The sequence below is a fragment of the Pseudomonas sp. 31-12 genome (genome assembly GCF_003151075.1).
GTDB lineage: Bacteria > Pseudomonadota > Gammaproteobacteria > Pseudomonadales > Pseudomonadaceae > Aquipseudomonas.
On sequence record NZ_CP029482.1, the window covers coordinates 4,343,417 to 4,401,087 of the forward strand.

44 protein-coding genes and 4 pseudogenes (2 of these 48 running past the window's edge) are annotated in these 57,671 nt (G+C 58.1%); 33 read left to right on the forward strand and 15 right to left on the reverse strand.

Annotated elements, in window-relative coordinates; translation table 11 throughout:
• Positions 1–435, reverse strand: the 5' portion of a protein-coding gene (locus DJ564_RS20565) for a type 1 glutamine amidotransferase domain-containing protein (protein WP_109632854.1). 243 nt of this gene lie to the left of the window's left edge; only the first 435 of its 678 coding nucleotides appear in the window; it begins with the start codon at positions 433–435; its stop codon lies beyond the left edge, outside the window.
• A 416-nt stretch (positions 436–851) separates the two neighbouring features.
• Between DJ564_RS20565 and DJ564_RS20570 the strand changes: the two genes are divergently transcribed.
• The 13 genes and pseudogenes from DJ564_RS20570 to DJ564_RS20630 all read left to right on the forward strand — a co-directional run bounded on the left by DJ564_RS20570 (position 852) and on the right by DJ564_RS20630 (position 19,104).
• Positions 852–1,367 (forward strand): Hcp family type VI secretion system effector, encoded by a 516-nt coding sequence (locus tag DJ564_RS20570; protein WP_017338154.1) that lies wholly within the window; start codon positions 852–854, stop codon positions 1,365–1,367.
• A gap of 131 nt (positions 1,368–1,498) precedes the next feature.
• The gene (tssI, locus tag DJ564_RS20575) at positions 1,499–3,553 is read left to right on the forward strand and encodes a type VI secretion system tip protein VgrG (RefSeq protein WP_109632856.1); all 2,055 of its coding nucleotides are present in this window, start codon (positions 1,499–1,501) and stop codon (positions 3,551–3,553) included.
• Positions 3,550–4,122: a DUF4123 domain-containing protein gene (locus tag DJ564_RS20580; protein ID WP_256597440.1), complete on the forward strand. Its 573-nt coding sequence runs from the start codon at positions 3,550–3,552 to the stop codon at positions 4,120–4,122. Before tssI (DJ564_RS20575) ends, DJ564_RS20580 begins: the two co-directional genes overlap by 4 nt.
• A complete protein-coding gene (locus tag DJ564_RS20585; protein WP_109632858.1) occupies positions 4,122–6,851 on the forward strand; it encodes a toxin VasX in 2,730 nt (909 codons plus the stop codon). The genes DJ564_RS20580 and DJ564_RS20585 overlap by 1 nt, the downstream gene beginning before the upstream one ends.
• Positions 6,842–7,783, forward strand: coding sequence for a hypothetical protein (locus tag DJ564_RS20590; protein ID WP_109632860.1), 942 nt, complete (start codon positions 6,842–6,844; stop codon positions 7,781–7,783). Before DJ564_RS20585 ends, DJ564_RS20590 begins: the two co-directional genes overlap by 10 nt.
• Before the next feature lie 47 nt (positions 7,784–7,830).
• Entirely contained in the window at positions 7,831–8,925 is a 1,095-nt protein-coding gene (locus DJ564_RS20595) for a DUF6708 domain-containing protein (protein WP_371921947.1), read from the forward strand.
• A 67-nt stretch (positions 8,926–8,992) separates the two neighbouring features.
• Positions 8,993–9,166 (forward strand): annotated as a pseudogene (locus tag DJ564_RS20600) (type VI secretion system tube protein Hcp); the annotation flags it as partial.
• A 131-nt stretch (positions 9,167–9,297) separates the two neighbouring features.
• Positions 9,298–11,340, forward strand: coding sequence for a type VI secretion system tip protein VgrG (tssI, locus tag DJ564_RS20605; protein WP_109632863.1), 2,043 nt, complete (start codon positions 9,298–9,300; stop codon positions 11,338–11,340).
• Entirely contained in the window at positions 11,333–12,211 is an 879-nt protein-coding gene (locus DJ564_RS20610) for a DUF4123 domain-containing protein (RefSeq protein ID WP_109632865.1), read from the forward strand. The genes tssI (DJ564_RS20605) and DJ564_RS20610 overlap by 8 nt, the downstream gene beginning before the upstream one ends.
• Before the next feature lie 174 nt (positions 12,212–12,385).
• Positions 12,386–15,826: a toxin VasX gene (locus tag DJ564_RS20615; RefSeq protein ID WP_109632867.1), complete on the forward strand. Its 3,441-nt coding sequence runs from the start codon at positions 12,386–12,388 to the stop codon at positions 15,824–15,826.
• Positions 15,819–16,868 (forward strand): DUF6708 domain-containing protein, encoded by a 1,050-nt coding sequence (locus DJ564_RS32530; protein WP_256597441.1) that lies wholly within the window; start codon positions 15,819–15,821, stop codon positions 16,866–16,868. The genes DJ564_RS20615 and DJ564_RS32530 overlap by 8 nt, the downstream gene beginning before the upstream one ends.
• Positions 16,868–17,929, forward strand: coding sequence for a hypothetical protein (locus tag DJ564_RS32535; RefSeq protein ID WP_256597442.1), 1,062 nt, complete (start codon positions 16,868–16,870; stop codon positions 17,927–17,929). Before DJ564_RS32530 ends, DJ564_RS32535 begins: the two co-directional genes overlap by 1 nt.
• Positions 17,930–18,000: 71 nt before the next feature.
• On the forward strand, positions 18,001–19,104 hold the full coding sequence (locus tag DJ564_RS20630; protein WP_371921948.1) for a DUF6708 domain-containing protein: 1,104 nt from the start codon (positions 18,001–18,003) through the stop codon (positions 19,102–19,104).
• A gap of 214 nt (positions 19,105–19,318) precedes the next feature.
• Here the strand turns inward: DJ564_RS20630 and DJ564_RS32875 are convergent.
• From DJ564_RS32875 to DJ564_RS20665, 8 genes and pseudogenes are all read right to left on the reverse strand, one after another.
• Positions 19,319–19,660 (reverse strand): annotated as a pseudogene (locus DJ564_RS32875) (vancomycin resistance protein); the annotation flags it as partial.
• Between the two features lie 277 nt (positions 19,661–19,937).
• Positions 19,938–20,516 carry a hypothetical protein gene (locus tag DJ564_RS20640; RefSeq protein ID WP_109632871.1) on the reverse strand — a complete coding sequence of 193 codons (579 nt, stop codon included), beginning with the start codon at positions 20,514–20,516 and terminating at the stop codon, positions 19,938–19,940.
• Positions 20,517–20,602: 86 nt separating this feature from the next.
• Positions 20,603–20,776: a hypothetical protein gene (locus DJ564_RS32200; protein WP_178082312.1), complete on the reverse strand. Its 174-nt coding sequence runs from the start codon at positions 20,774–20,776 to the stop codon at positions 20,603–20,605.
• An 11-nt stretch (positions 20,777–20,787) separates the two neighbouring features.
• Entirely contained in the window at positions 20,788–21,030 is a 243-nt protein-coding gene (locus DJ564_RS20645) for a hypothetical protein (protein WP_109632873.1), read from the reverse strand.
• A gap of 62 nt (positions 21,031–21,092) precedes the next feature.
• Positions 21,093–22,148 carry a lipocalin-like domain-containing protein gene (locus DJ564_RS20650; protein WP_109632875.1) on the reverse strand — a complete coding sequence of 352 codons (1,056 nt, stop codon included), beginning with the start codon at positions 22,146–22,148 and terminating at the stop codon, positions 21,093–21,095.
• The gene (locus DJ564_RS20655) at positions 22,138–24,609 is read right to left on the reverse strand and encodes an ABC transporter permease (protein WP_109632876.1); all 2,472 of its coding nucleotides are present in this window, start codon (positions 24,607–24,609) and stop codon (positions 22,138–22,140) included. The genes DJ564_RS20650 and DJ564_RS20655 overlap by 11 nt, the downstream gene beginning before the upstream one ends.
• A 1-nt stretch (position 24,610) precedes the next feature.
• The gene (locus DJ564_RS20660) at positions 24,611–25,279 is read right to left on the reverse strand and encodes an ABC transporter ATP-binding protein (RefSeq protein ID WP_109632878.1); all 669 of its coding nucleotides are present in this window, start codon (positions 25,277–25,279) and stop codon (positions 24,611–24,613) included.
• Positions 25,280–25,459: 180 nt separating this feature from the next.
• The gene (locus DJ564_RS20665) at positions 25,460–27,157 is read right to left on the reverse strand and encodes a sulfatase-like hydrolase/transferase (protein ID WP_109632879.1); all 1,698 of its coding nucleotides are present in this window, start codon (positions 27,155–27,157) and stop codon (positions 25,460–25,462) included.
• Positions 27,158–27,545: 388 nt separating this feature from the next.
• Here DJ564_RS20665 and DJ564_RS20670 point away from each other — a divergent pair, with 388 nt between their 5' ends.
• The 17 genes from DJ564_RS20670 to DJ564_RS20750 all read left to right on the forward strand — a co-directional run bounded on the left by DJ564_RS20670 (position 27,546) and on the right by DJ564_RS20750 (position 46,345).
• Positions 27,546–28,898: a UDP-glucose/GDP-mannose dehydrogenase family protein gene (locus tag DJ564_RS20670; RefSeq protein ID WP_109632881.1), complete on the forward strand. Its 1,353-nt coding sequence runs from the start codon at positions 27,546–27,548 to the stop codon at positions 28,896–28,898.
• Positions 28,895–29,953 (forward strand): NAD-dependent epimerase, encoded by a 1,059-nt coding sequence (locus DJ564_RS20675; protein ID WP_109632883.1) that lies wholly within the window; start codon positions 28,895–28,897, stop codon positions 29,951–29,953. Before DJ564_RS20670 ends, DJ564_RS20675 begins: the two co-directional genes overlap by 4 nt.
• Positions 29,950–30,696, forward strand: coding sequence for a sugar transferase (locus tag DJ564_RS20680; protein ID WP_109632885.1), 747 nt, complete (start codon positions 29,950–29,952; stop codon positions 30,694–30,696). The genes DJ564_RS20675 and DJ564_RS20680 overlap by 4 nt, the downstream gene beginning before the upstream one ends.
• Positions 30,697–31,344: a CpsD/CapB family tyrosine-protein kinase gene (locus DJ564_RS20685; protein WP_109632886.1), complete on the forward strand. Its 648-nt coding sequence runs from the start codon at positions 30,697–30,699 to the stop codon at positions 31,342–31,344. It begins immediately after the preceding gene.
• Positions 31,345–31,366: 22 nt separating this feature from the next.
• Positions 31,367–32,392 (forward strand): polysaccharide biosynthesis/export family protein, encoded by a 1,026-nt coding sequence (locus DJ564_RS20690; RefSeq protein ID WP_109632888.1) that lies wholly within the window; start codon positions 31,367–31,369, stop codon positions 32,390–32,392.
• A 17-nt stretch (positions 32,393–32,409) separates the two neighbouring features.
• A complete protein-coding gene (locus DJ564_RS20695) occupies positions 32,410–34,002 on the forward strand; it encodes a Wzz/FepE/Etk N-terminal domain-containing protein (protein WP_109632890.1) in 1,593 nt (530 codons plus the stop codon).
• Positions 33,999–35,087, forward strand: a complete 1,089-nt coding sequence (locus DJ564_RS20700) for a glycosyltransferase family 4 protein (RefSeq protein WP_256597444.1) — start codon at positions 33,999–34,001, stop codon at positions 35,085–35,087. Before DJ564_RS20695 ends, DJ564_RS20700 begins: the two co-directional genes overlap by 4 nt.
• On the forward strand, positions 35,084–36,451 hold the full coding sequence (locus DJ564_RS20705; RefSeq protein WP_109632893.1) for an O-antigen ligase: 1,368 nt from the start codon (positions 35,084–35,086) through the stop codon (positions 36,449–36,451). The genes DJ564_RS20700 and DJ564_RS20705 overlap by 4 nt, the downstream gene beginning before the upstream one ends.
• Positions 36,448–37,416: a glycosyltransferase family 2 protein gene (locus DJ564_RS20710; RefSeq protein WP_109632895.1), complete on the forward strand. Its 969-nt coding sequence runs from the start codon at positions 36,448–36,450 to the stop codon at positions 37,414–37,416. Before DJ564_RS20705 ends, DJ564_RS20710 begins: the two co-directional genes overlap by 4 nt.
• Positions 37,409–38,545: a glycosyltransferase family 2 protein gene (locus DJ564_RS20715; RefSeq protein ID WP_109632897.1), complete on the forward strand. Its 1,137-nt coding sequence runs from the start codon at positions 37,409–37,411 to the stop codon at positions 38,543–38,545. Before DJ564_RS20710 ends, DJ564_RS20715 begins: the two co-directional genes overlap by 8 nt.
• A 12-nt stretch (positions 38,546–38,557) precedes the next feature.
• Positions 38,558–39,559, forward strand: a complete 1,002-nt coding sequence (locus DJ564_RS20720) for a polysaccharide deacetylase family protein (RefSeq protein WP_109632899.1) — start codon at positions 38,558–38,560, stop codon at positions 39,557–39,559.
• Positions 39,556–40,860 carry a lipopolysaccharide biosynthesis protein gene (locus tag DJ564_RS20725; RefSeq protein ID WP_109632901.1) on the forward strand — a complete coding sequence of 435 codons (1,305 nt, stop codon included), beginning with the start codon at positions 39,556–39,558 and terminating at the stop codon, positions 40,858–40,860. Before DJ564_RS20720 ends, DJ564_RS20725 begins: the two co-directional genes overlap by 4 nt.
• Positions 40,857–42,776, forward strand: a complete 1,920-nt coding sequence (locus DJ564_RS20730; protein WP_109632903.1) for a hypothetical protein — start codon at positions 40,857–40,859, stop codon at positions 42,774–42,776. The genes DJ564_RS20725 and DJ564_RS20730 overlap by 4 nt, the downstream gene beginning before the upstream one ends.
• Before the next feature lie 86 nt (positions 42,777–42,862).
• Positions 42,863–43,552: an N-acetyltransferase gene (locus DJ564_RS20735; protein WP_109632905.1), complete on the forward strand. Its 690-nt coding sequence runs from the start codon at positions 42,863–42,865 to the stop codon at positions 43,550–43,552.
• A gap of 4 nt (positions 43,553–43,556) precedes the next feature.
• Entirely contained in the window at positions 43,557–44,774 is a 1,218-nt protein-coding gene (locus DJ564_RS20740) for a GNAT family N-acetyltransferase (RefSeq protein WP_109632907.1), read from the forward strand.
• Positions 44,746–45,537 carry a ChbG/HpnK family deacetylase gene (locus DJ564_RS20745; RefSeq protein ID WP_109636144.1) on the forward strand — a complete coding sequence of 264 codons (792 nt, stop codon included), beginning with the start codon at positions 44,746–44,748 and terminating at the stop codon, positions 45,535–45,537. The genes DJ564_RS20740 and DJ564_RS20745 overlap by 29 nt, the downstream gene beginning before the upstream one ends.
• A gap of 115 nt (positions 45,538–45,652) precedes the next feature.
• Positions 45,653–46,345, forward strand: a complete 693-nt coding sequence (locus tag DJ564_RS20750) for a GNAT family N-acetyltransferase (RefSeq protein ID WP_109632909.1) — start codon at positions 45,653–45,655, stop codon at positions 46,343–46,345.
• A 135-nt stretch (positions 46,346–46,480) separates the two neighbouring features.
• On the opposite strand, the gene DJ564_RS20755 is transcribed toward DJ564_RS20750, so the two are convergent.
• The gene (locus DJ564_RS20755) at positions 46,481–47,287 is read right to left on the reverse strand and encodes a bifunctional 2-polyprenyl-6-hydroxyphenol methylase/3-demethylubiquinol 3-O-methyltransferase UbiG (RefSeq protein ID WP_109632911.1); all 807 of its coding nucleotides are present in this window, start codon (positions 47,285–47,287) and stop codon (positions 46,481–46,483) included.
• A 179-nt stretch (positions 47,288–47,466) separates the two neighbouring features.
• On the opposite strand from DJ564_RS20755, the gene DJ564_RS20760 reads away from it, so the two are divergent.
• On the forward strand, positions 47,467–47,853 hold the full coding sequence (locus DJ564_RS20760; RefSeq protein ID WP_109636146.1) for a hypothetical protein: 387 nt from the start codon (positions 47,467–47,469) through the stop codon (positions 47,851–47,853).
• A gap of 3 nt (positions 47,854–47,856) precedes the next feature.
• On the opposite strand, the gene DJ564_RS20765 is transcribed toward DJ564_RS20760, so the two are convergent.
• The 5 genes from DJ564_RS20765 to DJ564_RS20785 form a co-directional block, all read right to left on the reverse strand.
• A complete protein-coding gene (locus DJ564_RS20765) occupies positions 47,857–49,284 on the reverse strand; it encodes a sigma-54 dependent transcriptional regulator (RefSeq protein WP_109632913.1) in 1,428 nt (475 codons plus the stop codon).
• Complete coding sequence (locus DJ564_RS20770; protein ID WP_109632915.1) at positions 49,253–50,746, reverse strand: sensor histidine kinase; 1,494 nt, start codon at positions 50,744–50,746, stop codon at positions 49,253–49,255. The genes DJ564_RS20765 and DJ564_RS20770 overlap by 32 nt, the downstream gene beginning before the upstream one ends.
• 102 nt (positions 50,747–50,848) lie before the next feature.
• Positions 50,849–51,880, reverse strand: coding sequence for an SCO family protein (locus tag DJ564_RS20775; protein WP_109632917.1), 1,032 nt, complete (start codon positions 51,878–51,880; stop codon positions 50,849–50,851).
• Positions 51,877–52,230, reverse strand: coding sequence for a hypothetical protein (locus DJ564_RS32880; RefSeq protein ID WP_371922092.1), 354 nt, complete (start codon positions 52,228–52,230; stop codon positions 51,877–51,879). Before DJ564_RS32880 ends, DJ564_RS20775 begins: the two co-directional genes overlap by 4 nt.
• 254 nt (positions 52,231–52,484) lie before the next feature.
• Positions 52,485–53,933, reverse strand: coding sequence for a HAMP domain-containing sensor histidine kinase (locus DJ564_RS20785; RefSeq protein ID WP_109632921.1), 1,449 nt, complete (start codon positions 53,931–53,933; stop codon positions 52,485–52,487).
• 295 nt (positions 53,934–54,228) lie between these two features.
• Between DJ564_RS20785 and DJ564_RS20790 the strand changes: the two are divergent.
• Together DJ564_RS20790 and DJ564_RS20795 are read left to right on the forward strand one after the other, a co-directional pair.
• Positions 54,229–55,555: pseudogene (locus DJ564_RS20790) on the forward strand (hypothetical protein).
• A 35-nt stretch (positions 55,556–55,590) separates the two neighbouring features.
• A pseudogene (locus DJ564_RS20795) lies at positions 55,591–57,671 on the forward strand (Ig-like domain-containing protein) (it continues 148 nt past the right edge of the window).

Here is a 57,671-nt window from a genome sequence, read left to right on the forward strand (position 1 = left end):
CGCACCTTTGACATCACGCAACACACCCGGCGCATGGCAGACCGCCGCGACCGGTTTGCCCGCCTTGATGAACGCTTCGATCAGCGAGATCGAATAGCTGTCTCCGGCCAAGTCCCACAGTGGACCGTGACCGCCGGGATAAAACACGGCGTCGTAATCCTCGGGTCTGACGGTGCTCAATACAGCCGTCGAAGCCAATGCGGACTGCGCCGCGGAATCTTTGCGAAAGCGATCAGTGGCAGCCGTCTGCGCGTCCGGCTCGTCGCTTTTCGGGTCCAGCGGCGGCTGACCACCCTTGGGCGAGACCAGGGTCAGTTGAGCGCCGGCGTCCTTGAACGCAAAGTACGGTGCGGCGAATTCTTCCAGCCAGAAGCCGGTTTTCTTACCCGTATCACCCAATTGATCGTGGGACGTTAAAACCATCAGGATTTTCATGTCGTTCTCACTCCACTTCCAGGTTGTTCGGACGCTCGACGGCGCTGTTTTTATGGACCACCCAGCCCGTCGATTCGTTGCACCGGATGCCACATGCCTTTCAGTGATGGCGCAAAGCCTTGCTGCGCAAGAACTTGCGCACCCCTTGTGTCGAATGGCCCTCACGAGGCGCTGATCGCCCAGCCTGCCAGGCCTTCCAGTCGAGTGCGCAAGAAGTTGCGCAGTGGTGCGCAAGTTCTTGCGCACATTCCTTCGTATTGCTGATTGGCTATCTTTTAAAGGTTCTACAAACAACCGCAAACAACTGATTTACATAGCTTTATCCATCTCTGGCACGGACCTTGATAACAGTCATGCACCCACCGGGCGATACCGCCTCCCGGGCACTCTTACTTTATTCAGCAAGGAGCACATCCATGGCTACTCCAGCGTACATGTCCGTCACTGGCGAAAAACAAGGTCTGATCACCGCCGGCGCATTCACAGCCGACTCGGTTGGCAACACATACCAGGAAGGTCACGAAGACCAGGTCATGGTTCAGGCTTTCAACCACGACGTAATCATCCCGCGTGACCCGCAGTCCGGCCAACCGACCGGTCAGCGCGTACACAAACCAGTCGTGATAACCAAGGTCTACGACAAGTCTTCGCCACTGCTGCAAGCGGCTCTGACTTCCGGCGAGCGCATGAGCGAAATCGTTATCCAGTGGTTCCGTACTTCTGCTCAGGGTACCCAAGAGCACTACTACACCACCAAACTGGAAGACGCGATCATCGTCGCCATCAACAACAAAATGCACAACTGCCAGGATCCGTCGAACTCCCACTTCACGCACCTGGAAGAAGTGCAATTCACCTACCGCAAAATCACTTGGACCCACGAAGTATCCGGTACTTCGGGTTCCGATGACTGGCGTCAGCCGGTCGCCTAAGTCAGGCCGACCGTCACAAGCATCGGCCAGCTCTGCTGGTCGATGTTGTTTCCGCCCTTCCAGAATTTCGCGTCCGTTGACCCGGTTTCCGGGTGTCAGCGCATGCCGCAGCACTGCACGAGGAACAAGGGATGTTCGCGCCGGCCAATCAAACCCACTTTGCCCTGACCATCGAAGGTCTTTCCAGCGACTTTCAGGTCTTTTCCCTGCAAGGCCGGGAAGCCATCAGCCAGCCTTTTGTGTTTGAGGTGGAGCTGGTCAGTGAACAGCCGTCCCTGGACCTCGAGCCCCTGCTGCACAAACCGGCCTTCTTGCAGCTCTCGCCTGACGGCAGCGGCATCCATGGCCAGATCTATCGCGCCGCCCAGGGTGATTCCGGCAAACGCCTGACCCGCTACGCGGTGACCCTGCGCCCGCAACTGTCCTACCTCGCGCACCGCATCAACCAACGCATCTTCCAGAACCTCAGCGTGCCGAAAATCATCGGCATGGTCCTCGAAGAGCACGGCATCCAAAGCAATGCCTATGAATTCAAAGTCGGGGCGATCTATCCCGAGCGCATTTACTGCGTTCAGTACGATGAGTCGGACCTGCAATTCATCCAGCGCCTGTGCGAGGAGGAAGGTATCCACTACCACTTCCAGCACAGCGCCACGGCCCACAAACTGGTGTTCGGCGATGACCAGACGGTGTTCCCGAAACTCGCACCCGTGGCCTACCAGCAAGACTCCGGCATGGTCGCCAACAACCCGGTGATCAAGCGCTTCGACCTGCGCCTGGAAACCCGCACCAGCCGCACCACCCGCCGCGACTACGACTTCGAAAAGCCGCGCCTCACCCTCGAAAGCGAAAACCGCGGCGACGCCCTGCCCGACCTCGAAGACTACGACTACCCCGGTCGCTTCATCGACCGCGAGCGCGGCAAACACCTGGCCAAGCGCAACCTGGAACGCCACCGCAGCGACTTTCAGCTGGCCGAAGGCAAAAGCGATCAGCCGTTGCTGGTCAGCGGCCATTTCCTGGCCCTGACCCAACACCCGAAAGCCAAATGGAACGACCTGTGGCTGCTGACCGAAGTCCTGCACGAAGGCAAACAACCGCAGGTGCTGGAAGAGTCGGTCACCAGCGACACCACCCGCCTCAAGGGCGATTTCCACCAGGGTTACCGCAACCGCTTCCAGGCCACGCCGTGGGACGTGCCGAACCGCCCGCCGCTGACGCAAAAGAAGCCGCGCATCCTCGGTAGCCAAAGCGCCGTGGTCACCGGCCCCAAAGGTGAAGAGATCCACTGCGACCAGTACGGCCGCGTCAAAGTGCAATTCCACTGGGACCGCGAAGGCCAGGCCGACGACAAGACCAGCTGCTGGCTGCGCGTCTCCTCCGCCTGGGCCGGCGCCCACTACGGCGGCATCGCCATCCCGCGGATCGGCATGGAAGTGCTCGTCACCTTCCTCGAAGGCGACCCCGACCAACCGTTGATCAGCGGCTGCCTGTACCACAAGGAAAACGTCGTCCCGTACCCGCTGCCAGCGAACAAAACCCGCAGCACCTTCAAAACCCTCAGCTCCAAGGGCGGTGGCGGCTTCAACGAACTGCGCATCGAAGACAAAAAAGGCCAGGAACAAATCTTCCTGCACGCCCAGCGCGACTGGGACGAAAACGTCGAACACGACCAGAAAATCCGCGTCGGCAACGAACGCCACGACACCGTCGAGCAAAACAGCTACAGCGAATTCAAGGCCGAAGAACACCACACCGTCTACGCCGACCGCAAAGTCGAGGCCCGGGCCAACGACCACCTGACCGTAGGCGTGAACCAGCACATCAAGATTGGCACCGGGCAGTTCATTGATGCCGGCCAGGAAATCCACCTGAGCAGCGGCATGAAAGTCGTGTTGGAAGCCGGCAGTGAACTGACCCTGATCGGCGGTGGCAGCTTCATCAAGATCGACGCCAGCGGCGTGACCATGAGCGGGCCGGTGATCAATATGAACTCCGGGGGTGGACCGGGTAGCGGGACGGGGGCGGCGCCGTTGTTGCCGGGGGTGTTGAAGCAGGCGGATGCGGATAAGCCAGGTATGCCTATCGAGGCATTGGTAAAACAGAACATGGTGTTCAGGCAGACACCGTCGGGGGTTTGTGAAGTCTGCGAGGCAGCAAAAGCAGCACAAGAGGTGCAGAAATGACCAACAGCAATGGCCGCTATGGATTTCTGCTGATGGATGGTGCGCATTTGGAAGATGCTGTGGCTTGGCTCTATCAAAAATACCCAAGCCACCAGCCGATGCCCCTGCTGCTCGGAACGCCTTACGAACCCATTGCCGAAGCTGGGCCCATACTGCTCGACGCCCCGATGGGTAGTCCCGCTTATCAAGCGTGGTCGCATGCGGACGGAAACCTGAGTAACGGGATATGGCTGCAAACTCAGCAATCGGCTAGCCAAGTATTCAATACGTTACAACGGCGCATCCGAATCTACTCACCGGATCGACGAGAATTTTGGCTGCGCTTGGGTGATGCAACGCCGATGCGTCAAGCGTGGCTTGCAGGCGCGGTCTGGCCAATCGGGTTTTGGCATGGGATTGATTGCGTGTGGGTCAATCATGAAGGCAGTGCAAAACGTGCGTGGGCTAATGAAACACCCAAGGAAGATTGTGCCCCCATCGATAGCGGCATCAACGCGCAGATCGTTTTAACCTGGCCGTTGCTTGAGGCATTGGCTTCTGACACCGATACATCACAGGAAGTCGTGTAATGACCCAACCTGCGCCTGCAAAACCAGAATTCAAACCGGCCGGCTGCCCATTACTCACCGCCGTGATACCACTACGTTACGCCATTGGCCCAACGCCCAGCCTTGATGTCAGCGCAATGAATTTGCCGCCGCTCAACGGCAACTTTCCCGAGCTGGGTGACAAGAACGCGGTTACTCGTGGCAAGCCACTGAATTATGTCGCGCGCTTCCTCCGCAACGGTTTCCTCTACGTATGGCAAACCTCCCCGGCAAAGCTCGTCGAGTTCACTGTCGAAAATACGACGCTGCAAGAAACCGTGCGCGGCGGAAAAGTCATCGATAAGAGTAAAAAACCTTATTTGATGCTGCCAGCTGGGACACCGGCGATGCTCGCTTGGTCGCCAACGCAGTGGACCGATCAACAGTTCGCGGCTGCTAAATCAAAAGCCAGCACCCGCACGCGGGTGATGCGTGCGTTTACACCTGGCGCCGCCCCCGCCAGCGGTAAAGCAGAGGGCATCTACGACTTCATTGGCGATTACAAAGAGCCGGAAGGTTTTCAATGGAGTTGTGAGTCCTCTACCAAAAATGCACCCAAATGGCAGCCAACATTGGAGTCGATGAAACGCTGTGAGCAGCAAGCATATGTCATTGCTGATGATGCGTGGGGTGTCTGGCACGACCTGGCTTTGCTAATCCGGACACAGCAAAAAACTTTTGAGGATCTGCGTAAAAAAAGTGCTGAAGACTGGGCCATTGCTGGAACTCTAAAATCAATGGGAGAAAATGATCCAAAGCTCAAACAACTGCTACCCGGTGCAACTCGTTATTCAGAATTGCAAAAAATCTGGACACAGCAAGAATCTGCGGAAAAGCAATTTACCACTGATATAAGACGTCACTCCATACTCTGGGACGACTGGTTCAAAACAAGACGCAGCAAAGGTCCTTCCTCGCTAGATACCGCGGCTGGTCATTACGACATTACTAATCCTGCAAAGCGTGTCGAGCTTGAATTGAACTTTGCATCCGCCTGCTTAGGAGCATCTATTTGCAGCGTCAGCGCTAAATCTATAGGGGAAGCGCTAGACCCTCAAAAGGAGACAACGGGTAGTCCCTGGTTGCTTTGGGCATTGCTAGGATTGGGTCAGCGACTTGGCATTGGAGAAGTGAAATCACTTGTCGATGTATCGGATGGCATAAGAGATAACACCGCCAACATTGGCAAGGTCGCGGCAAGCATGGGCAGAGCACTGGATCTGTCGGCGATGATTAACAATGTGGCGAACAAACTGACGCTTCGAAATCCCGCTCCCGCGACAGAGGCCCTTTTTGTTTCATTGGCACCTGTCGCAGGAATCGAACTGCATAACAATTCCAAACCTCCGAGCAGCGTAGCCAAACTCTTTATGGGAGCAGTTTTAGGCCGAAGCGGTCAGCGAATGGAAACTGCTCAAGTAACGAATAAGCAGATTGGCGAGTGGTTGAGCGACCTGATGGAAACCCGTCCAGCGAAGCCAATCGGCAAACTGAATTTAACGCCAGTAGCGTCTGCCATTCAGGATGCTCTACCCTTTTTTATTTTGGTACCAGCAGCGTCAACCACCACTGGTGGAAGTAAGCTTCCATCCATTTCCGGATTGGTCAACCCGGAAACCAATCTAAAAAGTCTCCTTGATCTGAGTAAGGATGGACTAAACAAGGCACCTGTAAAGTGTGTTGTGGCACTAATGGCTGGTATCAATTTTGGCTGGAGCATAGCAGCGCTTGCCAAAGAACAAACAGCGAAAAACTACATCAGCTTCGCTGGATCTATCGTTGGATCTGGCGCAGCTCTGACCGCAGTCTGGCAACGGGTAGCTGAGGTAAATTGGGAGTCCATTGTGGCGTCAACTGGCAAAGAATCTGTCAGTTCACGCGTGGCTTTGACCAAAGTTATGGGATTGGCTGCGAACGCGGCAATTTTGCAATCAATTGTGTCTGGCCTTGATGTGATCGTATACGGAATCGAAGCTTTGGATGCGTTTCGATCGGGGGATTTTGATACAGCCGGCATCAACGCTGGACTTGGTGTGGCCTCTGGTGCAAATCTTGCGGTGTATGTTCAGACCTTCAGGGCTGTCCGCGCCGCGAGAGCGGCCGTGATCCTAGGTGAAGCAGCGGCAGTTGGTGGCGCTGTAAGCCGAGGCCCCCATCTAGCTCTCACAGCACTTGGGATATCAATTTTAATAATAGGAGGGTTGTGGGCACGTCTTTATACCCAAGACACTCCGTTAGAAAAGTGGATTAAGGGTACAAAATACGGATCAAGTCCTGCAGAATGGTCAAAAAGTTATGAAGAATCCATGTTGGAACTTTACAAAGTCATTTTCCCTATTAGCTTCGACGCTTATCGGCTGAACGAGCTGAATCCGTATAGGGGTATGGTTGAAAGCACCTATTTAATCCTCCGATTGCCTGGTAAAAACACGCTTACCGATGACATGATAATCTTCGAAGGGGAAGAGGTTTGGGGAGGGATTTTCGGCTATGGAGGAAAGCGTGAAAAAGTCAAATGGACCGGAAATAGTTTCGACCGACACGAAGGTACACGTGTAAAAACAGAAGCTGGTGTCGCAACGTACAGACGCGTTTACCATACGGATCAAGAAGGTAGAGCATTGAATAGCATTAGCGGCAAACTGTCCTACTCACCGATGGAGGGGATGACCTTACCCTCCATCGAAATTAAGGATATAGCATGGCTTTGAAAGATATCATTCAAGAAGCGCGTACCAAATATGGCGAAGCGTCCAGTGTCGTTCTGACGGCAAATGAGCCCACCGGGCAAGCTCCGATGGAGCTCTTTATTACAGATGAACATACAGAAAACTATTTATCACTAAAAACCAGCTCCGATACTGATCGTGGTCTGATCACTGGGTTGATGGCCCTAGGAGCTGTTCCTTGCCTACTCATGGCTATTTGGTTTTTTTCTACAGGAAAAATTGAGGGCGGAGTAAACGGCCTTTTAGTTGGTATGCCGATGCTTCTGATTCCATTTTTCTGGGAAATTCTCCGCCCACTCCCTCTACCGGTATTATTTAACCGACGCACTAAAGAGATTTATTTCGACAATAACGGCGAACTATTTCACTCACCATGGAATGTAGCCCAAGCTGTTGCTTGCGAGTTTCAGATGATCGGCCCTTATACAGCAGGAATAAACAATGCATCTCTTGAAGTGGTCGTCCAACAATTCGACAATCCTCAAAATATGCTCATGGTTAGTCTTGGCAGCCCCACAGGAAAAACACTCGACATGCAAAAAGGATTTTGGGAGTACATCCGATCCTACATGAATAACGGGCCTTGGTTTGACAAAACCGGTACTCACAGCCAGTCTGACGCCTTCGTTAAAAGCCAGCTAGAAGCAAATTTAAAGCAATCTGAATTTCTAAAACACACACGTCAGACTATTGCTGAAAAAAGATCCGCCTCCGCAGGAAGAAACTACCTTAGCGGTATTGATTTTGTAATGCTTTTAGCAAACTTATTCTTTTATCCTTCAAGTCGCATTCAAGATTTCACCTACAGCATTGCCAAACGTAGGTCCCGTAATCGCTGGCCGAAAATCGTACTTGAGCGTTTACAGTCAGATGGGCCAACTACGAAACTGACTGATATTGAGAAGAGGAAATAAAAATTAAGCGACGCTCTGTAGTTATCCGACTTTTCGATTGACTTTGCATGCCATCCAAACCTGAACAGCAGGTCGAACTTGACTTCAGAGATCATCGCCCCATAGCGGGAGATACTCGTCGCTTTGCCATAGGTGAAGCATTATTCCTCTCCCCGCTTCCGATACCAACGGGCAATGCCCCCATGGATTTGGGCGGAAGCTTTGTTGAGGTAAATGACACATTCCTCGACGTAGGCAGTAGTAATTTCGGCAAGGCTTTCCAAGCTAGGGCAATGATTGGGCTCGGTATGATGTTCATTTTCTCATGCCTCATTGTTCTGCCTTTGCTTGCAGGATCTACTACCTGGGGAAACCCATTTTCCGAGTCCTTTTGGGACAGAACAGCAGGCATGTTCCATTTCGGTGTGACCTTTAGTATTTGGGGAGGAGGAATAGCGGCGCTCTTGGGTACTTACGTTATCTTGAGCACTACCAGAGCGAAGTCGCGCACCCGTCCTATTAGATTCAACCGCCAACGTAGTGAAGTCTGTTTCTTTCCCGAAGGTTCTGACGTCCCCGTCATTCAACCATGGGAAGAGACAGTATCTTGGCTTTCAATCAGTACAGGTGTTACTGGAGTAGGAGTAACAAGCGCCTATACATTTGGTATGGCGTTCGACGATTCCAAAGCTGACGTAGTGCATTTTGTGAGACAAGGCGTGATGACTTCTGCTCATGCCTTGGGTAAGTGGGAAGCCATACGGATCTATATGGAAAAAGGTCCAGCGTTCTGCCCTGGCAAAGCACCCTACGAGGGTCGCCACACTTTCGATCAAGAACGACAGGACATGCACGAGGAATACCAGCACAACGAACGTTCCGCTTTAGGAGTTGGTTGGTGGTACCTGACACACCTGATCACTTGGTGGCGCTTTCCATACTGGGTGGCGGAGTGGGACCATCGTTTCAGTATGAAGTCTCTACCTGATTCCATTGCCGAGTGGTCCAAACCTCTTCCGTCTGAACAATGGGCCAAGCCAAGCCCAGCGCTTAAAGAGCAAAGCTCGAAAATCGAAAAAGCCTTTGCTCAAGGGCAGGATTTTATGACGTACTTCAAGGTAAACCTAAACGAAAGCAAGGCAGAAGAATCAACAAATAGCTGAGCTATATAACTGCCAAAAATCAGGTGGCCCGATAACCGTTAGATCAAGTCTGAACTTTTACAAAAAACTGGAAAACGCGATCATCGTGGACATCAAGGATTACATGCACAACTTCCAGGATCCGTCGAACTCGCACTTCACTCACCTGGAAGAAGTGCAATTCACCTACCGCAAAATCACCTGGACCCACGAAGTATCCGGTACTTCGGGTTCCGATGACTGGCGTATGCCGGTCGCCTAAGTCAGGCTGACCGTCACAAGCATCGGCCAGCTCTGCTGGTCGATGTTGTTTCCGCCCTTCCAGAATTTCGCGTCCGTTGACCCGGTTTCCGGGTGTCAGCGCATGCCGCAGCACTGCACGAGGAACAAGGGATGTTCGCGCCGGCCAATCAAACCCACTTTGCCCTGACCATCGAAGGTCTTTCCAGCGACTTTCAGGTCTTTTCCCTGCAAGGCCGGGAAGCCATCAGCCAGCCTTTTGTGTTTGAGGTGGAGCTGGTCAGTGAACAGCCGTCCCTGGACCTCGAGCCCCTGCTGCACAAACCGGCCTTCTTGCAGCTCTCGCCTGACGGCAGCGGCATCCATGGCCAGATCTATCGCGCCGCCCAGGGTGATTCCGGCAAACGCCTGACCCGCTACGCGGTGACCCTGCGCCCGCAACTGTCCTACCTCGCGCACCGCATCAACCAACGCATCTTCCAGAACCTCAGCGTGCCGAAAATCATCGGCATGGTCCTCGAAGAGCACGGCATCCAAAGCAATGCCTATGAATTCAAAGTCGGGGCGATCTATCCCGAGCGCATTTACTGCGTTCAGTACGATGAGTCGGACCTGCAATTCATCCAGCGCCTGTGCGAGGAGGAAGGTATCCACTACCACTTCCAGCACAGCGCCACGGCCCACAAACTGGTGTTCGGCGATGACCAGACGGTGTTCCCGAAACTCGCACCCGTGGCCTACCAGCAAGACTCCGGCATGGTCGCCAACAACCCGGTGATCAAGCGCTTCGACCTGCGCCTGGAAACCCGCACCAGCCGCACCACCCGCCGCGACTACGACTTCGAAAAGCCGCGCCTCACCCTCGAAAGCGAAAACCGCGGCGACGCCCTGCCCGACCTCGAAGACTACGACTACCCCGGTCGCTTCATCGACCGCGAGCGCGGCAAACACCTGGCCAAGCGCAACCTGGAACGCCACCGCAGCGACTTTCAGCTGGCCGAAGGCAAAAGCGATCAACCGTTGCTGGTCAGCGGCCACTTCCTGGGCCTGACCCAACACCCGAAAGCCAAATGGAACGACCTGTGGCTGCTGACCGAAGTCCTACATGAAGGCAAACAACCGCAGGTGCTGGAAGAGTCGGTGACCAGCGACACCACCCGCCTCAAGGGCGATTTCCACCAGGGTTACCGCAACCGCTTCCAGGCCACGCCATGGGACGTGCCGAACCGCCCGCCGCTGACGCAAAAGAAGCCCCGCATCCTCGGCAGCCAAAGCGCCGTGGTCACCGGACCTAAAGGTGAAGAGATCCACTGCGACCAGTACGGCCGCGTCAAAGTGCAATTCCACTGGGACCGCGAAGGCCAGGCCGACGACAAGACCAGCTGCTGGCTGCGCGTCTCCTCCGCCTGGGCCGGCGCCCACTACGGCGGCATCGCCATCCCGCGGATCGGCATGGAAGTGCTCGTCACCTTCCTCGAAGGCGACCCCGACCAACCGTTGATCAGCGGCTGCCTGTACCACAAGGAAAACGTCGTCCCGTACCCGCTGCCAGCGAACAAAACCCGCAGCACCTTCAAAACCCTCAGCTCCAAGGGCGGTGGCGGCTTCAACGAACTGCGCATCGAAGACAAAAAAGGCCAGGAACAAATCTTCCTGCACGCCCAGCGCGACTGGGACGAAAACGTCGAACACGACCAGAAAATCCGCGTCGGCAACGAACGCCACGACACCGTCGAGCAAAACAGCTACAGCGAATTCAAGGCCGAAGAACACCACACCGTCTACGCCGACCGCAAAGTCGAGGCCCGGGCCAACGACCACCTGACCGTAGGCGTGAACCAGCACATCAAGATTGGCACCGGGCAGTTCATTGATGCCGGCCAGGAAATCCACCTGAGCAGCGGCATGAAAGTCGTGTTGGAAGCCGGCAGTGAACTGACCCTGATCGGCGGTGGCAGCTTCATCAAGATCGACGCCAGCGGCGTGACCATGAGTGGGCCGGTGATCAACATGAACTCCGGAGGTGGGCCGGGTAGCGGGACGGGGGCGGCGCCGTTGTTGCCGGGGGTGTTGAAGCAGGCGGATGCGGATAAGGCTGGGCAATTGTTGGTGCCGGCACAGCGGCAAGCGTTGATGCAGAAGAAGCCGATCTGCGCGATCTGCGAGAAGGCCAAACTGGAGGCGCAAAATGCTTAAGTCCGATTGGCCCCTGGAAAATGGGCTGCCCCAAGGATTGCCGTGGAATGGCGCGGTCGGTTTGCTGCTGGATGGCGTCAGCGTCGAAAAACTGCCCCAGCACCTTTATCAATGGTCGGACGATCCGGTGTTCGAGCCCCTCTATCTCGGCACCCAATGGGCTGCATTGGGCGACGTTTCGCCGTGCCTGGTTCAGATAAAAGCGCAGAACAATCCCATCCTCGCGAAATTTCTGGCTGAGCCCCGCCAGGAATGGGGCTACCTGGTGTTCAGCGATCAACCCTGGGCACAAATGGTCGAGCACTTCCGCTGGCTGACCAGCGTCATGCACCCTCAGGGTGAAGAAGTCCTGCTGCGCGTCGCCGACCCTGCCGTAACCCACGCATTGCTCAGCCACGCCGAGAGCATCAAGGACCCTACCCTGTTCGGCCCTTGCTCGCAGATCGTCGCCGCCGACGCGGCGCTGGGCTGCTGGCACATCAACCAGCGACCGGGCAAAGCCTCCCAGCCCAACCACAGCAAACGCTACCGCTTGAGCGACGAGCAACTCAGCCAACTGGACGAAGTGAATTTCCGAAGCATCGTCCTGCGCCTCGACCAACACATGCACGAATACTTTCCGACCTATCAGGCACAATCGACGCCGTTGCAGCGCTGGGAACATCTGCACGCAATGGCATCGACCTCGTATGATCGCGGCTTCAACACCGAACTCGACATCACACTTTATGCCAACATTCACGGGTTTCTCGGTGAGCGAGCGCTGGAGGAACATCCAGATCTGGATGCAATACTGAAGACCCCTTCGGAACAAACGCCCGCTCAGCGACTCGAACGGGTCGCTGATATGGCCCAGGAACGGGCCACATGACCGGATTGAGAGCGCTCCAATGAGCATCACTCTTTGCCTAACAGGCAGCTTTTTGTGAGACTGCGCCGCGCGTTGGCAAAACCCGCCGGTAGCCGTACTCACGTCATCACCAAGAATTGAGCAAGCGTGCGAGCCGAGCCGCCCTTGCTACCCGATGCTGGAAAGGAATTCCGAATGAGCCAGACAGGTAAGAATCCAAACGCAGTCGACTTGCCCCGCACCGATGGCAAGTGCGCCACGGGCGGTTGCCCGCAGATGAAGCAGAAGCTTCAACTGATTCCCCTGCGCTATGGTCTTGTCGAACGGCTCGACCCTTCTGCTGAAATCTCGCTACCTTACAAAACCGTCTCTCGCCCACTGGGTATTCGCCTGCTGCGTGATGGCTGGCTCTACGTCATCGACAACACGACTGGCTATCTGCACGAATACGAAGTCAAAAACGGCGTCGTCACCAAGTGCATCTGGAAAGGCAAAGAAGCCACTCAAGACAAGCGCACGGGATCCGCAGGCGAAAACGCCCTGATCTTCACCCGTGGCAGCGCCCTGCACATCGCCTATGCCGAAGTCCAATGGACCGCCGCCAAGTGCTCGCAAATGCTCAAATCGAGCAAAGAGCGCGACCTGTTCATGCAGAAGGTGAACCTCGCCAAAGGCGACGTTGAAAAAGGTGGCCCAAACCTGCTGACTGATAAACAGGCTGAAAAATGGATCGCAGAGGTCGCGGAGAAACCCGCTACACAAGCACCGCCAGCGGGCGCGCACCCCGAGGAAAGTAAGGACTACATCTGGGAAGACCAGAAGGATCTGTTCAAGGCGACTCAACTCGGCACGATAAAGAAGTCGTTGCTGGCCGCCTATGAAAAAGACCATTTCTTTTTGGTGTTCAAAGACAGCATTGGAGTAATGCGTGATCTTGCCGAGCAGCAGGATAAAGTGGTCGGCTGGATCGATGAATGGGTACTCAAGGAGAAAAACGACCTTAAGTACTCCATCGGTAATTACATCGAAACGCTCATGGTGGTTAGTGAAAAATCTGCCCGCCAGGCAGGTACCAGCGATGCGTTGTTCGAAAAAACCACACCAGAGCAACGACAAAAAATCTATGACTACGTTAATTCACGAAATGAATACGACGGAGCCAGAACCAGCACGACAGATCTGCCACAGAGAATAAGCCGGGTTCGCGTACCCAACCCAAAGGTCGGCGCCGCTTACAAGGTCATGAACACCAAAAAGCAGGAGATGATCGACTCCCTTGGCAAAAGTCTCTACAGCGATCTGGAAGATGACATTGAGGTGCTGGAAGACAAAAGCCATGCCGCTGTGCAAGGCAAAGGCTTGGGCGCTCGTGGCATTCACGACCTCGTCCGCTACGAGGAAATGAACAAATACCTGGAAACCGAGCGCTCGCACTTGAAGCGCTGGACCTCTCGACTCAACCGCATTACTGACGACCGGGTGGGGTTGTTTACCAAAAGCGAATACCACATGAGTGCGTGGTATTTCGATGCGGATGTTCCTGATCAGTTGATGTCGACACTAATCACTGAACAAAACTGCGTTCGAGATATCTGTCGGACCGATGAGAGTCTGAGGGCACTAGGCGAATACTTTCATGGAGCTCCATACTTTGTTCTGCCAGGGTTCGCCAGTCGGCTTGATACGGATTTTCTGTTTAAGAAACATGGAGACTTACTCAAGTGGTTCGACGACGCCAGAAACCTGGAAGCCGGCATCAGCGATGTGCAAGTACGCGTCAACGAAATGGGCGCGCTCCTTGGGAACCATTGGGCAAACAGTCCCGATTTAAATCCAAATGCTTTAGCAGCAAGTCACATTGTTAACGCTGCATATGATCCTGCGATTGCATTACGTTTACAGGACTGGCTGGCAGAGTTACAAAAGCAATTAGATGGCCCTGGCCTACAAGCGCACTTGGATAAACTATCAACATACAGCAATCGCGGACAACGACTGGGTGCTCTATACGCCTTAAAACAAGGCGGAATAAAATTAAAAGTTGCAAACAAAGACGATGTGGATCTATTTATAAAACGAGTTACGCTACATGCTAAGCATATAGAAAAACATGAATCATTAATTATCAATCGGGACAAACAGAAGGCCCTGAGCAAAAAAACCAGCCTTAGCCCAGCAGAGAGAAATGTTGCGAACAATGAAAAAATTCGGCTAAACAATCTTTTATTGCCGCTAGAAAACGAAATCAAGGCGTTAAATCACCAAATAAAAGAATCCACTATCCCGACTGACAAACTCGCTAAAGGCCAAATAGGCCTTCAAACCCCGCTAAGCCCAGCTCAACAAAAAATGTTTGACGACGAGGTAAATCGTTTGAAAATGGGCGCAGGGAAGAGCTTTGGGGAGACCGGAGTCGGGACTGCGGCACTTAAAAGCAGCATGCTTCCCATGGCTGCGTTATTCATGCAAGTATGGAATTTAAAAGAAGCTCTCACGACATGGAGAAAAATCTCTGGAGCTCCTTCTCTTAAAGAAAGAGTTATTTTCATCGGCGCAGTAACTGGCGCCGCAGCATCTGCCATTTCCGTTTATCAGAACGTGCACATAACTATTGTAGACAAAGCGTTTCACGCTACTAAAGCAAGTACTTCTGGGCAGGGAGGAACACTTTTTTCTGTAAAACTTGGAAAGTTAGGACTCGGACTCGGAGTACTTATATCTCCACTTGCTCTTATAAACTCAATTGGTACGGCATGGGACAATTGGAGCAAGTGGGCCGACGCTCTTCGTACAGGGACAACTGGAGAACAAGCTGGCGCACTTTTGGCTCTGACAGGCGACATCGGCAGTGTAGGTGTGAACGCTGCTATCACTGTTAAAATGTCGAAAGAAATAGGCTCGCTCGGTTGGCAATTTTTCATGTCCCCACCCGGTTTAAAAGTAAAAGCACTGAGTACTGCATGGAGTGCTAACGGTCTGCGATTTTTCAGCTTTGCAGGTCGCCTGACGCCATGGTCTTTAGCACTGTCTGCCTTACAATTGGGCGGGGAGTCTATCTATAACTATTTCAACCTCGACGACCAACAAAACTGGATGCTGCATAGCTGCTGGGGCAAAGAGAATAAAAACTGGGATATGGATGCCCACAAGCAAGGCCTGGCGGAGTCCAATCTCAGACCAGTTATTACTGACTTAGGTCTTAGCGAAAAAAATAAGGGAACTACACCCGTACGCACACTGCTCTTGACATTCCCAGGATTAAGCTTAGAAGAACTAAAAGAGCATCCAATTCGGGTTCAAGCTGAGCTATCTGCGCAACTGAATCGTAACGCCGCAGATGTGGGCATTGATGTCAGAGATGCATTAAGCTTAGCAAATATTAACCCCCTTATCGCTCGGCTCGTCGTACCTGAAAACTGGTGCGGTGAACAATCTCAACTTAAACTGCGATTGAGTGTTCAGCCTGACATTGCGAATGTCCCCCTGAAAGCTACGGACGAATACCTTTATTACCCCGTATCTTTAAGTTTTCTTGGGGCTGGAAAAAATAGCGTCGTTAATGGCGAGCCATCCGTCCGAGCCAGTCGAACACCATTACAGTGGGTCGACGTGAAACCGGAGCATCTACATGCTTGAAAACAAATATGATCGGCTGCCTCACGCAGGTGATGTCGAGAGAGAACCGGGGACTGAGATAGTCTATTTATCACCAAAACCGGTACCGACCGGAGTGCTACCTTTCAGTGCGCGCCAACTGCACCGCTATGCCAATGAAGTTTTCTTAGACTTTGCCATCTCCCGAGGAAGTTTTGAGTTTATGGCCCGAGCAGGAATTGGGGCGGTGATGTTCCTGTTAATTTTTCTTTTTTTTACAACGGGGTTTGCGTCTTGGATAAGAAGAGATGTAGAGCCGTTTTGGAGTAGTTGGCTTGATTTCTTTACAAGCATTGCGGTTTGGGGTTTTGTGGGAGCACTTGCAACTCTTTACCTTTGCGTATTTTTCTTTGCAATTCGCCAAGCCAGCAATCAACCTCCCATACGCTTCAATCGCCAGCGTCGGGAAGTTGTTTATGTTCCCAAGAAGGGAATGACCCCTCGTTATGTGCCGTGGGAAGAGGTTATCGCGAGCGTTTCAGTTAGCAAGCTGATCACTCAATATGCTGTAATCCCCGAGTTCAAACTAATGATCGGACTTCGCGACAAAAATGGCGATGTGCTTTGGGTCAGTGTTCCAAGTGGAAATTTGAACCAAGCCATAGCTGAGTGGGAGGCCATACGTGTCTATATGGAGGAAGGGCCTCAAGCGTTACCCATGAAGCAATCAGATGAATTCGAAGCAGGATCAGTCGCGTATTTCCATATGTGTAGACAAGGATACCGTTCTCATCATTCATTCCTACGGTATATCTGGGGATTTTTGATTATTCAGTTTTTCAGTGGCTGGACGATACCTTGTTACATCGCAGCCTGGATCAATAACCGCCCCAAAGCCGCCTTCCCTAAAGAAATCCTGGAATGGTCAAGACCTCTCCCCCTCGAGCAACACGCTATGCCAAGCGAAGCGTTGCTCAAGGAGAGCGCCGAAATCAGGAAGGCCTTCGCCAAAGGTCAGAACCTGTTGGATTACTTCAAGGTGAAGTTTGCAGAGCCATCTCGCGAGCCCGAGTCCACCAATTGATGAATAGTGCCTTTGACGATAAATACGACCGACTTCCTCACGCCGGAGACTTCGAAAAAAAATCCGGCATTGAAGTGGTTTATATTTCGCCACGGCCCATCCCCACAGGAATGCCACCGTTTAGTGCACGTCAACTGCATCGTAATGCGAACAAAACTTTTCTGGACTTCGCTATCGGGCAAGGTAATTTTGAATTTATGGCACGAACCGGCATCGGGTCGATAATGCTAATCGTGACACTATTATTCTTTTTCTCAGGATTCGCGTCTTGGATTAGAAGATATGAAGAACCTTTCCTTTATGCTTGGTTGAAATTTTTCTTCAACCCCGTGCTGTGGTCGATTATCGGAGCAATCTCTCTAACATACATTTATTTTTTCTTTCAGGCAGCTCGCCAAGTATCTATTCACCCACCCATCCGTTTCAATAGAGAGCGTCGCGAAGTTGTACTTATCCTAAAAAAAGGCGACAAACCGCGCTTTGTACCTTGGGAGGAAGTCATTGTTTGCGTATCTGTTGGAAAGCTCATTACTCAATATTCAGTAATGCCTGAATTTAAATTACTGATTGGCTTAAGAGATGCCAACACAGGTGATGTGCTGTGGTCTGTGATCCCCAGTAGCAACTTGAGTCTTGCCGTTTCTGAGTGGGAGGCAATTCGTGTCTATATGGAGGAAGGAATGGTTTCCTTACCACCAGATCAATCAGATGAGCTTGAGGAAGGTACTGTCGATTTTTTCCATCTATGCCGTCGCAGCTACCGTGCGGATCACTCCTTCGTACGTTACGCCTGGGGCTTTTTGACGATCCAGTTTTTCAGCGGTTGGACGTTGCCCTGCCACATCTCTGGCTGGGTAAACAATCGGCCTAAAGCAGGGTTCTCTAAAGAAGTCCTCGACTGGTCAAAACCTCTACCCGCCGACCAGCATGCTATGCCGAGTGACGAACTGCTCAAAGAAAGCGCCGAGATCCGGAAGGCCTTCACCAAAGGTCAGAATCTGTTGGATTACTTCAAGGTGAAATTTGCCGAACCGAACCAAGAGACTGAGGCCACCACCTGATGAGCCGTTTTGTTGAAGCATAACTACGATCGACTACCTCATGCCGGACATGCATTTTATGGTTATCCGGCTTGACACCTACTTCTCCACAGTACGACAAGTTCGATATTCGACAGAAGCGCCCCATCGCTGGTGAATCTCGACGTTTTACTACTGGCGATGCGGTGTTTTTCTCGCCACTACCCATCCCTACCGGGCAAATCCCAATGGATCTCGGCGGAAGTTTTGTTGAAGTCAACGACACCTATCTGGACTTGGGTAGCAGCAATCTCACCAAGTCTTTCCAAGCACGATTAGCTGTGTCACTCCCAACAGTCGTAGTTATCGTTTGTCTATTAGTTCTCCCAACATTGATGGGCTTCGCAGCATTCATAAACCCATTCGGCAGAAGCTTCTGGTTTTACTTCAACGATTTTTTTGAGTTCGGAATATCACTAGCGCTCTGGTGTGGAGGGGGAGCAGCGCTGATTGGCCTGTACGCGATTATCAGCACCACAAGGAACAAAGCCCGCGCCAGACCCATCCGATTTAACCGTCAACGCCGAGAGGTCTGTTTCTTCCCAAATGGCTCCGACGAAGCCGTGATCCAGCCTTGGGAAGACACGGTTGCGTGGATCTCAGTCAGCACCGGATTCACTGGAGTAGGCGTAATCAGTAGCTACACCTTTGGCATGGCCCTAGATAATCCCAAGGCCGATACGGTGCACTTTCTCACACAGGAGGTCATGACTCCTGTTCATGGACTAGGCAAATGGGAAGCCATACGTACCTACATGGAAAAAGGACCGGAGTTCTGCCCTGGTAAAGCACCCTACGAGGGTCGCCACACCTTCGATAAAGAACGACAAGACATGCACGAGGAATACCAGCACAACGAACGTTCCGCATTAGGAGTTGGTTGGTGGTACCTGACACACTTGATCACTTGGTGGCGTTTTCCGTACTGGGTAGCAGAATGGGACCATCGTTTCAGCATGAAATCTCTGCCGGACTCCATTGCTGAGTGGTCAAAACCCCTTCCGCCTAAGCAGTGGGCCAAGTCGAGCTCAGCTTTGAACGAGCAAAGTGCGAAGATCGAAAAAGCCTTTGCTCAAGGACAGGATTTCATGACGTACTTTAAGACTAACCTCAGCAAAAACGAGGAAAAGGCGCCGGTAGATAGTTCGGCATTATGAAGTCAAAGGGCGCGACGCAACGGCTGCGATTTGCTGGATGTCATAGGCTGACGTTTACAGGCACAGCTTTATATAAAAAAAACGGGCAATCTTATGATCGCCCGTTTTTTATACATTCACCGCCAACAAACTCTCCCCAACCTCATACTTAACAACCACCCGCTTCCTATAAAGCCGCTCATTCTCCAACACCTCACTCCCCTGCCCTTTACTTCGCCGCCCCTGAACCGAATGGCAGTACCCGACCTTCATCAGGAAACCGATCGAAGCTGTGGTTTGACCGCTCCACCACTAAAAGCGGCGAATGAATGGCCACCAAATGACAGGTCCATGCCTTCGACGTAACCGCGTTTGCGGGTCGGGCGGCAGAAGGAAAAGTATTCACCCGACGCGATGGCTATGCCGTTATTGATGACACGGCCTGTTTGAGGTTGATGACTTTGTTGTGTTGCAGCGCAATTTCGGAGTTGCCGAGTTTACGAATGAGCTTGGAGGTGTGTTTGAGGTAGCGAAACGACATGCGGGATTCGGCGTTGACGTACTGCTGCAGGTGCATATCGCACCCGGGAGGTGTTCGCCCAGTGTAATGGCCTCGGCAATCCATGCACTGGTAAAGAGCCCTGCCACTGGGCGAACGGGAAGTATTTTAATAGAAGTTGGCGAAGTTGTCCGTACACATAATCATGAAATTTATCGATACAACATTAATTAAATGTCATCTTAAATATTATTTGTACGACAACAAAAACTCACCAGTTCGACCATTAAAACTGATTGTTCTTATACAAAAAAACTGTACGAGAACAATCAATATATAGAGCTAATACTCAACTTCAGTGTTTGCTGGTCACTGTGAGGATATCGGTGTAGGTCACGACGACACTCTGTCCAACTTTCAGGTCTTTCAATTTTGCTTGAACTTCGGGCCGTACAACGTCGATGGTTTTGGACTGACCAGCAGGGTTTTCGAAGGTCAGCTGGTTCTTCTTCAGGTCGATTTTGGTGATTTTCAGTTGGACCTGCACCTGACGGTAGGCTTCGCCGCCCGGGTTGTCGCTGCCGGGGGCGGCTCGGACTTCGCCAGTGCGCTCGACAGTGCCGGGCAGGCCTTTGTCCACATCGGTGTCGAGGTAGGCGGCGACGGCGCTGGTGACCTTGACGTCGACTTGATCGCCGACTTTCAGGTTGGCGAGGTTTTTCGCCTTGTCGGTCAGTTGCACATGAACCTGACGACCTTCCGGCCCTTCCAGAACGACCCGGTGATTAGCCGCATCGACCGAGACAACTTTGGTGGTGACCTGATCCGCTTCCACAACGGCAGACAGCGGGATGTCCGCGGCCATGGCGCCAAGGCTGGTAGCAGACAGCAAGGTAGCGAGGGTAATGGCTTTGGTCAGTGTGTGAAGTTTCATAGGCAGTACATTCCCTGTGATGAATGGCAGCAGACGGCTCTGGCCCGAGGGTCAGCGCCGACTGTGCAACTCAGCATAGACGCAGTTCAGGGAGTTTTTGCAGTTTCTTGCGCGGTGGATTCACCGCTTTGCGTGCCCTTGCCGCTTTCCTTGCGCCGGGTCGGATCGGTGGGACGCAGGGCGTCGTTGTCGCGCTCGACTTCGCCCGGTGGTCGCGGTTCGTCGGGGTGTTCTGTGGTGTCGGGGGATTGGGGTTTCATGATGGTTCTCCTCAGGCTTCGGGATCATCGACCTCTTGGGCGACGTTCACCGCGGGCGAGTCTTTGTGGGATTGCTCGGCCTTGGCCTTCAAGGCCTGCCATTGTTCCAGGTCGATGGCGCCCTGCCCCAGCAAGTCGTCGGCCACCCGCAGCAGTTCGCTGTAATGGGCATCGGGGGATTGCTGCCAGTAGGCCTTGTCTTCGAACAGGCGCTGCCAGGCATCGAGGTCGGGTGGTTTGAGGTCTTCGCTCATGACGGGCTCCATTGAACGGACTTGTTAACTTAGGAGGCCGTCGCCGAACCGAGAGTTCCGACTCAATACCCGGTCATTTCGAGGTAGCCGGTGCCGCCGTTGAATTGCACCGGGCCTTCCCAGTAAGGAATGCGCAAATCCATCCAGGCATTTGGGTTGAGCGCGCTGATGGAGATGTCGAGGTGTTTGGCGGGAATCTTGATCGACCAGCGCACCGGCATATCACGCCCGGCAACTTTCGCGGTGTCCTGCGGTGTAAGGCTGATGTCGGAAGCATGCAATGACTGAGTCTGGCCTTGGGCATCGATCCAGGTGCCCGTGAGGTAAGGCGCGCCGTCCTTTTGCCGCATGCGGTAAAGCATGACCTGTTCGCCGCTGTCCAGGTGCAGCGAAAACCAGTCCCAACCCGTTTGATTGGCAGTCAGCGGCTGGCTGCTCCACTCGCGATCAAGCCAGGCCGGACCGCTGACCTGATAAGTCTTGCCATCAATTTCCAGCGCACCACTGGCCTGGAAAAACGGCTGACTGTAGTAATACGACGCCTGCCCTTGTTCGGATTTCTGACTGAAACCCTTGTCACCCTGAAGCACCAGCGGACGGGTGGACGTCAGCCGCAGTTGGTAGCTGAAGCCCTTGTCCCGCGCGCTGAGTTGCAGGTCCGCCAAGGCATCGGCGCCCTGGCTGCTGAAACGCCAATCGTCGATCCAGGCAGTGAACGGCGCGAGACTCACGCCCGCCTGACCCACGCCGCCGCGTGCGTAGCGTTCGGCCGCGTGATGGGCGGTGGCCGACGTCACGGCCGCGTGCCCCAGCCAGATGGTCTGATTACTCCAGCCCGGCTGCTCCGGAACAGCTTTCAACGCGCTGCGAAACAATGTCCATTGAACGCCAAACTCACGGCCCTGATCGTCCTTGAGATTGGCGGTGACGTACCACCATTCGATGCGAAAGCCATCGTGAGGACCGTGGTCTGCCGGAAAGCTGAATTCCCGGCCCGGCACCACCGGTGTGAATACGGAGGCATCTCCCCCAAGACCTGCGAAGCCCTTTTCGTCAGGCGCCGTGTTGTCGCAGCCGCTCAACAAAACCAATAGCAACAAGCCGACCTTAATCCTCATGCGCAAACGTCCTCAGCAGGTCCGCCGGTCGCGTGCGGTACAGCGAATACAGCGGCCACGCCGATGCCAGCAAGGTCGCGAGCAACGCCAGTCCCATCAATTGCAATAGCTGGAGCGGGAACACCCGCAACGGCAAACGCCAGCCGAACGCCTGCACGTTGATCACCGTGTCCAGGCACCACGCCAGCGCGATCCCCAACGGCAACGCCAGCACCAGTGTCAGTACCGCCAGCAGCCAGGTTTGTCCGAGGTTGAGCAGCATCAACTGTCGACGCGTCACGCCCAGCGCCCACAGCGGCGCGAGTTGGCCGAGACGGCTCTGGCTCTGGGTCAGCAGGCTGATGAACAGCGCCACACCGGCAACGGCCAGGGTCAGGCTGTTGAGCGCGGCGGTGGCGGCGAAGGTGCGTTCGAAGACTTGCGTGGACCAGCCCTTGAGCCGGGCCTGATCGACGATGCGGCTGTCGTCCAGGCTAAAACGGGCCTGCAGTGTTTTGAGGAAGGGCGCAATCAACGCCGGCTCGATGCGCAGGTTGAAACGATTGGGCGTGAGCTGTGACCAGCCGCGCAGCAGATGGTTGGCGTTGACCAGAAGGTGGCCCTTGGGATTGCCGTAGTCGGCGTAGATCCCGACGATCCGTGGCGACCACGGGCCGCCCGGCGTGGGGATGGTCAGGTGATCGCCGAGCCGCACCTTCAATCGCCGGGCCAGTTGCTCGCTGAGCATCAGCGCATCGTCCTTGGCCAAGCGGTCCCAGGGGTTGTCGCCCAATGCTTCCAGCAATGGCCAATGCTGGCGATAGGTCGGGTGATCGATCACGCCGAAGATATCCGCCGGCCAGCCTTGTAGCTGGATCGACACTTGCCAGTTGGGCAGCACGGCGGTCAATGAAGGCTGCTGTTTGAGCCAGGTGTGCAGTTCTCGGGACTGGGCCGGATTTTGTGGATTGATGTAGAGCTCGGCGGTCAGGCGTTGTTCGAGCCAGTCGCTGAAGGTCTCGCGGAAACCGGCGGTCATGCTGCCGGCGCCGATGTTCGCCGCCAGTGCCAACAGCAGCGCCATCAGCGCCAGACTCAGCGCCGGCAATTGCTGACGGCAGTCGGCGAGAAACCATTGGCCGAGCACCGAATGACTGCGGCTCAACGCCAGGTTCAAGACCAGATTGAGCACCACCGGCAAGGCCAGTGCGGCGCCGATCAACAGCGCCGCCATCAGCACAAAACCACTGGCCAGGCTGTCACCCCAGAACAACGCGATGAGCGCGATGACCGCGGCCAGTGCCGCGACCCAACCCTGACGCCGTAACCAGCGCGCGTGCGCTTGATGCCAGGCTTGCGGATCGGCCAGGGCCAGCAACGGCAGGCGCGCCGCCCGCAACAGACTGTTGGCACCAGCGAGCAGCGCGCCGAGCAGACTCAGGCCCACACCGCTGAACCACCACCACGGACTGAGGCTCAATTGCCCCGCCACTTCCGCGCCGTATAACCCGCGCAGGCTGGCGGCCACATCCGGCAACAGCACACTGGCCAGCAAGTAGCCGCTGGCGACGCCGGCAATCCCGCCGATCAGCGCCAATGCCCCAAGCTCAACCGCAAGACAGGTAATCAGCATACGAGCGCTGACCCCGCAGGCGCGCAGGGTTCTGAGCAATCCCCGGCGTTGCTCCAACGCCAGTCCGATCGCGGCGTGGACGATGAACAGGCCCACGACGAAGGACAGAAAGCCCAAGGCATCGAGGTTCAAGTGAAAGCTTTCGGTCAGCCGTGAGAGATTGTTTTCTTCACCGCTGGTTTTGAGCTGCAACTGGCCTTTGTATTGATCGGGCAGTGCCGCGCTGAAATCCTTGGGCAGCAGCAGACGCGACAGTTGCTCCGGCAGACCGAGAATCTGCTGCGCAAAGCCTATGTCCACCAGCAACATGCCGGGAGCCATGTCGGTCTGAACACGCAGCGGCGGCAATGCCACACCGCTCACGCTCAGCGGTTGTTCACCTTCCTGCAGACCCAACGTCTGCAAGGTTTGCGGTGAAATCCAGGTGCGGCCCGGCGGGGTGAAAAATTCGACAATCTGCTCGATCGCCAACGATTGCCCCGCCACCGCCGAACCCGCCGGCAGCGACACCGGTTCGATGCCCATCAGCTGCAAACGTTGATCTTCATGGCCCTTGAGCGTCACCCGCCCTTGCAGCACGGGCGAGACCGGCCAGCCCGCGCGGCGCAGGTCGACAAACAGTTGCTGGGAGAAAGTCGCGCCACTCGGCGAGTTGAGGCTGGCCTTTGGTTCACCGCCGATCAACTGACTGGCTCGGGCATAGCTTTCCCGCGCCTGACTGTTCAGTGCCTCCACGCCAGTCAGCAAACTCGTGGCGAGCCAGAGCCCGGTGAGCACACTGAAAAATTGCACCGGGTGCTGCCACCAATGGCTGAGCAGCGCCCGCAGCGTTTCGCGAAAGACTCGCACCTCAGTGCTCGCCCGCGCCAGCCAGACGGCCGCGGTGCAGCACCACTTTTTCCGCTAGGCGTGCGGCAACGCGGTGGCTATGCGTGACCATCAACAAAGTAGTCGGGCTGTCGTTGAGCAATTCCAACAGCAGCTTCAATACCTCATCGCTGGTGGCCTCGTCGAGGCTGCCGGTGGGCTCGTCGGCCAGCAGTAATTTGGGCTGCGACGCCAGGGCGCGGCCCAACGCGACGCGCTGTTGCTGCCCGCCGGAGAGTTGCTCGGGATAACGCCGCAGCAAATCACTCAAGCCCAGCCGCTGCACCAGATGCGCCTGCCAGCGCGGGTCATGCCGCCCCGCCAGCCGCGCTTGAAACGCCAGATTGTCCTCGACGCGCAGGCTGCCGATCAGGTTGAACTGCTGGAATACCAAGCCGATTTCAGTCCGCCGCCAGTTGGCGAGTTGCCCTTCGCTCATCTGGTCCAGACGATGCTCGCCGCTTTGAATGCTGCCCTGATCGACCTTGTCCAGCCCGGCGATCAAGTGCAGCAAGGTGCTCTTGCCGCTGCCCGACTCGCCCATCAGCGCCAGGCTGCTGCCGGGTTTCAATGTCAGGTCGACACCTTGCAGCACCGGCAATGGACCTTGCGGAGTGGCGTAGCTTTTGAAGACGCCTTGGACCTGAAGCATGAAGGGAGGCTCGCTGAAGTCAGAGCGCCTAGGATAGCGGACGGTAGCGGCACCGCGTTATCGTTCTTCGCGGGCAAGCCACGCTCCCACAGGACCGCGTCGCTCACAATATTGGTGAACAACGCAGTCCTGTGGGAGTGAGCCTGCTCGCGATGAGGCCAGATCAGACAACCCAAAACCTCACTGCCCCACCGCCACATTTGTAGGCGCCTGCGAAGGCGTCACAATGTTCTTCAGATCAATATGCTTCCACTCAGGCTTCGCCCCCAGCCGCGCATTGAATCGATAGTTGAACGTAAACTCGTCCGCCGTCGGCACGCTCAATGGCTTGCCATACACCGACTCGATCCCCGCCAGGTCATACCCCATCAACTGCAGCAGCGTCGGGAAGATGTTGTAGTGACTCGATCGGTCCTTGTTCCCGGCCAGCGCCTTCTGCCAATCCAGTGTGCGCAACTGATCCCCTTGAATCACCACCAGCGGCACCAGGCCCTCCTCCTGCACCGGATCACCGCCACAGTGCAAATTCAACCCGGGATTGCCCCGTTCATGCAGGTCCTGCCCATGGTCCGAGGTGTAGATCAGCAGCGCATTGCTCATGTCCGCCTGGGCAAACACCCGTGAGAAAAACTCCCCGACGTTCCACAGCAACGTGTTCTTGTAGGCATTGCGATAGAGCACCCAGTCATCCGGCTGACCGTTGAAACCATCGCGCTTTCCGGTGTCCGCGATCTCGACAAACTGGCCCCGAGGCAAGGTCGGACGATAGGCCATGAACGCATCCGGGTATTTGTCGTGCACCGGGAAATGCGCGCCCACCTTGTTGATCACCACCAGCTCAGGCTTGCCGTCGTTGAGCAGCTCGATCAGCTTCGCCGCAGCCGCCATGTCGCGGTCGCGCACGCTGGTCTGATCGAATTGCACAAATTCGTCGATGTCCTTTTTCTCGGCTTCGTTCATCAGGTTCTGCAAGTTGCCAGCCGTACGCTGGGCATCGATGTAGACGGTGCGCAGGCCGGCCTTCTTCGCGTACTGCCAGATCGACGGCATCGTGCTGTTGATGCGCATGTAGTCGGCGCGGGTGCCGCCGTAGCGCAGGGTGATGTTGGTGTCGGCGCTGCAATTGGCAATGGACGCGGCGTAACCGTAGTTGAAGATCGCGACGCCCGGGCGCGGTTCCTTGAGGTTGCTGTGCACGCCAAACGGCGCGTTGATGTCCAGGTAATTGCCGGAAATGCTTTCGTCGATGATCAGCACGATGTCGTGCCCCGGCGATGAATCGTTGCGCGCCAGCTTCACCGGCTCGCGCGGGCCGACCGTGTTGTGCAGGGCTTCATAGGTGAACAGATTCAAATAGGCCAGCGGCGTGTACATGATCGGCAGGCCACGGGCGCCCTCGCCCGCTCGCACGAACAACACCGCACTGAGCAGCAGCACCCCAAGCACCGGCGCCGCCACCAGCAACGCGCCGGGCAGCGGCATGCGCCGACGCGGTTTGAGCCCGATGCCGAACAGCAGCAGCAAGCCGCCGAGCACCCCACTGATGATCGCGTCGCGATACTGGTACGCCGCCTCCTGGATAAATCCGCCGGAGTACACCATCGACACAAAGCTGCTGTAGGTCAGGTAATCGGCCGTGACGCGCGTATAGACATCGAAAAACACCGCCGAGAAAAACATCGCCAGGGCAAACACATGACGGATCAACGTCTGGCGGATGTACGCGGTCATGAAAAGCGCCACGGTCAGCGCGATAAACATCCCGCCAAACAGCAGCACCGGGAAACCGATCCCCATTGCGCTCAGGCGTTCCAGGTAATAGTCGTAGTTCTTAACTAAATAGAGAACTAAGAGCAGTTCTTTGAGGTATCGAATCATAGTATTTCCGATGCTCGCGGCCGTTCGTTGGCCAATAGATTGTCGGCCATTTTTTGACACTAGCACCGGGCCATCAAAGCGCAAGAAATGTCGGGTTTTTACACAAAGCGTCAAAAAAACGTTGACTCAAATCTGACACACCCGACCGGCTGTAACCCCCGTGTTTCAAGCCCTACGACCGTTTATCGTTTTCTTCCAAATGTAAAAAACCCGTCAAAACCGCGGCAAATCCAGCAGCGGCAAGCACTTGATGGCAAAACGCCCCAAAAATGGGCCTGTTATAGCCACTTAACATGTCATTTTGCTGACACGTTTTCCCAACGCTGGGCTATACCCCTTTTGACAGTCTTATTTAAGTTCTTTCAACCGTCTTACGAGGCACGCCAATATGGACGTGAGCGTATTTGGTACGGGCTACGTCGGCCTGATACAAGCAGCGGCACTGGCCGATGTCGGACATCGTGTCTTATGTGTCGACATCGATCCTAACAAGATCAAGCAACTGCAACAGGCCGTCCCGCCAATCAGCGAACCGGGGTTATCCGGCACGCTGGAAGAAAACATCAAGGCCGGTCGTCTGCTGTTCACGACCCAGGCCAGCGATGCAGTCGAACACGCCGAGCTGATTTTCATCGCCGTCGGCACGCCCGCCGATGAAGACGGTTCCGCCGACCTCAGCCACGTGCTGAATGTGGCTCGCCAGATCGCCAGTTACATGGAGGCCGATCGCACCCTGATCATCAAGTCCACCGTGCCGGTCGGCACCGCGGACCAGGTGGCCGCCACCGCCAACGAAGAACTGCTTCGTCGTGGCAAGAGCGCCCTCAATGTGCGGGTAGTGTCCAATCCCGAGTTTCTCAAGGAAGGCAGCGCACTCGCCGACTGCATGCGCCCGGACCGGATCATCGTCGGCACCGACGACGAGGAAGCCCGCGGCCAACTGAGCGAGCTCTACGCACCGTTCTGCCGCAACCATGAAAAACTCATGTTCATGGACAACCGCAGCGCCGAGCTGACCAAGTACGCGGCCAATGCGATGCTCGCCACGCGCATCAGTTTCATGAACGAACTGGCCAACCTCACCGAACTGCTGGGAGCCGACATCGAAGCGGTGCGCAAAGGCATCGGTTCGGACCCGCGCATCGGTTACCACTTCATCTACCCGGGTTGCGGTTTTGGTGGCTCGTGCTTTCCCAAGGATCTGCGCGCCCTGTTGCACACCGCCGAACACAACGGCATGCCGTTGCGTCTGCTGCGCAGCGTCACTGACGTCAACGACAGCCAGCGCCACATCCTCTTCAGCAAACTGAAATCGCAGTTCCCCGAAGGCCTGGCCGGCAAATCCATCGCGATCTGGGGCCTGGCATTCAAGCCCAACACCGATGACATGCGCGAAGCCCCCAGCCGTTACCTGATGGAAGCGCTGTGGGCCGAAGGCGCGAGCGTGCAGGCCTATGACCCGGAAGCCATGTCCGAATGCCGGCGCATCTACGGCTACCGCAATAACCTGCACCTTTGCGCCACCCGCGACGACACCCTGGAAGATGCCGACGCCTTGGTGATCTGCACCGAGTGGAAGAACTTCCGCGTGGTCGACTTTGACTTGCTGGCGAGCAAACTGCGTTCGCGGGTGATCGTCGACGGTCGCAACCTCTACAACCCGGAACAGGTCGCGGCAGCAGGTTTGCACTACAGCGGCATCGGCCTGCGGCATATCGTTCCCGAGGCGCCGCGGCCATGAAGATTCTCGTCACCGGAGCAGCCGGTTTCATTGGAGCCCATTGCGTGTTGCGGCTGATCCGTGACGGGCACGATGTGTGCGGGCTGGACAACTTCAACGATTACTACGACCCGCAACTCAAACACGATCGCGTGGATTGGGTGCAGGAGCAGGTTGGCGCTTTCCAGCTCGCAACGGTTGACTTGGCTGATGGTCCGGCCATCGAGGCCTTGTTTGTCCGTGAACAACCCGAGGTGGTGATTCACCTCGCGGCCCAGGCCGGGGTGCGTTACTCCCTGGAAAACCCTCGGGCTTACCTCGACAGCAATTTGAGCGGGTTCCTCAACATCCTCGAAAGCTGCCGCAACCACCCGGTCAAACACCTGATCTACGCCTCGTCCAGTTCGGTGTACGGCGCCAACCAGCACACACCTTATTCGGTGAAGGATGGCGTCAACCATCCGCTGTCGCTGTATGCCGCGACCAAGAAAGCCAACGAGCTGATGGCCCACAGCTACAGCCACTTGTTCGGCATTCCCTGCACCGGTCTGCGCTTTTTCACCGTGTACGGGCCTTGGGGTCGGCCGGACATGTCGCCGATCCAGTTCGCCCGGGCTATTGCCGAAGGGCAGCCGCTGAAGTTGTTCAACTACGGCGAGCACCAGCGCGACTTCACGTACATCGACGACATCATCGAAAGCATCGCGCGCCTGATCGAGCGTCCACCGCACGCCAACGCCGAATGGGACCGTGAACAGCCGGACCCGGCCAGCAGCATGGCGCCGTGGCGGATCTTCAACATCGGCGGCCAACACCCGGTGGAGCTCAAGGATTACCTGGCACTACTGGAAAAACACCTTGGACAAAAAGCCCTCGTCGAGTTGCTGCCGCTGCAGCCGGGCGACGTGCTCAACACCTGCGCCGATGCCAGTGACCTGGCTCGGGCAACCGGATTTCAGCCTTGTATCGAGCTGGATGAGGGACTCGGGCGCTTCATCGCCTGGTTCCGTGATTACTACCCACTGCCTATCGCCCACGCGCCGCTAGCGGCTGAACTTCAGCGGAGGATTCTATGACTGGACATGAAAAAACGGTGCCCCTGCAACAGATGCGCCGAGACAAGCGCCTCGACCCGGAGCACCGAATGCGCCTTGATACCGCGATCCATATGCAGGGTCGTGGCTGGATGACCGGCCGTGACGGTGGTCGGCCATGGACGCTGTCACGCACCAACCGCGTGGTCGCCTGCTTAGGTGCGCTGGTGATCCTGCTGCTGATCTCGCCCATCCTGCTGGGCCTGGCACTGGCAATCAAACTCAGCAGCCCGGGACCGGTGATGTTCGTGCAAAAACGCACGGGCTACCGCGGTCGCAAGTTTGGCATGTACAAGTTCCGCACCATGGTGGCCAACGCCGAGGAGCTCAAGGAGTCCCTGCGTCACCTGAACAAGCATGGCGCGGACGCGATTGATTTCAAGATCGACAAGGACCCGCGCATCACCGGCATCGGCGGTTTCCTGCGGCGCAGCAGCCTGGATGAGCTGCCGAACCTGTTCAATGTGGTGATGGGCGACATGCGCCTGGTGGGCCCGCGCCCAACCTCGTTCAACGCCTACCGCTACAAGGACAACCACCTTGCACGCCTGAGCATCTACCCCGGCATGACCGGCCTGTGGCAGATCTCCGGGCGCAGCAATATCGACTTCGACCAGCGCGTTGAGTTGGACCTCAGCTATATCGCCGAGCAGAGCCTGTTGCTTGATCTGAAGATCCTGTTGAAAACCCCCTTCAAAGTGTTCAGCGGCCACGGAGCGAGTTAAATGGACGGTTCATCAGCCAAAAGCCTAAGCATTGCCAACCCGAGCGAGTCCAACCTGACTTCGACCGTGCTCGATCAAGATCTGCGGATCCTATTCCTGACCGCCGCCAACCCCGGCGCAGGTACCACCACCAGTGCCCTGGCTCTTGCCAGCCAGCTGGCGCAAATGAGCAGCGGCGAGGTGCTGCTGGTCGATGCCAGCCAGTCCTCGACCAACCTCACGCAGCAGATGGGGCTGACCAAGGAGCGCGGTTTTCGCGACCTGCTGTTCAACACCCAGAGCCCGCCGCTGTTGCAGGACTGCGTGGTGAACGTGTCCAGCCTGCCCTTCCACATCCTGCCTAACGGCCGGTATGTGCGCGGCACTGAGCACCTGACACCCGAACGCCTGGGCCCGCTGCTCGATCAGCTCGGCAGTCAGTATCGCTTCGTGGTGATCGATGGCGACGCGGTGTACTCGGCGTCCGACACCATGATCATCAGCACCCAGGTGGACGGCGTGATCATGGTCGTGCGCTCCGAGGACACGCGCTGGGAAGTGGCGCAGGCGGCGGTTCAGCGCCTGACCCAGGCCGGCGCGAAACTGGTCGGCAGCGTGTTCAACCGACGCAAGTACTACATGCCGAAGTGGCTTTACAAAAACCTGTGAGCAATCAGAAAAGGATGACGACATGAACGCCAAGATGCTTGTCCTGCTGTTGCTGCCGCTTGCAGGTTGCACCAGCACTTCCGAAACCCAGCACATGCCGGTGAATATCCTCACGGCCTCACCGGCCAATGCCCAGGCCACCGACATGCCCAAGGTCGAACAGACCTTGCGGCCACAGGATGTGCTGGACGTGATCTTCCACATCAGCACCAGCGGCTCGGACGCCTACCGCATCCAGTCCGGTGACCAGATCGGCCTGAACTTCACCGCCGCCAGCCAGCTCAATGGCAATCAACTGGTGCTGCCCGATGGCACCATTGAACTGCCGGGCGCCAACACCTCGGTGAAAATCGCCGGGCTGACGTCCGAACAAGCGCGTGAGGAAATCCAGCGGGCCTACCAGCGCAAACAGCTGTTCCAGCCTAACCGCAACCAGCTGTCCGTGCAGGTCATCAGCCCGCTGAGCAACGAGGCGAACCTCAAAAGTGCCCTGAACCACCCTGCGACCGGCATGAGCCGGGAGATCACCGTGGGCACCGACGGCTACGCCAGCTTCCCGGAAATCGGCGCCGTGCCGCTGCAAGGCATGACCGTCAATCAACTGGAAACCTTCCTCAACCAACGCTACGCGAAGCTGCCGGGACGGATGACCGTCGATGTGCTGCTGAAGTCTACGGCGGGTAACGAAATCTATGTGCTGGGCGAAGTGGGCCAACCGGGTTCCTACCCGATTCGCCGGCCAGTCTCGGTGCTTGAAGCGCTGACCCTGGCCCGTGGCAGCAATACCAAGGCACGGCTCGATTCGGTGATGATCATGCGCCGCAACGGTAATCAGGTGCAGGCCGTGCGCTACGACGTCGAAAAGGCATTGGCCGGCGATGCATCGCAGATCGCCTACCTGCAGCCGGACGACATGCTCTATGTGCCCAAGACCAAACTGGCCAGCGCCGGTGAGCTCGCGCGGCAACTGGCAGACGTGGTGTTGTTCCAGGGCGTGGGCTTCAGCTTCGGCTACCGCGTCGACAACAAAGACAGTGACAGCAACTAACTCTCAGGTGACCGACCATGAATCCAAAGGAAAACTACCTGCACGAGTTCTTCAGGATCTTTTTCGCCAACAAGCAGCTGGTGAAAAGAGTCTTCCTGATCTTTGCAGTGATCGCCCTGGTCTTGCCGCTGATGCTCAAACAGAGCTTCGATATCACCGCCCAGGTGATCGTGCAGTCCAAAAAACTCTCACAGGGAGACGCCACCACATCCCTCAACCAGGAGAACGCCTCGTTCATTCCACCGTCCCTGGCGGACATGGAAACCGAGAGCAATATCCTGCGTTCGCCAGCCTTGATCCGGCAGACCATCAGCGAGTTGCGCGACAAGGGTGAGTACACGCCCACCCCTGGCGTCTTCAACAAACTGGTGACCCAGCCGTTCAAGCAGTACGTGACCACACCGCTGCGCGAATACGTGATCAACCCGATGAAAGACGCCTTGGGCCTGGAAACTGATCCGGTGCGTGACACGGCGCTGGATGCACTGACTCAAGAGGCGATGGACAGTCTGAAAATCGAGACGCTGCCAGGCTCCAACGTGATCTCCATCATCTATAGCTTCGACAATCCGGCCCAGGGCACCAAGTTTGTTGCTGCCTTGCTGCAGAACTACTTGACCAGCCGCCAGGACCTGCAATCGATCGACTTGCCACAGTCGTTCTACGAAACCAAGAAGAAGCAGTACCAGGTGCGTCTCGATGGCCTGGAAGGCACTCGGCTGGGCTTACTTGAAGCGGTCGGCTCGTCCGATCCGAAGGAAGAAATCACCTTCCGCCTCAATGCAATCAACACCGAAGAGCAAGCGCTCAACCTGTACCGCGATCGCCTGCTGCAAAGCCAACGCTGGCTCGAATACCTGAAAACCAGCCTGGCCGCGGCGAGCAATTCGAAACTCAACGATTACACCTTCCCCTACACCTTCACCACCACCGTGGACAACGTGGCGTTCGAGGATCGTGAGATCAAACAGATGGGTGAAGCCCTGACCACGCAGGTCAGCCGCTACATGAACGACCTGGCGATCTTCCAGCCCGGCAGCGAACCGATGCTGTTGACCCGCGAGCAAATCGCCCGCACCCGCCAGCAGTTTCTGAAAGTGGTCAGCAACCGGATTCAGGAGCGCAACACTGACCTGGCGATTGTCAGCTCGGTGATCGACCAGAAAACCAAGCGCATTGCCGAGTTCAAGGAGCGCATCCACCAGTTGCAGGAAACCCAGAGCAAGCTGCGGCAGATGGACACCGAGATCAACGCGTTGCACGCGGCGTTCTCGACGTATGCCCAGCGCTTCGCCGAAAGCAGCAGCGCACGCTCGCTGGACAACGACCTGTCCAACGCTCGGGTGCTCAGCCCGCCGTATGAGCCTACCGAAGCGGCGTTCCCGAAACCGATGCTGATCATTCCGTTCGGCTTGTTCACCGGTCTCTTGCTGGCGATTGCCCTGGTCTACGTGCGTGAGTTCTTCGATCACCGTTTCAAACACCCAGCGCAAATCACCCACGAACTGGGCTTGCCGGTGCTGTTGGTGATCAACGATCAGAACGCGGATCCGACCAATCCACACAGCAACTGGTCCGTGCCTGGGCTCGTGCATTGGGTGCGCAATTGAACGCGCCGCTCATCCCTTCCCTGCCGATCATTCATTTGCTCAGCAGCGGCGGCTTCTACGGGGCTGAGCGGATGCTGCTGGACCATTGCCTGGCGACGCCGGGGCAGCACCAGGTGCTGTTTCTCGATGCGCCGCCAGACTTGATCGCGCGGTTTCGCCAGGCGGGGGTCGACTGCCGGGGTTGCGCGGGGCTGGGGGAACTGCTGGCGCATTTGCGCCAGCGCCGGGCAGAACGGCCGTTGATCAATACGCACAATTTCAAGGGCCTGTTGTTTGGCTGGGTGGGCGCAACGCTGTTGCGCCTGCCGCTGGTGATTACGCAGCACGGTTTCACACCGCGCAGTCGCAAGCAGAAGTTCTACACCTGGCTGAGCCTGCAACTGTGCCGCACTGCGTCGGTGAATCGCGTGGTTTGCGTCGCAGAAAGCATCGCCGTGCTGTGCCGCCAGGCCAGCGTCAGGGCGGAAAAGCTGCAAGTAATTCCCAATGGTTTACCGGCGGCTCCCGGACTGCCACCGCACAACGTGGGCCGCCAGCGTTGGCTGGCGGGTTATGTCGGGCGGCTGAGCAGTGAAAAAGGCCCCGACTTTTTTCTCGATGCGCTGATTCCACTCTGCCGGCAACACCCGCAACTGGACGCCGTGATGCTCGGCGACGGCCCGGAACGGGAGACGCTGCTGGCGCGCATCAACGAAGCGGGTTTGCAGGACCGCATCACCCTGCCCGGTTATCAGACCGACATGAGTGTGTGGTGGCGACAACTCGATGCGCTGGTGATCAGCTCGCGCACCGAAGGCACGCCGATGATTCTGCTCGAAGCGATGCAAGCCGGCGTGCCGGTGGTGGCGTTCGGTGTCGGCGGGATTCCCGATGTGCTGCAAGACCGACACAACGGCCTGCTGGCGACACCCGCCGACAGCGCCGCCCTCGCCCGCCAGATCGGTTCGTTGCTGACTGAACCGACCATGGCTCGCGAGCTGATCGACAACGCAAAACGTACGCAATTGGACCGTTACGACCTCAAGGCCCTGGCCGAACGCTGGTCGCAACTTTATCTCCGTACTGCACGGGAGGCACGCGCGTGATCTTTCCGCTCTCGATCGTCAGTTTGTTCGGCCTGGTCTGCCTTGGATTGCTGGCCAGCCCTTATCCGTTTCTGGCGCCGGGGGCGGTGCTGGGCCTGGTCGGTGTCGCGCTGCTTTACCGAAAACCCACGTGGGGTTTGCTCGGGATCGCGGCGCTGGTGCCGTTCGAAGGTTTCTTCAAGGACAACTCGCTGTCGGGCACCAAGTTCCTCGGCGCCTCACTGGCCGTGATCCTGATGCTGCAACTGGCCATCCACCAGATTCCCTCCGATCGCCTGCGCAGCAACATCTGGCGCTACCTGATCTGGTTCATGGTCTTGTACCTGCTGAGCACGATCAACACCGACAACATGGGCATGTCCATGAGCCATCTGCGGGAGCTGAGTGTCGGCCTGGTGCTGTTTGTGATCACCCTGCTGATCGGCCGCGAGCTGAACATGGACCTGTTCGCCAAAATGGTCACCCTCAGTGTCACCGCGACCTGCGTGCTGGCGATATTCTCCAGCAAATATCAGGATCAGGGTCGTGCTGCCGGCCTGCTGGAAGACCCGAACGCCTTTGCCATGCTGATCGCCTTCGCCGTGCCGCTCGGCTTGCTGTTGGTGGTGCGCAGCCCGCACTTCCTGCATCGGTTGTTCTGGGTCGCTTGCTGCATATTGCTGCTGGGCGGCATGACCAAGACCGAATCACGTTCGGGCCTGGTGGTGCTGTTCCTCAGTCTGATGATCGGCGTCTGGCACTACCGCGCCGAGCTCAAACGCATCCGTCCACGGCATCTGGGGTTTGCCATGCTGGGCCTGGTGATCGTGATTCCGCTGGCCCTTTATGCGATGCCGAAGGGGTACATCGAGCGCATTCAGTCCTTGAGCATCTTGAGCGCTGGCGCCAAGAGCCAGGACCAATCTCTCGGCCGTCGCGCCTCGTACATCGTGGTCGGTAGCGAGATGATCCGCGAGAACCCGTTGCTGGGCACCGGCCCCGGGACGTTCCCGCTGCACTACGCCACCACCGGTTACGCCAAGGCGTTTTCGGCCAACCGCAAAATCGGTGACCTGTACCGCCGCGCCCACAACACCTACCTGGAAATCTTCAGTGAGCTGGGGATTCCCGCCGGCCTGTTGTTCGTCGGCATGCTTGGCCTCGGCTTTTACAACCTGGTCCGCGCACGTCGTGCATGGATACAGCGAAGCAACCGCGAGCAAGCGGATCTGCTGACGCACCTGAGCATGAGTTTTCTGGCGCTTGCCCTGTTTCTGATGTTCCTCAGCGCACCTAACCAGAAGTACGTGTGGATCATGCTCGCCCTGACCAGCGTGCTGCGTTTGAAAGCCGAACAAAGCCCACTCGTGGAGGCCAAGGCATGAGCCGCATCAGCATTGTCATCCCGATGTACAACGAAGCCCATCACATCGCCCGGACCCTGCTGGCTGCGCAACGCGCCGCCATCGCCGCCGGGTTGGAATGCGAGCTGATCGTCGCCGACAACGGCTCCGAGGATCAGGGCCCGCACATTGCCCGACAATTGGGCGCGCAGGTGCTGGTACTGCCAGGTTTGCTGATCGGCGCCCTGCGCAATCGCGGCGCCGCGGTCGCCACCGGCGAATGGCTGGCCTTCATCGATGCCGATGTCGAGATGCCTGAGGACTGGCTCACGCTGTTGTTGAAAATCGAACCCGCCGTTCAGGTCGACGTCCTCGGGCTGGACATGCACACCCCGGCCCAAGCGCCGTGGTATGCCGACGCCTGGCAACGCCGTACGCTGCGTCCGAACGATGAGACAGTGCAAACGGTGCGCTGGCTGCCCAGCTCCAACCTCTTGATGCGCCGCCACTGGTTCGACAAGGTCGGTGGCTTTGATGAAAACCTGCGTACCGGCGAGGACAAGGATTTCACCATGCGCCTGTCCCACTCGGGCGCCCGCCTGCTGTCAGTCAACCAGACCGTCGCGCTGCATTGGGGGTATGAGTGCAGCTGGCGTGAATGGTTGGGCAAGGAATTCTGGCGTCAGGGCAGCCATCTGCAGCTATTGCGCAGCCACGGGATGAGCATTCGTCTGCTGCGTTTCCCGATGCTCTCGCTCGCCGCCTGGGTTCTGGATTTCCTCGCAATCACCGCCCTGCTCGACGGGTTCCCCCACGTGGCGTTGTTCATGTTGTTCGTCACCAGTTTGCCGGCGCTTTTCCTCAGCCTGCGCCAGACACTCAAACACCGCGATCTGCTTTTGACCCTGCAACTCTGGGGCCTGCACTGGTTGCGTCTGCACCTTGCTGGCGCCGCGTTCATCCTCAGTCTGTGTCATTGGAAAGCCAGGAGGCCTGCCCGTGGCTGAATTCATTTTCTGGTTGTGCCTGTTGTTGCCGGTCTACGCCTACCTGGGTTATCCGCTGCTGCTGACAATGCTGGCGCCGTTGTTTGCAGCGCGCAGCCATGCGGCGCCGGAACCGATGAACATCAGCATCGTGATTGCCGCTCACAACGAAGCGCGGCACATCGAACACAAGCTGCGCACCTTGCTCGCCCAGGATTATCAGCCGGCCTCGCTGCAGATCATTCTGGCCAGCGACGGTTCGACCGATGACACCGTCGCCTGTGCACGCAAAGTCATCGACCCGCGCATCACTATTCTCGACCTGCCCCGCCAGGGGAAGGCCGCGACCCTGAATGCCGGCGTTGCGTTGAGCACCTGCGATATTTTGGTGTTCACCGATGCCGACAACCAATGGTCCCGCGACACCCTCGGGCACTTGCTGGCGCCGCTGTGCGATCCGCAAGTCGGCGCCTGCGCCGGGCATATGGTGATCCCTGTCACCGGCGGTGGCCTGAGCATCGGCGACAGCCTCTATCGGCATTACGAAGGCTGGCTGCGCCGTGTGGAAAACCGCACTGGCTGCATGGTCTCCGCCGACGGCGCCCTGCTCGCCCTGCGCCGCGAGTTGTTCCAGGACGTGCCGGCCGAGGTCAACGATGACTTCTTCATCAGCACCTGTGCGCCAGTGGCGTTCAAACGCATTGTCTATGTGCCTGAAGCGCAGGTGATCGACCACGGCGTCGATGAAGCGGACAAACAATTCCGCCGCCGTCAGCGGGTCACTGTCGGGGGGCTGCAAAGCCTGGCCCAGCGCAGCGAGCTGCTCAACCCGCTGAAGCATGGCCTGTATTCGATTGCCTTGATCAGCCACAAGTTGATCCGCCGACTGGCGCCGATCCTGTTGCTGCCGCTGCTGCTGAGCAATTTCTGGCTGTGGGAAGAACACGGTTTCTATCGCCTGAGCCTGGTCGCGCAGCTGCTCGGTTACGCCGTGGCCATTGCCGGCCTGCTGGATTCGCAACACCGGTTGCCCAAACCCTTTCGCCTCGCCGCGTTCCTTCTGGTGACCCTGGTCGGGATGAGTATCGGTCTGTGGCAGTTCCTGCGGGGGCAGCGGTACGCCCAGTGGAACCCTGAGCAAAACCGTTGAAAGGACTGAGCCATGGCAATCAAACAACTATTAAAACGTACCAGTGGCTGGCTTTATCTCAACTCGCCGGTGGGCCGCAATCAACTGCAAGGCGCCGGTGTGATCCTGATGCTGCACCGGGTGCTGGCCAGCGACCACGCCGCCGAACTCCCCCACCGCAATGAGCTGTGTGTCGGGCCGAAGGCGTTCGAACACTTGCTGGTGTGGCTGAAAAAACACTTCGACTGCGTTTCGTTGATGGACATCTTGCAACCGGGCAAGGTGAGGTCGGATCGCCCGAAAATCACCCTGACCTTCGACGACGGCTGGCGCGACAATGCGCTGAATGCCTTCCCGCTGCTGCAAAAATACCAGGTGCCGGCGAGCATTTTTCTCTCCACCGATTTCATTGGTAGTCGTCAGCGGTTCTGGTGGGAAAGCATCGGCGAAACCCTTTGGGGCAGCTACGGTGAACGCGCCCGGATGCAATTGATCGACTGCCTGAAAGAGCTCGGTCGGCCATTACCGGTGCCCTTCGATGAACTGGACATGGAGCGTCGCAGCCTGGCCCTGCTGCACTTTCTGCAAAGTTTGAAAACCCTCAGCCCTGCTGACCTGAATCGCCTCACCGATGAGTGCCCGGACGAGTCATTGCCCCAGGCGCTGGACTGGCATCAGGTGCGCATGCTGGAAGCCTCGGGACTGGTGCGGTTCGGCCCGCACGGTGCCAGCCATTCGATTCTCACCGGCCTCGACGATCAGCGTTTGCATGAAGAACTGAGCCGTAGCCGCGATGCCTTGCACAATGGCTGCAACCGGCCGCTGCCGGTCTATTGCTACCCCAACGGCGACAACGATGCGCGGGTGCGCGAACACGTGGCCGACCACGACTTCCCGTTTGCCCTGGGCACGGGCACCGGGATTTATCGGGGCAGCGACGATCCCTTGAACCTGCCACGCTTCGGCGTCAGTCAACGGGTGGCGCGTAATCCGCAGCTGCTTTCGTGGCGCCTGTACCGCGGGGCACGCGCATGAGCCGCAGCCATTACCTCAAGCATCTGGCCCTGAGCATGGGCACCAAACTGGCAATGATCGGTTTGCGGCTGATGCGCAACGTGTTGCTCGCACGGATCCTCGGGCCAAGCGAACGGGGCTTGTTTGCCCTGCTCAGCACCCTGCCCGATCTGATCAGCGCCGCCACCAGCGGCGGGCTGAATTCGGCGGTGGGTTTTCAGGCGGCCAAGCAACGGCCCATGGGGTTGCTGCTGAGTCAGGTGCTGGTGTTCGGTTGTTTGCTGGCAGGTCTCTTGACCTTGCTGGTGGTCGCTCTGGTGCGCGAGTTCGGCAGTGAACTCGACATCACCACGCAACTGGGCCTGCTCGCGTGGCTGTTGCTGCTGGCGGTGCCGTTGACCGTGCTCAAGAGCGGACTGCTGACGTTGCATAACGCGTCGGGCGGCGTGGTGGCCTTCAACGCGTTGCGCCTGGTGGAATCCCTGGCGCCGCTGCTGCTGTTTCTCGCCTTGTTCTGGATGTGGAAAGACTCGGCGCTGGAAGCGGCGCTGATCAGTTGGCTGGCAGGCATCAGCCTGGTGGTGCTGGCGGGCTGGTTCTGGCTCAAACGCGCTCAGCCCTTGAAATTGCAATGGGACCGCGCCAGTCAGAATGAGCTGCTGCGCTACAGCGCCCGCAGCCATCCGGACCTGCTGTTCCAGCAAGTGATCCTGCGCTCCGATTACCTGTTCATCGGCGCCCTACTCGGCAGTACCGCGCTCGGTCATTACGCCATGGCCAGCGCCGCCGCCGAATTGCTGCTGATCGTCCCGGAAGCGGTGACCACACCGCTGATGAAACGCCTGCTGCAACAGGAGGAAGGCATCGACAAAGTGACCCCATTGGCGTTGCGCCTGACCGCCACGGTGATGCTCGGCGCTTGCGTGACCATGGCCGTGATCGGCGAATGGCTGATCGTGACGCTGTTTGGCGTGGCCTATCAGCCGGCGTATCCGGCCTTGTTGGCGCTGCTGCCGGGCCTGCTCGGCCTGTGTTACGCGAGCATCCTGCGCCTGGACCTGCTGGGTAAAAACCGTCCTGGCACGATCTCGTTATTGATGGGCCTCGGCGCCCTGCTGAACCTGGCGCTGAACCTGGTGCTGATTCCGGCCTACGGGATTGTCGGCGCGGCGGCCGCGTCGTCCATCGCCTACGTCGCGGTGACCCTCGCGTTGCTGGTGATGTACTGCCGGTTGAGCGGCGTGCCGGTCTGGCAAACCCTGATCATCCTGCCCAGCGATGTAGCGCCGATGCTGCAGATGCTGCAACGGAAGTCGGCATGAAACGCCTGGCCCTGCTGTTGAGTCTGGGCCTCACGCTGAGCGCCCAGGCGGCGCCCATGCGTTGGGCCGACATTCGCGACGGCAGCCTGTACCTGCAACCGAATCGCCCCGACACCCTGACCATTCGCTGGGCACCGGCGTGGCAGGCGGATGCCAACGAAGAACGCCTGTACCTGCTTGATGGCCAGGGCAAATTGCGGGGCGAGCGACTGATCGCCGCCAGTGAATCACGCGGCAGTCAGAGCTGGCCGTTGACGCCGAGTGCGTCCAGCTATCAACTGGAAATTCCGGGCTACAGCTTCCGTCGCTACCGGGTTGAACACGACGACAGCACGGTGGCGCTGTTCGCCCCGGCCAAGGTGCATTTCAGCGCCGAAACCCACAATGGTGATGAGCTGTATTTCAAGGTGGCGCCGGGCGAACACGCGGTGCTCGCCGGCAAGTTCCACGGCGGCGTCAGCGCCCTGCAAGCGCAACGCGTGGGCGACGGCAAACAAGTGGCGCTGACGCTGAAACCGTATCGAGGTTATTGGCAGTTCGACAAGGTCGAGTTGCCCGTCACCACCGAGCCACAAGTCTGGCGCCTTCACCTGCAAGGCAGCGGCAAAGTGGCGTTCTGGCTCGACGGCACCGCCAACCTCTTCGCCCAGAACCCGCAGCAGCTCAAGCCCCTGCGCGAGGACGATGGCCAGGTCCGGTTGACGTTGCACAACAAAATGCTGGGACCAACCCCGAACCTCGGCATCGCCCTGCCCTACGTCAAAGTGCCGGAATCGAGTTATGCAATGCTCGATGCACTCAAGCCACAGGCAGGGACTTATTACAGCTTCGTCGACATCACGGCGAAGAACCCGCAGTACGAAGATGATTTCCGGCGGCTGTATCAGGACCGCTTCGGCATCACCCAGGACATCACGCTGTTGGCCGGGAGCCAGCGCCAGGCGGACCTGCGCGCCGACACCCAGAGCAACGCCGGGCTCGACGCCTGGCTTGCATCGACCCGGGCCCTTGGCGGCAAAGGCACGCATTACATCGGTTTTGCCGACGAGCCGAACCTCAACTACCCGGACTACGCCCACTACCAAAGCATCTTCAACAGCATGGCCCGGCAGGTGCGCAGCAACCCTGCCAACGCCAAGGCCGGCGTGCGTATTGCCATGCCTGCCAGTTCACGGCTGGTCAACGGCCCGTTCGCCGACAACGCCGCCGACAAGCGCGGCATCGATTGGGCCAAGCGCTTGCTGGCCGAATCCGGCGACAACATCGATGCCCTGGCCTGGCACGAATGGATGATTCGCGACCTGCTGGCGACACGGGTCTACCGTGACAGCGTGCGCCGCGCCGCCGAGCTGGTCGGCCTCGACGCCCAGGGCCGGCCGCGCAAAGCCTTGCTGCTGGACCAGACCAACATGTCCAGCGGCTCCAGCCTCAGCCCTTACGATCAGGACACCCACTTCGCCTCGTTGTGGTGGGCGTCGGTCGTCATCAACTCGTCCCAGGACGGTTTGCTGGAGATGCTGAGCTGGTTCCAGGCCGCCGACGAACCGAACTACCCCAAAGGCATGTTGCGCGTGCTTGGCGACGATCGCTTCGAGCTCAAGCCCGTCGGCCTGGCCCACCAGTTCATCCGCCAGAACTGGCTGCACGACGTGATGCTCCTCGATAACGACGCCTTCGAAGTCGACGTGCTGGCCATGGCCGAGGACCAGAAGCGCAGCCTTTTGGGCGTCAATAAAGCCACGCGTGTGCAGCGTGTGGACCTGTCCGGAGTCCAGTGTCCGCTGGCCAACGGTTCATTACGCTACTTCGGCGCCGACAACCGAGCCCGCGACGCGCCATTCAACTGTCAGGACGGTCGCGTCAGCTTCGAGCTGCCAGGACGGACCCTGTTCAATCTCAGCTGGAGCGCCTCATGAATTGCCAAGTATTGCATTGCGACCCCGGCCATTGGCCGCACCTCGCATCACTCCACTCACGGCACAGACCGTCAGGAGTCAATAACATGAGCGTATTGCAGAAACTAATCCGACACATACGACAAAAAGGCTGGCGTGCCACCGGTAAAAAAATCTGGAAACACTACGTGTTTTCCCACCAGGAACTGTTGTGGATGGAGCGCGACCTGGTCAGCCCGGTACCGCCGTACAAACTCAGGCCTTACCCACCGCTGCAATTGGTCGCCATCACCCCAGAGAACGCCGTGGCCTTCACCCGTTACTTCGGTGACCGCGTGGACACCATGGCCGAGCTGGCCCGCGAAGGTTATACCGGGCAGATGCACCTGGACGACAAGGGTGACGCAGTGGCCTTCATCTGGGGCGCGGCACGCAACTATTACGACAAGCACTATTACGGCTGCTGGTTCCCGGTGAAAGAAGGTGAATTCTTCGAATTCGGCGGCGAACTGACCCGCGCGTATTGGGGCACCGCGCTGTCGATGGACCTGCAGACGGAATTGTGGAAAGCCATGTTGGCCCAAGGCTGCCACACGGTGGTGGATGTCTGTGAGTCCACCAATGTCCCTGCTCTCAAGCTTCACATACGCACCGGATACCAGGAACAAGGGCGGATCATGAACGTCTACGAGCTGTTTGGCCGTTGGCGCTTCTACCGCGAAACCCATTACAGCGGCTCACGCCTGGATGCCTTGCGCAAACCGGCCCGTGAACCTGCCACAGAAGCGGTGACCTGACCTTATGGCAGCACGATTCGAATGGCGCACTTCGTTGTGCGCCGCCGACTTCCCGGAAACGGCTTATGAAGCGTTGCGTTTGCGCGTGACGGACCACACGCCGTTCAACACCCTGGCCTGGATGCGCGCGTCCGAACAGGCTCTGTCCACCGGACAAGGCTTGCATGTGTTGCTCGGCTGGCAGGGTAATGAGCTGGTCTTGTGTTTGCCGTTGGTGGCCTCAGTCGAACGTTTCGCCAGGTTGCCGTTTCGCGTATTGCATCACCTTGGCTATCCACTCGCCGACCGCCTTGCGTTCCTCGCGAAAACGGACTCGGAAAATATCCGCAAGGCACTGATCGAGATCCGTCGACAGCTGCCCCATGCCCTGCTGCAACTCAACGAGTTGTCGGAACCGGTCGGCGAAGAAAGCGCGCTGACCGAGTGGATGGCCCACAGTTCGACCGGCGAACGACGCCTCAGCTGTCGGGTGCCGGTGCACGTGATCAGCGACACGGACCATCAGGAAGTCTCGGGTGACCCACGCTACAAACTGCGCCGCGCACGCAAACGCATTGCGGCGTGTGGCGCTGTCGTTCGGCGGATCACCCCCGATGCGTCGACCATGGGCCCGTTGTTGCAGGCCATCAGTGAAGTCGAAGCGGTCAGTTGGAAGGGTGATGAAGGCGTCGGGATTTTCGCCGACGAACGCCACCGACAATGGATGGACCGTGCCTTCACTGCCCTCGCCGAACAGGGGCTGGTGCGGGTCGTGGTGCTGGAACTGGACGGGCGCTGCATCAGCTACCGCCTCGGGCTGCTGGAGCAAGGCCGACTGTACGATTACAACCTGGCGTTCCTGCCGCAATACGCCGATCTGGGCAGCGGTCGGGTATTGCTCGAAGAGTGGATTCGCTGGGGACTGGACGAGCACTGGCGCTGGATCGACGCCTCGCGGGTGAGCCTGGAAAACTCCAGTCATCAACTCCACGAACGCATGACCGGGCAACTGGAACACTGGCGCTGGAGTTTCTATTCCTGGCGCCCCAGCGGCCTGGCGTTAGGCCTGGCCCTGAGACTCTGGCAGCGGCTCAAACCCTTGCTGCTGAAACGGCGAGCCAAACGTGCGGCAGCAGCCGTTGTTGCCAAACCGGCCCCCGTCGCCCCGGTGGTCAAAGCGGCTGCGCCAACCGACACAAACAGGGAGATCGACCATGCCTCACCAAGTCATAGTCAACGCTGACGACTTCGGTCTCAGCCCGTGCGAAAACGCGGTGATCCTCGGAGCCTTCCAGGCTGGGGTGATCAGCTCCGCCACGGCCATGGCCAATATGCCGGCCTTCGAAGCGGCGTGCGTCATGGCCCAGCATCCGTTGCTCAAGGACCGGATCGGCCTGCATTTCAACCTCACCTACGGGCGTCCGTTGAGCCAGTCGATTCTGGCGCGAAAGAACTTCTGCGACAGCAACGGAGTGTTCGATCTCAACCTGCCCCGCCACCGTCTCTGGCTCAGCCGCCGGGACCGTGATGCGGTGCTGGAGGAACTCAAGGCGCAATGGCAACGCTGCGTGGATAACGGCGTACGGCCCAGCCACATCGATTCCCATCAACACGTCCACAACATCTGGCCCATCGGGGAAATCGTCGCCCGCTTCGCCGCCAGCCAAGGTGTGCCCGTGCGCGTTGCGCGCAATCTGGGGCATAACTTGAGCTTGCCCAAGCGTGTGTTCAAGACCTTGCTGAATAATCGTTTGCAGAGCCTGGCGGGTGCGACCGCGGATTATATGTGTAATCCGATGGACCTGCGCAATGAGGTCATGCCGACCGACGGTCTGCTGGAAATCATGGCTCATCCGACTCAATTGGGCGCGGATTTCGGTGATGCCTACTTGCCCGCAGAAGAGTCGCTAACCCTTGTTCTAGAGCGGCACCTGCACGGTGTACCGCGGGTTTCCTACGGCGCTGCAAACCGCCATCTGGTGACGGGTGAAGCCGCCCTCGAATGAGTTACATACGTTGCAACATATTCCGAGCTGGCGCTTTGATATGAACTTTCAAGCTTGATCTATACACAACAAAAGCGTTTCCACCCACACCCTGGCCTAGGCTAAGGAGAGCATCATGAGCAGCATCCAAAAGCTTCGCGAACGCATAAAACAAAAGGGCTTGAGCCGCACGTTCAACACGCTGTGGAAACGCTACGTGTTCTTCCATTGGGAGCTTCTATGGATGGAACGTGACCTGGTCAGCCCGGTACAGCCGCACAAACTGCGTCCCTATTCGGGCCTACGCATGGTGACCATCACCCCGGAAAACGCCATCGCTTTTACCAAGAATTTTGGTGACCGCGTCGAGACCATGGCCGAACTCGCCACCGAGGGTCACACCGGGCACATGTATCTGGACGAAGAGGGCCACGCTATTGCGTTCATCTGGGGCAGCATCCGCGACTACCACGACCGTCACTATTACGGCTGCTGGTTCCCGGTCAAACCTGGTGAGTTTTTCGAGTTCGGCGGCGAAATGTCCCGCCCCTACTTCGGCACCAGCCTGTCGGTGGATGCTCAGGTAAACCTCTGGGCGGCAATGGCGGCCCAGGGCTGCAACAAGGTGGTGGACGTCTGCGAAACCCACAACATCCCGGCGCTGAAGCTGCACATCCGCATGGGCTATCACGAACAAGGTCGCGTCACCCACGTCTACGGCCTGTTCGGCCGCTGGCGCTTCTACCGCGAAACCCACTACACCGGCTCACGGCTTGATCCGCTGCGCAAACCGGGACGGCCAGTGGTGACGGGGGCGGCCAGCGCCTGATGACCGGAGCATAGACCGAGTCGCAGCTATCGCGGGCAAGCCCGCTCCCACAGAGATCTTCAGCGCACACGGCATTTGTGTTCGGCGGGATTCAAATGTGGGAGCTAGCCTGCTAGCGATGGCCGCGACTCGGTCTCAGCGCTTCACCCCCACCAGCGTAAAACACAACGGCAACTGCGCCGTCTGCTTTTCATACCGGTCATAGACTTCCTCGCGGTTGGAATGCGGGTATTCCTTGAAGTGGCTGATCTGCAGCCCCGCCTCAATCGCTCCGGTGAAGATGGCGCCCAGGGTGTGGACGAACCAGTAGGACGACGCGGCTTGCTGGTCGACTTTGCCTTCGTAGACGATCGGCTGGTCCTGCACGAATGGCTCGCTGCGAAAGTACGAGCTCTCCAGGCGATAGGGATCGGCGGCCTCGGGGTCAAACATTTCCAGGAACGGATGGGTTTCGTACACCACCAACGCACCGCCGGGCTTGAGGGTCTGCGCGACATGGCGGTAGAATTCGCCGATGTCGGGCATCCAGTTCAAGACGCCGATGGTGATCAGCGCCACGTCGAAGCGATCATGAAGTTCGGTCGGCAGATGATGAATGTCGGCCTCGATGAACTCGGGCTCATGCGGTGAGAGGCCAGCCAGTTCTCTCGCCTGATCGAGAAACGCCCCGGACTGGTCGACGCCCACCACGCTGCGAGCACCCAGCGCAAACAGCGAAAGACTTTCCCGCCCGTTGTTGCAGCCCAGTTGCACCACGTCTTTGCCATCGACGCCGACCTGCTCCAGCACACCGCGGAGTGTGTCATCGATGCAGGAAAAATCGCGATGACAGACCGCTTTCACGAGGGCCTGCCAATCGGGGGAATCTTTGTGGTGTCGGGCGGAATCGTTCCAGGCATCGCGGTTGCTGGCGATGGCGTTTTCTTTGGTCGGCATTTCCATTGCACACTCCAGGCGTCGGGGCTTTGTTGACCGGCACGAGTCTAGATCAGGGTTCTGAAAAACCCCATTGAGCGTTTGTTGGAATGTTGTAATCCGGGCATCACGAACGCGTGCCCGTACGGCAGCTATAGTTAATGGCCTTGGGGAAGTGCGGGAAAACCGATTTCGCAGGTGCTGCCATGAAAACAACTGATCTGACCCTGGTATTCGCCCTCAGTCTGACCGCCATTACCGGCGCCCATGCGGACGACTCCCTGACGCCCACCACCGACTACAGCAGTGATTTCAATTATTACGGGGCCGACCAGCCTTTCGCCCACCCGGTGCCACCCTCTCTGAGCACAGTGCCGCCTCGGTCGTACATCCCGACAGCGCCTCGGGATTTCATCCCGATTGCCAGCCAGCATGAGTTCTACGACTCAAGGTTGCCGACCGTCGCGGATGCCTCCGTTCGCGTCTTCATCCGTTCCTACGACGCGGTACACGGCGTCTATGTCAACGAAGAGGTCCTTGACCCCTCATGCGTGCTCGAATGCCTCATCCGCCAGGGGGCGACGTTGCAATAAGCCTCACCACTGACGTTTGTCCGGGCGCGCGAGGCCAAGTTTCTCGATCCGGTAACGCAGCATGTCGCGGCTCAGGCCCAGCAACCGCGCGGATTTGGTGACGTTCCAGTCGGTCTTGTCGAGCATCTTGCGCACCATGTCGCGCTCGACTTCCGGCAGGTTCATCGACTCGGTGCCGTTGTAGGCCGGTCGCGGTTCGTGGTGCTGGGGTTCCTGCAGCACGATCGGATCGTCCACCAGGCTCAGGCACACGTTGAGTTGATGGACGGCAATCGTATCGCTCTGCGCCAATAGCACGGTTTGCTCGAGCATGTTACGCAGTTCGCGCACGTTGCCCGGCCAGCTGTAGCTGAGCAGCAAGTCTTCAGCCTGATCGCTGAAATGCAGATTCGGTTTGCCATAGCGTTTGCCATGGATCGCCAGGAAGTGCCGGGCCAGCAGCAGGATGTCGGCGCCGCGGGCATACAGGCGCGGAACCTTGATTGAGATAATCCTCAAGCGAAAGAACAGGTCTCGACGAAACTTGCCCTGTTGCACCATTTGTTCGAGGTTGCAGTTGGTCGCGCTGATCACCCGCAAATCGACTTTGCGCTCCTTCACCGAGCCGACCCGGCGAATGGTCCGGTCTTCCAGCAGCTTCAGCAGCTTGGCTTGCAGCAGCAGGTCCATTTCCCCGACTTCGTCGAGAAACAGCGTGCCGCCATCGGCCGCTTCCACCAGGCCGACTCGACGGTCCTTGGCGTCGGTGAAGGCGCCCTTCTCGTGGCCGAACAGTTCCGACTCCACCAGATTGGACGGGATCGATGCGCAGTTGAATTCAATGAACGGGCCTTTGGCGCGCGGACCGTCGAAGTGCAGGGCCCGGGCCACCAGTTCCTTGCCGGTCCCGGTCTCGCCTTCCACCAGCACCGGCGGCAGGTCGGTGTTGGCCATGCGCCGCTCGGCGTCGAGCAACTGGGCGATGGTGTTTTTCAAGTATTGCATCGGAGCCGATTCGCCAATCAACGCCTGTACGCCTGACTTCTGCGCCTCGCGTTCCTGATAAAACGACAGCGTGCGCTCCATTCGATCAGTGGCCAGGGCCTTGTCCAGCAACAGCTTGAGCTCCGGCAAAGCCACCGGTTTGGTGACGTAATGGAAAGCGCCCTCTTTCATCGCCACCACGGCATCTTCGACATTGCCGTAGCCGGTCATCATGATCACTTTCAGATCCGGCGCGCTGATGCGCAGCTTCTGGATCAAGTCGTGGCCGCTCATGCCCGGCAGCGAGTTGTCGGTCAATACCACATCAGGGGTGAACGTACCCAGTTTATCCAACGCCTCTTCAGCCGAGTGGCAGACCGTCACCTCGAAGTCTTTGCGCTCCAGGTAGGTCTGAATATTCTCGGCCAGGAGTTCATCATCCTCGACCAGCAGTATGCTGTGCTCCATATTCCCCTCCCGTTGCCACTTTGAAATTGAGACAGACGCGGGTTCCTTCCTGCTCCTGGCTGGTCAGTTCGACCGAGCCTTCAAAACGCTCCATTATTCGTTTGACGAGGGCCAGGCCAACGCCCAGCCCTCCCTGTTTGGTGGTGAAAAACGGCTTGAAGACCATCTGTTGCTGCTGCTTGGTCATGCCTTTGCCGGTATCGCTCAGGGCCATCCGCACCTGACCGGACCTGGGGTGCTCAATATCGATACTGAGCAAGCCGCCGTTGGGCATGGCCTCAAGGGCATTGGCAAACAGGCTATTAAGAATCTGGGTGAGCAACACCTGTTGGCTGACGACCGGTGGACAGGTCTGCGGCGTGAAGCGCACCTCCACGTTCGAACGTTTGATCAGCGCATCGAAAGCGTTGAGCGTGTCATCGATGGCCAGTACCAGGTCCACGGTTTCGAAGTCGTCATTCATCGGCCGCAACGACACCAGCAACTCCCGGACCCAGCGCGACATGCGATCGACCTGGTTGATGATGTCGCCGATGTTTTTCTGCGCATTCTGGCTGGCGATGTCCTGGGCCAGTTCGGCGCTGGAGCGAATGTTCGCCAGCGGATTGCGCAAGCTGTGGGCGACCGCCGAGGACATTTCCCCCAAAGCGACAAAGGTCTCGTTAGTGATCAGCTGTTTCTGCTGGCTCTGCAGCAACTTGGACGCACGCTGCACGATCCAGAACAGCCCGAGGTAGATCACCAGACCGCCGAGCAAGGTCGCCAGCCAGATCGCCTTGAAGCCGCGCTGTATGCGCGCCACCAGATCCGTCGGTTCCTTGTAGATCTCGACCATGGCGATGACTTTGCTTTTGTCGGCATTGAACATCGGGATGTAGTTCTCGATGAACAGATACTCAGGCTCACGCAGCAGTATCTGTTCAGGACGCTCGTCGTCAACCTCGTGGTAGCTGGTGGACACCAGTTCCTTCATTTCAAAAGATTCGTCCAGTTCTTCATCCCCGTCGATGCGCATGCCGATCATCTGTGGATTGGTCGACCAGACCACCGTGCGATCCAGTGCGTACACCACCGCCAACAGCGTGTCCGGCAAGTGCTCGACATGATCGAGAAACTCTATGCGGGCCGCTGCACGGGAGTCGGGATTTACGTCGGGATAGGCGTTGTCATCGCGCGGATCGAGCATCTCGCCCATGGTTCTTTTGCGGGTGATGCCGGCATGGCGAATTTCCGCATCACCAATGGCCTGAATGAACTGCGCCGTCAGCATCGAATCACGCTCGATGCTCTCATCGACGACAAAACGCGTGGACACATAACCCAACCCCAGCGCCACGGCGGCGATGATGAGAAAACTGCCCAAGGAAAACCAGCGCAGCAGATTGAACTGTCCGCGCCGGCTTTGTCCCCCTGTTGCCGGCGTGTCCGGCGCAGGAATCTTTTGTTGTTCCAGCGTCTGCATGGGAGTGTCCTGGCTAAGTGCATCAAGCCTTTTCAGCCGTGTCTCGGATCAGTGTAGGTCGCATTGATCGTGGTCGACGGCTTCACTGATAGTATTTCGCCGCTATTGCGACTGCGCCGCTTGCAGCGGTTGCTGGCGATCGGTTTCTTCCTGCAAAAACCCCATAATTGACTGCGCAGCGTTCTCATCCAGACGCAGATTGGGCATCGGGATCTTGTCAAAACGTTCAAACAGCTCCATCGCGATCGGGTCCTTTTCCGCGAGCATGCGGTCCGGTTCACGAATCCAGCGGCTGAGCCAGGCCGGGTCGCGCTGGCGAGTCACGCCAATCAGGTCCGGGCCGATGCTGCGCAAGCCGATGCCCTGCCCGTCCTGCGGCCCCAAGCTGTGGCACGACGCGCAGCGAGTGCGAAACAGTTCTTCGCCAGTGCTTGGCGGGCGAATCTCGGGCGCATTGGCGTAACTTTCGCCAACACTGGCTTTCTTCCAGTTCTGCAAGGTGTTGGCCAACTGATCGGCGAGGATCCACGGGTTCTCGAACGGCGAGGCTTTCATCCAGCGACCGGTGCTCTGGTTGCCGACGATCAGGCTCAGGTTGTGGTCCTTGTTGCGTCCGTTGTCGACGCCTTCGATGAACAGGCCGAGTTTTTTTCGCAGATCGGTGACCGCTTCGAATTCACCGGTCAGGAACTTCCAGCCCGGCCCGACCTTGAAGCGTTGTGCGTAAGCCTTCAGCACCTCGGGCGTGTCGCTGAGCGGGTCGATGCTGATGGAGTAAAAGAAGACGTCCTGGCCGACCCGGTCGCCGAGCAATTTTTGCACCTGACGCAGGCGCGCGGTTTCCAGGGGGCAGGAGTCGCTGCACGTAGTAAATATGAAATTGATCACCACCACCTTGTCCTTGATCAAGTCATCGAAGAACCGCACCTGCCGACCGTCCTGATCGGTCAGCAGGGTGTTTGGGAAGTAATCGCTGCCCCAGGGCGTCGCCGATTCCGTCGGCGACAGCTTCCCTTCGTGAGCGAGCAGCACCTGAAGGGCCAACAGACAGGTGACCACGACCAGAATCAGGTGCATGCCCAAGGCGCGGGAACGCGGCGTATGCACGGGTGTGTCGGCTCTGCTGCGCTTCATTTTTTCACCGCCACTTGTGGGCCGAAGCCATCGCCGTTGCGGAAGGTTGGCAACGCGGCGGAGTTGACGTAGCTCATGCCATCCCGGCTTGGCGGATCCTGGGCGTCGGTGTTGATGCTGTCGTAACCGGCTAGCTGGATCGGCCAGCGATAGTCGTAATACTGCCCGTGGAAGAAAAAGGCGTTGGCATGGCTGGGGAACGGTTGAGCGCCAAACAGCGGGCTCGGCTTGCCATTGGTGGGGTAGTTGAAACGGGTCTGCACGGCAGGCGGCAGGATGTGGACGGAAGGTTCTGGCTGTCGCTCGTCATCGATCAGGCTTGCACGCAGCGTCGCGGGGCCGAGCGTCATTGTCAGGAGATCGCTCAAAGGTGTCGGGGGATCGAACCACTTGAAGGGACGCCGCGCGATTATGTCCATCACCAGCCGCCTCGAAGATTTGAAGGGGGTAGTGATGGATCTGCAAGGACCTCGCCATACCTGCAACAGCTTTATACAAAATCATTAATGCGTTAAAAAATAATCGCTTATCAAAAAAATTTGCCATGACTGGTAAAAACGATTGGGTCCTGACACCCGCTAGCGGGGAAAGTTCGCACCCATTTTCAGGGAATCCGCTTGAACGACAGACGGACACTCGTGCCCTCACCTTCACGACTGCCCAGGCTCACCGCGCCGCCAAAACGCTCCATGATCCGCTTCACCAACACCAGCCCGACACCCAGCCCGCCTTGCTTGGTGGTGAAGAATGGGCGGAACACCATCCGGCGTTGTTCTTCGTTCATGCCTTTGCCGGTGTCGTTCACGACCACGCAAATCCCCCGGGTATCGGTCGGCTCCAGGGTGATGGTCAGCGTGCCGCCCCGATCCATCGCTTCCACGGCATTGGCCAGCAGACTGTTGAGGATCTGCGTGAGCTGCACCTGTTGGCTCAGCACCATCGGCGTCTCCTGCGGCTCGAACACCACCGTCACCCCGGCCTTGGCAATCTGATGCTCGAAAGCCATGAGGCTGTCATGCAGGGCCGCCACCAGGTTCACCGGCTCGGCTTCGTCATTGAGCGGGCGTAACGACTGCAACAATTCCCTGACCCACTTCGACATGCGGTCCACCTGACCAATGATGTCGTTGATGTTCTTGTGGGCCGGGCCGGTGTCGAACTCCAAGGCCAGTTCGGCGCTGGAACGAATGGTCGCTAACGGGTTGCGCAGGCTATGGGCAACCGCCGATGACATCTCCCCGAGCGCCACGAACGTTTCGTTGGTGATCAGTTGTTTTTGCTGGGTCGCCAGCAAATTCGCTGCCCGTCGCACGATCCAGTACAGCCCCAGATAAATCAGTCCGCCGCCCAGGGCCGTGGCCAGCCAGATCAGCACCAGGCCACGCTCCATGCGGTCGATCAGGTCCCTGGGCTCCTTGTAGATCTCGACCATCGCCGTCACGGTATTGCCGTCGGCATCGAACAAAGGAATGTAGTTCTCGATAAAGATGTAGTCCGGCGGCGTGACGAACTTTTGCTCCATGCGGCTTTTGTCGACGCTGTGATAACTGGCCGACACCGGGGTCTTGGAAGAGAAGGCCTGGTCGAGGTCTTCGTCAGCATGGATCGTGGTGCCCATCAGCGCCGGGTTGGTAGACCAGATCACCATGCGGTCCGGGGCATAAATGTTGGCCAGGATCACGTCGGGCAAATGCTCGATATGGTCGAGGAATTCCCCACGGGCACTGGCCCGGGCCATGGGGTCTACGTCGGGAAAGTCCTTGTCTTTACGCGGGTCAAGCAGCTCGCCCATGGTCCGCACGTTGGGGATCGAGACATGGCGCACCTCGGCCGAGGCAATCGCCTGAATGAACTGGGACGTGAGCAACGCATCGCGCTGCACGCTTTCGGTAATCACGAAGCGCGTCGACACCGCACCCAGCGCCACGGCCACCGTGCCGATCACCGCCATGCTGATAAGCGAGAACCAGCGCAGCAGATTGAACGGCTGTTTGCGCGAGCTCAAGTGGACATCGCCCTCTTCTTTCTGGAGGGCTGTGGTCTGACTGGTCATGGACGTTGTTCCCCGAAAGTCCCTATAGGGTTATAGCCCACTGTCTGGTCTTTGCCCGACATCGGTTTTGTCCCCCCACCGATTCCCCGCACACCCCACTGCCCCCACCTCCCCAATGCTGGGGACAATCGCCTGCTCGCGCCCCTCGGCGACGCGAAACCGTTTGCGCGCTACACGCCTCGCTGCGGGCCTCTCCCTGCCGTTTTCAAGATTGGTATGGAAGTTGCCGAAGCCCTCTCAACTGACCCATCCCTACGGGCAGGTACTTCGATAGAGGGAATACTCATGCACTTTACTGTCCAAAACGGCAGTACTCTGGTCGTCAGCGCTCTCGCCCAAGGTGTTGCCCGGTGCAGCGCTGTTTGCCGTAGACCCGGCCCCTATGTGCCCGCCAACGGCTCGTTCGCCGCCCGGTATCAGGACTCCATGGTCGAACCCTCGACCTGTGCCTGTCCAAGGCGCTCAGTTCGTGAGTCCCGGAGTGCTCCCGGCGCTCCTTCGTACATGTGCCTGCTGGGTGCGACCCGGCGTTTTCGACGACACGCAACCGATCGTTTTCCCGAGCAACTTTCCCGATGAGGCGTTCTGGTTCACCGGCGACGGCTCCATCGTCGATGCCGCACGGGGCATCGACCTGACCCATGTCAGCGCCGTGGAAGCCGCCTTCGCCGCTGAAGAACCGAAAGAAGGTGACCAAGTCAGTTTTGGCCGCATCCGCATTCGGGTGGATGTGCCCACCGCCGGCGTCTACACCATCACCCACCCCTACGGCGTCGTATATCTTTGACGTTCCTGCCGGTGGAACTCGTGCCATCAACATGACCCGCGACATCGGCATCGGCACGCCGAAAACCTACGACGGCGCCCTCAAGAGTGACATCGGCCCGTTCCTGCGCAGCGTCAATGGCCCTTACACCGGACCAACCCGGTCACCGGGTCTACCGAGCAATTCGTAGGCGATCCGAACCCGGAAGAAGCCTTCACCGGCAGCCCTTTCAATACCAACTACATCCGCATCGAAGGGCCTAACGGTCTGGACTTGCGCACGACGGTCATGGCCATTTCCGGCAAGTTGTCGACGGTGGTTCGCCCCACCCCGATCATTGCCGAGCGCAGCACTTACTCGCGCAAGGCCGGTGAAAGCGCTCCGGTAGCGCAGCGGGACGTATTCGTCATGGCCCCGCCTCCACCGGCCACCGTGACCCCGGACAGCAACAGTCCGGTGCTGAACCTGACCGAAGCCGACACAACCGGCCACTGGTACGCCCAGTCCGCCACCAACCCGACATTGCCGAGCACCTTGCGGGTGACCGCCGACAACCACTTGCCATCCCCACCAGCACGCCGACCACGATACCCATGGCGCTGACTGACTGGTGGTGATCTCGCAGGCCAGTACAGCCTGAGCACCGGACAGATCACGATCGTGGCTTCGACCAGCGATGAGACATCGCCGCCGGTCCTCACGGCCACCTCCGGAACGGGTGTTGCCATCGGCTCTCTCAGCGGCGACGGCGCAGTGAAATCCCGGCGACCGGCATCTCGCCGATTCCACCGGCCAGGTTCGAGTGACGTCATCCAATGGCGGCAGCGACACCGAAGAAGTGGTCATCGTGCAATGAACGCACTCATGCCCAGATCCTCATCAGGAGGCATCATGAACAAATTGCCACGCCCGGCGCTCAACGCCCGGGACTGACTCTATCGCTGTCCGGCAGCGCTTTCGCGCAGCTCAACGCCGTCGACCCCGGCCCCTACACCTTCGCCACCGGAAATTCCCGATGTGGTATCAGGACAACAATCTGCTGTCGCTGGAACTGTGCCAGTCGCGGGCGACCAGCTCCGGTCGCCGGCGCACCGGGCGCCTGCCTACATGTGCATCCTCAATCCGGAACCTGGGTTTTCGACGACACCCTGCCGATGGTGTTTCCGGATAACTGGCCACCGGAAACGTTCTGGTTCCTCGCCGAGACCAGCATCAATGATGTCGGAGGCTATGGCGTGGATGCCTACGTGGCCGGGATCGAAGCGGCATTCGCGGCGGAAAACCCTGTCGACGGCGACCGGGCAAGCTTCGCGCGGATTCGTCTGCGGGTGAACGTGCCTGTCGCCGGACCTACACCATCACCCACCCGTACGGGGTGGAAACGGTCAACGTCACCACGCCGGGCCGTCGGGCGATCAACATCACCCGCGACATCGGCATTGGCGCACCGGGGAATTTCTCGGGAGCCCTCAACGGGGACGTCGGGCCTTCCTGCGCAGCGTCAACGGCCCCTACACCGAAGTGAACCCGGACACCGGCGCCATCGAGACGTTCGTCGGCGATCCGAACCTTACCGAAGCGGTCACCGGCAGTCCGTTCAATAACAACTTCCTGCGTGTGCAAGGGCTTACTGGGACCATCCAGACCACCCTCTTCACCGTGTCCGGCAAAGTCCTCGACAGCCGTGCGCAAACCCCGGTGGAAATCATGCGCCACTTACCGCCGTACTTCGTCAGGCCGGGCACCAGCAGTACCCGGGTAGAAGTGTTTGGCAAATCGACCAACGGCTCGAGCCTGTGCTTCCGCGAAACCGTGGCCCGGTGGTCGGACCACCGCAGTCGCCCTGCCTGACCAACATGCTCGGCGACAGCAATGGCCAGTTCTTCGGCCAGCGCCTGACGGGCTCCACCGTTCCTCCGGTGGTGGTGGTCACCGCCACCAACCCTAAGCACCACCCGGTCGACGGCAGTGTCGAGCAAGGTCACCGACGTAGTGAAAGTCCAGACCGCTCGCTACAACTGGAGCACTAACAGCCTGCTGATCGAGGCCTCCTCGTCCGACGAAGTGGCGGTGCCAGACATGGTCGTGCAGGGTTACGGACGTCTGTCGAAATCCGGCACCCCTGCAACAACTGACCATTGCCGACCTGACTCAGCCACCGGCTACCGTCACGGTCAAATCCGCCTCGGGCGGCAGCGATACCGAGCCTGTCGTGGTGGTCGGGACTGCTCCGGAAAGCGGTGAGAACCGTGCACCACTCTCGGTCGCCGACACCGGCAGCACCAGCTTCGGTGTGCCGCTGACCCTCAACCTGCTGGCCAACGACAGTGACCCCGACGGCGACACGCCGCTGAGCATCACTGCGCTGACCCAGCCGGCTGCCGGGCAAGGCACCGTGGCATTGAGCGGCACGACGTCGGTGGTTCTACACCCCACCAGCCGTGGTCACTGCACCGCTGACAACGACCTTCACCTACAAGGCTCAAGACGTCAAAGGCACGGCCTCGACCGCTCCGGCGACCGTGACCATCACCGTGGCGCCTAACCAGTCTCCGGTGGCCGTCGCCGACAGCATCGCGACCCGGGTGTGGCGATACCGATCAACGTGCTGGCCAACGACACCGATCCGGAAGGCAACGTGCCGCTCGCCGTCGCCAGCCTGACCCAACCGGCAACCAATCGCGGCAGCGTCAGCACCAACGGCACCGTCATCACCTACACCCCACCGGCCACGGTCACCACGGCCTTCACCACGACCTTCACCTACATCGCCCGGGACAGCTTCGGCGCCCTGTCGACACCGGCGACGGTCACGGTGCGTCTCGCCACGGCCTGCTGCGGAAAACCTTCACGGTGACCACGGCAGCGGTGTCGGCCCGCTCCATAACCGCTTCACCGGGACTTTGCGGGCACCTCATCGGTGATCACCGGCAACACCATCACCGTACAGGTCACCACCCCGACCGGCTGGT

Bases quoted from the DNA above. Each gene is read 5' to 3' on its own strand.
- DJ564_RS20760 (WP_109636146.1), top strand. From the start codon at position 47,467: ATGAAAACAACTGATCTGACCCTGGTATTCGCCCTCAGTCTGACCGCC.
- DJ564_RS20710 (WP_109632895.1), top strand. From the start codon at position 36,448: ATGAGCCGCATCAGCATTGTCATCCCGATGTACAACGAAGCCCATCAC.
- DJ564_RS20685 (WP_109632886.1), top strand. From the start codon at position 30,697: ATGGACGGTTCATCAGCCAAAAGCCTAAGCATTGCCAACCCGAGCGAG.
- DJ564_RS20775 (WP_109632917.1), bottom strand. From the start codon at position 51,880: ATGAAGCGCAGCAGAGCCGACACACCCGTGCATACGCCGCGTTCCCGC.
- tssI (WP_109632856.1), top strand. From the start codon at position 1,499: ATGTTCGCGCCGGCCAATCAAACCCACTTTGCCCTGACCATCGAAGGT.
- DJ564_RS20785 (WP_109632921.1), bottom strand. From the start codon at position 53,933: ATGACCAGTCAGACCACAGCCCTCCAGAAAGAAGAGGGCGATGTCCAC.
- DJ564_RS20730 (WP_109632903.1), top strand. From the start codon at position 40,857: ATGAAACGCCTGGCCCTGCTGTTGAGTCTGGGCCTCACGCTGAGCGCC.
- DJ564_RS20735 (WP_109632905.1), top strand. From the start codon at position 42,863: ATGAGCGTATTGCAGAAACTAATCCGACACATACGACAAAAAGGCTGG.
- DJ564_RS20750 (WP_109632909.1), top strand. From the start codon at position 45,653: ATGAGCAGCATCCAAAAGCTTCGCGAACGCATAAAACAAAAGGGCTTG.
- DJ564_RS20590 (WP_109632860.1), top strand. From the start codon at position 6,842: ATGGCTTTGAAAGATATCATTCAAGAAGCGCGTACCAAATATGGCGAA.
- DJ564_RS20570 (WP_017338154.1), top strand. From the start codon at position 852: ATGGCTACTCCAGCGTACATGTCCGTCACTGGCGAAAAACAAGGTCTG.
- DJ564_RS20740 (WP_109632907.1), top strand. From the start codon at position 43,557: ATGGCAGCACGATTCGAATGGCGCACTTCGTTGTGCGCCGCCGACTTC.
- DJ564_RS20665 (WP_109632879.1), bottom strand. From the start codon at position 27,157: ATGATTCGATACCTCAAAGAACTGCTCTTAGTTCTCTATTTAGTTAAG.
- DJ564_RS20660 (WP_109632878.1), bottom strand. From the start codon at position 25,279: ATGCTTCAGGTCCAAGGCGTCTTCAAAAGCTACGCCACTCCGCAAGGT.
- DJ564_RS20680 (WP_109632885.1), top strand. From the start codon at position 29,950: ATGACTGGACATGAAAAAACGGTGCCCCTGCAACAGATGCGCCGAGAC.
- DJ564_RS20690 (WP_109632888.1), top strand. From the start codon at position 31,367: ATGAACGCCAAGATGCTTGTCCTGCTGTTGCTGCCGCTTGCAGGTTGC.
- DJ564_RS20725 (WP_109632901.1), top strand. From the start codon at position 39,556: ATGAGCCGCAGCCATTACCTCAAGCATCTGGCCCTGAGCATGGGCACC.
- DJ564_RS20640 (WP_109632871.1), bottom strand. From the start codon at position 20,516: ATGAAACTTCACACACTGACCAAAGCCATTACCCTCGCTACCTTGCTG.
- DJ564_RS20745 (WP_109636144.1), top strand. From the start codon at position 44,746: ATGCCTCACCAAGTCATAGTCAACGCTGACGACTTCGGTCTCAGCCCG.
- tssI (WP_109632863.1), top strand. From the start codon at position 9,298: ATGTTCGCGCCGGCCAATCAAACCCACTTTGCCCTGACCATCGAAGGT.
- DJ564_RS32535 (WP_256597442.1), top strand. From the start codon at position 16,868: ATGAATAGTGCCTTTGACGATAAATACGACCGACTTCCTCACGCCGGA.
- DJ564_RS20585 (WP_109632858.1), top strand. From the start codon at position 4,122: ATGACCCAACCTGCGCCTGCAAAACCAGAATTCAAACCGGCCGGCTGC.
- DJ564_RS20770 (WP_109632915.1), bottom strand. From the start codon at position 50,746: ATGCAGACGCTGGAACAACAAAAGATTCCTGCGCCGGACACGCCGGCA.
- DJ564_RS20615 (WP_109632867.1), top strand. From the start codon at position 12,386: ATGAGCCAGACAGGTAAGAATCCAAACGCAGTCGACTTGCCCCGCACC.
- DJ564_RS20755 (WP_109632911.1), bottom strand. From the start codon at position 47,287: ATGGAAATGCCGACCAAAGAAAACGCCATCGCCAGCAACCGCGATGCC.
- DJ564_RS32530 (WP_256597441.1), top strand. From the start codon at position 15,819: ATGCTTGAAAACAAATATGATCGGCTGCCTCACGCAGGTGATGTCGAG.
- DJ564_RS20675 (WP_109632883.1), top strand. From the start codon at position 28,895: ATGAAGATTCTCGTCACCGGAGCAGCCGGTTTCATTGGAGCCCATTGC.
- DJ564_RS20610 (WP_109632865.1), top strand. From the start codon at position 11,333: ATGCTTAAGTCCGATTGGCCCCTGGAAAATGGGCTGCCCCAAGGATTG.
- DJ564_RS32880 (WP_371922092.1), bottom strand. From the start codon at position 52,230: ATGACGCTCGGCCCCGCGACGCTGCGTGCAAGCCTGATCGATGACGAG.
- DJ564_RS20670 (WP_109632881.1), top strand. From the start codon at position 27,546: ATGGACGTGAGCGTATTTGGTACGGGCTACGTCGGCCTGATACAAGCA.
- DJ564_RS20645 (WP_109632873.1), bottom strand. From the start codon at position 21,030: ATGAGCGAAGACCTCAAACCACCCGACCTCGATGCCTGGCAGCGCCTG.
- DJ564_RS20720 (WP_109632899.1), top strand. From the start codon at position 38,558: ATGGCAATCAAACAACTATTAAAACGTACCAGTGGCTGGCTTTATCTC.
- DJ564_RS20695 (WP_109632890.1), top strand. From the start codon at position 32,410: ATGAATCCAAAGGAAAACTACCTGCACGAGTTCTTCAGGATCTTTTTC.
- DJ564_RS20765 (WP_109632913.1), bottom strand. From the start codon at position 49,284: ATGGAGCACAGCATACTGCTGGTCGAGGATGATGAACTCCTGGCCGAG.
- DJ564_RS20580 (WP_256597440.1), top strand. From the start codon at position 3,550: ATGACCAACAGCAATGGCCGCTATGGATTTCTGCTGATGGATGGTGCG.
- DJ564_RS32200 (WP_178082312.1), bottom strand. From the start codon at position 20,776: ATGAAACCCCAATCCCCCGACACCACAGAACACCCCGACGAACCGCGA.
- DJ564_RS20650 (WP_109632875.1), bottom strand. From the start codon at position 22,148: ATGAGGATTAAGGTCGGCTTGTTGCTATTGGTTTTGTTGAGCGGCTGC.
- DJ564_RS20595 (WP_371921947.1), top strand. From the start codon at position 7,831: ATGCCATCCAAACCTGAACAGCAGGTCGAACTTGACTTCAGAGATCAT.